The 52694-nt window shown below is 64.5% G+C and carries 64 protein-coding genes and 1 riboswitch (2 of these 65 cut by a window edge); of the genes, 39 read left to right on the forward strand and 25 right to left on the reverse strand.

What is annotated here, in order from left to right; translation table 11 throughout:
- The 4 genes from pspC to HJO_RS18830 all read right to left on the reverse strand — a co-directional run.
- Nucleotides 1-370 carry the 5' portion of an envelope stress response membrane protein PspC gene (pspC, locus tag HJO_RS10085; RefSeq protein ID WP_035616598.1) on the reverse strand. It extends 62 nt beyond the left edge of the window, so the window shows 370 of its 432 coding nt (coding positions 1-370); its start codon is at nt 368-370; its stop codon lies beyond the left edge, outside the window.
- A gap of 13 nt (nt 371-383) precedes the next feature.
- Nucleotides 384-650, reverse strand: coding sequence for an envelope stress response membrane protein PspB (gene pspB, locus HJO_RS10090; RefSeq protein ID WP_035616599.1), 267 nt, complete (start codon nt 648-650; stop codon nt 384-386).
- A gap of 102 nt (nt 651-752) precedes the next feature.
- The gene (gene pspA, locus HJO_RS10095; RefSeq protein WP_035616600.1) at nt 753-1439 is read right to left on the reverse strand and encodes a phage shock protein PspA; all 687 of its coding nucleotides are present in this window, start codon (nt 1437-1439) and stop codon (nt 753-755) included.
- A gap of 34 nt (nt 1440-1473) precedes the next feature.
- Nucleotides 1474-1605, reverse strand: a complete 132-nt coding sequence (locus HJO_RS18830; RefSeq protein WP_277813164.1) for a hypothetical protein — start codon at nt 1603-1605, stop codon at nt 1474-1476.
- 208 nt (nt 1606-1813) lie between these two features.
- Here HJO_RS18830 and pspF point away from each other — a divergent pair, with 208 nt between their 5' ends.
- From pspF to HJO_RS10110, 3 genes are all read left to right on the forward strand, one after another.
- On the forward strand, nt 1814-2857 hold the full coding sequence (gene pspF / locus HJO_RS10100; RefSeq protein WP_035616601.1) for a phage shock protein operon transcriptional activator: 1044 nt from the start codon (nt 1814-1816) through the stop codon (nt 2855-2857).
- A 120-nt stretch (nt 2858-2977) separates the two neighbouring features.
- A complete protein-coding gene (hpf, locus tag HJO_RS10105) occupies nt 2978-3580 on the forward strand; it encodes a ribosome hibernation-promoting factor, HPF/YfiA family (RefSeq protein WP_035616602.1) in 603 nt (200 codons plus the stop codon).
- A gap of 25 nt (nt 3581-3605) precedes the next feature.
- Nucleotides 3606-4076 (forward strand): PTS sugar transporter subunit IIA, encoded by a 471-nt coding sequence (locus tag HJO_RS10110; protein ID WP_035616604.1) that lies wholly within the window; start codon nt 3606-3608, stop codon nt 4074-4076.
- 71 nt (nt 4077-4147) lie between these two features.
- On the opposite strand, the gene HJO_RS10115 is transcribed toward HJO_RS10110, so the two are convergent.
- Both HJO_RS10115 and HJO_RS10120 read right to left on the reverse strand, forming a co-directional pair.
- Complete coding sequence (locus HJO_RS10115; RefSeq protein ID WP_035616605.1) at nt 4148-6340, reverse strand: M3 family metallopeptidase; 2193 nt, start codon at nt 6338-6340, stop codon at nt 4148-4150.
- A gap of 71 nt (nt 6341-6411) precedes the next feature.
- A complete protein-coding gene (locus HJO_RS10120) occupies nt 6412-7350 on the reverse strand; it encodes an NAD(P)H-dependent flavin oxidoreductase (protein WP_035616607.1) in 939 nt (312 codons plus the stop codon).
- Nucleotides 7351-7482: 132 nt separating this feature from the next.
- Between HJO_RS10120 and HJO_RS10125 the strand changes: the two genes are divergently transcribed.
- From HJO_RS10125 to HJO_RS10135, 3 genes are read left to right on the forward strand one after another with little or no spacing between them, the layout of a single operon-like run.
- Nucleotides 7483-8505 (forward strand): NADP-dependent oxidoreductase, encoded by a 1023-nt coding sequence (locus tag HJO_RS10125; RefSeq protein WP_206741840.1) that lies wholly within the window; start codon nt 7483-7485, stop codon nt 8503-8505.
- Complete coding sequence (locus HJO_RS10130) at nt 8502-9314, forward strand: enoyl-CoA hydratase/isomerase family protein (RefSeq protein WP_035616609.1); 813 nt, start codon at nt 8502-8504, stop codon at nt 9312-9314. The genes HJO_RS10125 and HJO_RS10130 overlap by 4 nt, the downstream gene beginning before the upstream one ends.
- A 1-nt stretch (nt 9315) precedes the next feature.
- Nucleotides 9316-9768, forward strand: a complete 453-nt coding sequence (locus tag HJO_RS10135) for a GNAT family N-acetyltransferase (protein WP_035616611.1) — start codon at nt 9316-9318, stop codon at nt 9766-9768.
- A gap of 21 nt (nt 9769-9789) precedes the next feature.
- Here HJO_RS10135 and HJO_RS18410 read toward each other — a convergent pair whose 3' ends face one another.
- Nucleotides 9790-9936: a hypothetical protein gene (locus tag HJO_RS18410; RefSeq protein WP_156945559.1), complete on the reverse strand. Its 147-nt coding sequence runs from the start codon at nt 9934-9936 to the stop codon at nt 9790-9792.
- 244 nt (nt 9937-10180) lie between these two features.
- Nucleotides 10181-10258: riboswitch (SAM riboswitch) on the forward strand.
- A gap of 58 nt (nt 10259-10316) precedes the next feature.
- Here HJO_RS18410 and HJO_RS10140 point away from each other — a divergent pair.
- From HJO_RS10140 to HJO_RS10175, 9 genes are all read left to right on the forward strand, one after another.
- Entirely contained in the window at nt 10317-11237 is a 921-nt protein-coding gene (locus HJO_RS10140) for a homoserine O-succinyltransferase (RefSeq protein WP_035616612.1), read from the forward strand.
- Nucleotides 11238-11289: 52 nt separating this feature from the next.
- Nucleotides 11290-12450 (forward strand): acyl-CoA dehydrogenase family protein, encoded by a 1161-nt coding sequence (locus HJO_RS10145; protein WP_035616613.1) that lies wholly within the window; start codon nt 11290-11292, stop codon nt 12448-12450.
- Between the two features lie 9 nt (nt 12451-12459).
- Nucleotides 12460-12624 carry a hypothetical protein gene (locus HJO_RS18415; protein WP_156945561.1) on the forward strand — a complete coding sequence of 55 codons (165 nt, stop codon included), beginning with the start codon at nt 12460-12462 and terminating at the stop codon, nt 12622-12624.
- Nucleotides 12621-13517, forward strand: coding sequence for a lysophospholipid acyltransferase family protein (locus tag HJO_RS10150; protein WP_051618491.1), 897 nt, complete (start codon nt 12621-12623; stop codon nt 13515-13517). Before HJO_RS18415 ends, HJO_RS10150 begins: the two co-directional genes overlap by 4 nt.
- A 15-nt stretch (nt 13518-13532) precedes the next feature.
- On the forward strand, nt 13533-14636 hold the full coding sequence (locus HJO_RS10155) for a DUF3667 domain-containing protein (protein ID WP_035616614.1): 1104 nt from the start codon (nt 13533-13535) through the stop codon (nt 14634-14636).
- A 10-nt stretch (nt 14637-14646) separates the two neighbouring features.
- On the forward strand, nt 14647-14994 hold the full coding sequence (locus HJO_RS10160) for an MmcQ/YjbR family DNA-binding protein (RefSeq protein ID WP_051618492.1): 348 nt from the start codon (nt 14647-14649) through the stop codon (nt 14992-14994).
- 30 nt (nt 14995-15024) lie between these two features.
- Complete coding sequence (locus HJO_RS10165) at nt 15025-16194, forward strand: acyl-CoA dehydrogenase family protein (protein WP_035616615.1); 1170 nt, start codon at nt 15025-15027, stop codon at nt 16192-16194.
- Between the two features lie 122 nt (nt 16195-16316).
- Nucleotides 16317-18125, forward strand: a complete 1809-nt coding sequence (locus tag HJO_RS10170) for a DUF885 domain-containing protein (protein WP_084141899.1) — start codon at nt 16317-16319, stop codon at nt 18123-18125.
- Nucleotides 18126-18134: 9 nt separating this feature from the next.
- Entirely contained in the window at nt 18135-19334 is a 1200-nt protein-coding gene (locus HJO_RS10175) for an FAD-dependent oxidoreductase (RefSeq protein ID WP_035616616.1), read from the forward strand.
- Here the strand turns inward: HJO_RS10175 and mutM are convergent.
- Nucleotides 19331-20176 carry a bifunctional DNA-formamidopyrimidine glycosylase/DNA-(apurinic or apyrimidinic site) lyase gene (gene mutM / locus HJO_RS10180; protein ID WP_035616617.1) on the reverse strand — a complete coding sequence of 282 codons (846 nt, stop codon included), beginning with the start codon at nt 20174-20176 and terminating at the stop codon, nt 19331-19333. The genes HJO_RS10175 and mutM overlap by 4 nt on opposite strands.
- 48 nt (nt 20177-20224) lie before the next feature.
- On the opposite strand from mutM, the gene ubiE reads away from it, so the two are divergent.
- Complete coding sequence (ubiE, locus tag HJO_RS10185) at nt 20225-21010, forward strand: bifunctional demethylmenaquinone methyltransferase/2-methoxy-6-polyprenyl-1,4-benzoquinol methylase UbiE (protein WP_035616803.1); 786 nt, start codon at nt 20225-20227, stop codon at nt 21008-21010.
- 11 nt (nt 21011-21021) lie between these two features.
- Here the strand turns inward: ubiE and HJO_RS18420 are convergent, their stop codons facing one another.
- Nucleotides 21022-21189, reverse strand: coding sequence for a hypothetical protein (locus HJO_RS18420; protein ID WP_156945564.1), 168 nt, complete (start codon nt 21187-21189; stop codon nt 21022-21024).
- 80 nt (nt 21190-21269) lie between these two features.
- On the opposite strand from HJO_RS18420, the gene HJO_RS10190 reads away from it, so the two are divergent.
- The 7 genes from HJO_RS10190 (at nt 21270) to HJO_RS10220 (ending at nt 26803) form a co-directional block, all read left to right on the forward strand.
- On the forward strand, nt 21270-22796 hold the full coding sequence (locus HJO_RS10190; RefSeq protein ID WP_035616618.1) for an AarF/UbiB family protein: 1527 nt from the start codon (nt 21270-21272) through the stop codon (nt 22794-22796).
- A 115-nt stretch (nt 22797-22911) separates the two neighbouring features.
- A complete protein-coding gene (locus tag HJO_RS10195; RefSeq protein ID WP_035616619.1) occupies nt 22912-23322 on the forward strand; it encodes a hypothetical protein in 411 nt (136 codons plus the stop codon).
- Between the two features lie 103 nt (nt 23323-23425).
- Nucleotides 23426-24655: a bifunctional phosphopantothenoylcysteine decarboxylase/phosphopantothenate--cysteine ligase CoaBC gene (gene coaBC, locus HJO_RS10200; RefSeq protein WP_035616620.1), complete on the forward strand. Its 1230-nt coding sequence runs from the start codon at nt 23426-23428 to the stop codon at nt 24653-24655.
- A 45-nt stretch (nt 24656-24700) separates the two neighbouring features.
- Entirely contained in the window at nt 24701-25189 is a 489-nt protein-coding gene (locus HJO_RS10205; protein WP_035616622.1) for a GNAT family N-acetyltransferase, read from the forward strand.
- A 32-nt stretch (nt 25190-25221) separates the two neighbouring features.
- Nucleotides 25222-25677 (forward strand): dUTP diphosphatase, encoded by a 456-nt coding sequence (gene dut / locus HJO_RS10210; RefSeq protein WP_035616624.1) that lies wholly within the window; start codon nt 25222-25224, stop codon nt 25675-25677.
- A 66-nt stretch (nt 25678-25743) separates the two neighbouring features.
- Nucleotides 25744-25974 (forward strand): hypothetical protein, encoded by a 231-nt coding sequence (locus tag HJO_RS10215; protein ID WP_035616625.1) that lies wholly within the window; start codon nt 25744-25746, stop codon nt 25972-25974.
- Between the two features lie 97 nt (nt 25975-26071).
- Nucleotides 26072-26803 (forward strand): RDD family protein, encoded by a 732-nt coding sequence (locus tag HJO_RS10220; protein WP_035616627.1) that lies wholly within the window; start codon nt 26072-26074, stop codon nt 26801-26803.
- Here the strand turns inward: HJO_RS10220 and HJO_RS10225 are convergent.
- Together HJO_RS10225 and HJO_RS10230 are read right to left on the reverse strand one after the other, a co-directional pair.
- Nucleotides 26800-27681, reverse strand: a complete 882-nt coding sequence (locus HJO_RS10225; protein WP_035616629.1) for an alpha/beta fold hydrolase — start codon at nt 27679-27681, stop codon at nt 26800-26802. The genes HJO_RS10220 and HJO_RS10225 overlap by 4 nt on opposite strands.
- Before the next feature lie 16 nt (nt 27682-27697).
- On the reverse strand, nt 27698-29041 hold the full coding sequence (locus HJO_RS10230; protein WP_035616631.1) for an ATP-dependent DNA helicase: 1344 nt from the start codon (nt 29039-29041) through the stop codon (nt 27698-27700).
- Between the two features lie 125 nt (nt 29042-29166).
- Between HJO_RS10230 and HJO_RS10235 the strand changes: the two genes are divergently transcribed.
- Both HJO_RS10235 and HJO_RS10240 read left to right on the forward strand, forming a co-directional pair.
- The gene (locus HJO_RS10235) at nt 29167-29790 is read left to right on the forward strand and encodes a hypothetical protein (protein WP_035616632.1); all 624 of its coding nucleotides are present in this window, start codon (nt 29167-29169) and stop codon (nt 29788-29790) included.
- Nucleotides 29791-29797: 7 nt separating this feature from the next.
- Nucleotides 29798-30109, forward strand: a complete 312-nt coding sequence (locus tag HJO_RS10240; RefSeq protein ID WP_035616633.1) for a winged helix-turn-helix domain-containing protein — start codon at nt 29798-29800, stop codon at nt 30107-30109.
- A 21-nt stretch (nt 30110-30130) separates the two neighbouring features.
- Here HJO_RS10240 and HJO_RS10245 read toward each other — a convergent pair whose 3' ends face one another.
- The 7 genes from HJO_RS10245 to HJO_RS10275 form a co-directional block, all read right to left on the reverse strand.
- Complete coding sequence (locus HJO_RS10245) at nt 30131-30532, reverse strand: GNAT family N-acetyltransferase (RefSeq protein ID WP_035616634.1); 402 nt, start codon at nt 30530-30532, stop codon at nt 30131-30133.
- 101 nt (nt 30533-30633) lie between these two features.
- Nucleotides 30634-31851 carry a hypothetical protein gene (locus HJO_RS10250; protein ID WP_156945566.1) on the reverse strand — a complete coding sequence of 406 codons (1218 nt, stop codon included), beginning with the start codon at nt 31849-31851 and terminating at the stop codon, nt 30634-30636.
- An 82-nt stretch (nt 31852-31933) separates the two neighbouring features.
- On the reverse strand, nt 31934-33340 hold the full coding sequence (gene lpdA, locus HJO_RS10255) for a dihydrolipoyl dehydrogenase (protein ID WP_035616636.1): 1407 nt from the start codon (nt 33338-33340) through the stop codon (nt 31934-31936).
- A gap of 91 nt (nt 33341-33431) precedes the next feature.
- Nucleotides 33432-33803: a hypothetical protein gene (locus HJO_RS17765; RefSeq protein WP_051618494.1), complete on the reverse strand. Its 372-nt coding sequence runs from the start codon at nt 33801-33803 to the stop codon at nt 33432-33434.
- A gap of 82 nt (nt 33804-33885) precedes the next feature.
- Nucleotides 33886-34539 carry a hypothetical protein gene (locus HJO_RS10265; protein ID WP_035616641.1) on the reverse strand — a complete coding sequence of 218 codons (654 nt, stop codon included), beginning with the start codon at nt 34537-34539 and terminating at the stop codon, nt 33886-33888.
- Nucleotides 34540-34618: 79 nt separating this feature from the next.
- Nucleotides 34619-35092, reverse strand: a complete 474-nt coding sequence (locus HJO_RS10270) for a hypothetical protein (RefSeq protein WP_035616643.1) — start codon at nt 35090-35092, stop codon at nt 34619-34621.
- A 116-nt stretch (nt 35093-35208) separates the two neighbouring features.
- Nucleotides 35209-35934, reverse strand: coding sequence for a glutathione S-transferase family protein (locus HJO_RS10275; RefSeq protein WP_035616644.1), 726 nt, complete (start codon nt 35932-35934; stop codon nt 35209-35211).
- 93 nt (nt 35935-36027) lie between these two features.
- Between HJO_RS10275 and HJO_RS10280 the strand changes: the two genes are divergently transcribed.
- Entirely contained in the window at nt 36028-36720 is a 693-nt protein-coding gene (locus HJO_RS10280; RefSeq protein ID WP_035616645.1) for a helix-turn-helix transcriptional regulator, read from the forward strand.
- A gap of 1 nt (nt 36721) precedes the next feature.
- Here HJO_RS10280 and HJO_RS10285 read toward each other — a convergent pair whose 3' ends face one another.
- Complete coding sequence (locus HJO_RS10285) at nt 36722-37300, reverse strand: methylated-DNA--[protein]-cysteine S-methyltransferase (RefSeq protein WP_035616804.1); 579 nt, start codon at nt 37298-37300, stop codon at nt 36722-36724.
- 120 nt (nt 37301-37420) lie between these two features.
- Between HJO_RS10285 and HJO_RS10290 the strand changes: the two genes are divergently transcribed.
- Genes HJO_RS10290 through HJO_RS10300 form a run of 3 tightly spaced genes read left to right on the forward strand, consistent with a single transcriptional unit; the run spans nt 37421 to nt 39454 of the window.
- The gene (locus tag HJO_RS10290) at nt 37421-38191 is read left to right on the forward strand and encodes an SDR family oxidoreductase (protein WP_035616646.1); all 771 of its coding nucleotides are present in this window, start codon (nt 37421-37423) and stop codon (nt 38189-38191) included.
- Nucleotides 38192-38221: 30 nt separating this feature from the next.
- Nucleotides 38222-39025: a Cif family virulence factor gene (locus tag HJO_RS10295; protein ID WP_035616647.1), complete on the forward strand. Its 804-nt coding sequence runs from the start codon at nt 38222-38224 to the stop codon at nt 39023-39025.
- 57 nt (nt 39026-39082) lie between these two features.
- Nucleotides 39083-39454: a VOC family protein gene (locus tag HJO_RS10300; RefSeq protein WP_035616649.1), complete on the forward strand. Its 372-nt coding sequence runs from the start codon at nt 39083-39085 to the stop codon at nt 39452-39454.
- Here the strand turns inward: HJO_RS10300 and HJO_RS10305 are convergent.
- Nucleotides 39444-40685, reverse strand: coding sequence for an MFS transporter (locus HJO_RS10305; RefSeq protein WP_241764722.1), 1242 nt, complete (start codon nt 40683-40685; stop codon nt 39444-39446). The genes HJO_RS10300 and HJO_RS10305 overlap by 11 nt on opposite strands.
- Before the next feature lie 158 nt (nt 40686-40843).
- On the opposite strand from HJO_RS10305, the gene HJO_RS10310 reads away from it, so the two are divergent.
- The 4 genes from HJO_RS10310 to HJO_RS10325 are packed head-to-tail and all read left to right on the forward strand — an operon-like array spanning nt 40844 to nt 42551.
- Nucleotides 40844-41137 carry a YggT family protein gene (locus HJO_RS10310; protein WP_035616651.1) on the forward strand — a complete coding sequence of 98 codons (294 nt, stop codon included), beginning with the start codon at nt 40844-40846 and terminating at the stop codon, nt 41135-41137.
- A gap of 3 nt (nt 41138-41140) precedes the next feature.
- Nucleotides 41141-41422 carry a DUF167 family protein gene (locus tag HJO_RS10315; RefSeq protein WP_035616652.1) on the forward strand — a complete coding sequence of 94 codons (282 nt, stop codon included), beginning with the start codon at nt 41141-41143 and terminating at the stop codon, nt 41420-41422.
- The gene (folD, locus tag HJO_RS10320; RefSeq protein WP_035616653.1) at nt 41419-42306 is read left to right on the forward strand and encodes a bifunctional methylenetetrahydrofolate dehydrogenase/methenyltetrahydrofolate cyclohydrolase FolD; all 888 of its coding nucleotides are present in this window, start codon (nt 41419-41421) and stop codon (nt 42304-42306) included. Before HJO_RS10315 ends, folD begins: the two co-directional genes overlap by 4 nt.
- Nucleotides 42303-42551, forward strand: a complete 249-nt coding sequence (locus HJO_RS10325) for an HNH endonuclease (RefSeq protein WP_035616654.1) — start codon at nt 42303-42305, stop codon at nt 42549-42551. The genes folD and HJO_RS10325 overlap by 4 nt, the downstream gene beginning before the upstream one ends.
- Before the next feature lie 86 nt (nt 42552-42637).
- Here HJO_RS10325 and soxR read toward each other — a convergent pair whose 3' ends face one another.
- Nucleotides 42638-43111 (reverse strand): redox-sensitive transcriptional activator SoxR, encoded by a 474-nt coding sequence (gene soxR, locus HJO_RS10330; protein ID WP_035616656.1) that lies wholly within the window; start codon nt 43109-43111, stop codon nt 42638-42640.
- A gap of 113 nt (nt 43112-43224) precedes the next feature.
- Between soxR and HJO_RS10335 the strand changes: the two genes are divergently transcribed.
- Entirely contained in the window at nt 43225-43608 is a 384-nt protein-coding gene (locus HJO_RS10335) for a VOC family protein (RefSeq protein WP_035616657.1), read from the forward strand.
- A 65-nt stretch (nt 43609-43673) separates the two neighbouring features.
- Here the strand turns inward: HJO_RS10335 and HJO_RS10340 are convergent, their stop codons facing one another.
- Together HJO_RS10340 and HJO_RS10345 are read right to left on the reverse strand one after the other, a co-directional pair.
- Nucleotides 43674-43904 (reverse strand): hypothetical protein, encoded by a 231-nt coding sequence (locus tag HJO_RS10340; protein ID WP_035616658.1) that lies wholly within the window; start codon nt 43902-43904, stop codon nt 43674-43676.
- Nucleotides 43905-43975: 71 nt separating this feature from the next.
- Nucleotides 43976-45124, reverse strand: coding sequence for a citrate synthase family protein (locus HJO_RS10345; protein ID WP_035616659.1), 1149 nt, complete (start codon nt 45122-45124; stop codon nt 43976-43978).
- An 88-nt stretch (nt 45125-45212) separates the two neighbouring features.
- Between HJO_RS10345 and HJO_RS10350 the strand changes: the two genes are divergently transcribed.
- Nucleotides 45213-46304 carry a citrate synthase/methylcitrate synthase gene (locus HJO_RS10350; RefSeq protein ID WP_035616660.1) on the forward strand — a complete coding sequence of 364 codons (1092 nt, stop codon included), beginning with the start codon at nt 45213-45215 and terminating at the stop codon, nt 46302-46304.
- Between the two features lie 4 nt (nt 46305-46308).
- On the opposite strand, the gene secA is transcribed toward HJO_RS10350, so the two are convergent.
- Entirely contained in the window at nt 46309-49041 is a 2733-nt protein-coding gene (secA, locus tag HJO_RS10355) for a preprotein translocase subunit SecA (RefSeq protein ID WP_035616661.1), read from the reverse strand.
- A gap of 238 nt (nt 49042-49279) precedes the next feature.
- Between secA and HJO_RS10360 the strand changes: the two genes are divergently transcribed.
- Genes HJO_RS10360 through HJO_RS10375 form a run of 4 tightly spaced genes read left to right on the forward strand, consistent with a single transcriptional unit; the run spans nt 49280 to nt 52012 of the window.
- Nucleotides 49280-50179 (forward strand): peptidylprolyl isomerase, encoded by a 900-nt coding sequence (locus HJO_RS10360; protein WP_051618496.1) that lies wholly within the window; start codon nt 49280-49282, stop codon nt 50177-50179.
- Nucleotides 50176-51426, forward strand: coding sequence for a bifunctional glutamate N-acetyltransferase/amino-acid acetyltransferase ArgJ (gene argJ / locus HJO_RS10365; protein WP_035616662.1), 1251 nt, complete (start codon nt 50176-50178; stop codon nt 51424-51426). Before HJO_RS10360 ends, argJ begins: the two co-directional genes overlap by 4 nt.
- Nucleotides 51423-51824 (forward strand): 8-oxo-dGTP diphosphatase MutT, encoded by a 402-nt coding sequence (mutT, locus tag HJO_RS10370; RefSeq protein WP_035616663.1) that lies wholly within the window; start codon nt 51423-51425, stop codon nt 51822-51824. Before argJ ends, mutT begins: the two co-directional genes overlap by 4 nt.
- A complete protein-coding gene (locus tag HJO_RS10375; RefSeq protein WP_035616664.1) occupies nt 51824-52012 on the forward strand; it encodes a Flp family type IVb pilin in 189 nt (62 codons plus the stop codon). Before mutT ends, HJO_RS10375 begins: the two co-directional genes overlap by 1 nt.
- Before the next feature lie 3 nt (nt 52013-52015).
- Here HJO_RS10375 and HJO_RS10380 read toward each other — a convergent pair whose 3' ends face one another.
- A protein-coding gene (locus HJO_RS10380) for a methyltransferase domain-containing protein (RefSeq protein ID WP_035616665.1) crosses the window boundary here: on the reverse strand, nt 52016-52694 show its 3' portion. 248 nt of this gene lie beyond the right edge of the window; only the last 679 of its 927 coding nucleotides appear in the window; its start codon lies beyond the right edge, outside the window — the gene reads right to left on this strand; the stop codon is at nt 52016-52018.

Raw genomic sequence — 52694 nt, forward strand, 5'->3', positions numbered from 1 at the left:
TCCGCTCGATCGATTGCAGGCGGTCATCGAGGTCCATGAAGGTGTACTTCAGGTGTCCGAACGTGGCCCGGGGGCGGTCTGATACGCCGCGCCAGAAGGCATCTTCTTCCGGCGTAATCGAGCGGCGCCCGAGCGGTGTGCGTGGCGTGATGATCCAGATGGTCATGTAGATGATGATCGCGACCGGGCCGAACATGAAGAGCGTTGCCAGGACGAACAGGATGCGAACCAGGATCGGTTCCCAGCCGAAGCGCTCGGCAAGGCCGCCACAGACGCCGGCGATGACCTTGTCATTGCGCGAACGGTAGAAGCGTTTCGGGTTGGGCGACCGGTATTCCGCGTTGTCAGGGTCGTAGGAAGGGCGGGTCATGGGCGTTGTGTCCTTAATCGTCGAGGGTTGAACGGGGGCGGCGCGATGGGCTTGCGCGCCCCCGTGTTGGGTCGTCGCTCTGGTCGAGAAGGGCCTCCAGGGTTTCAAGCCGGCGTTCCATCGCCTTGGCCGATCGCCAGAGGTCTTCCATCATCCGTTCATCGTCGGGCTGCAGGGTTTTCTGCCGGCGCCACTGGGATATGTAGTGGAGTACCATGCCGGGGAAGATGACGAAGAGGCTGACGATTGCGATAATCGCGATGATGAATTCATCGGCCATGGTCTATCCCTCCCTGCGTTCGGCGCGCGCCTGGGCGATCAATCCGGGTGTGCAGATCACCGTCAGGAAGCCGAACAGGCAGATCAGTGAGAATACCATTGATCAGGCCTCCGACTTCGCGGATTTCGAAGACGACTTCGACCGGCGGGCCTTCAGCGCTTCGAGTTCCTTCTCAACGCTTTCGTTGCGTTCCAGCGCAGCGAATTCGGCTTCGAGGGTTGGTTCACGGCCCTTGATCGTATCGGCATAGGCCTCCATCTCGTCGACCTTGCGTTCGATCGTGTTGTAGCGGGCCAGCGCATCATCGACCCGGCCGTCATAGACCTGGCTGCGGACGCGGATCCGCTGTTCGGCGGCTTCACGGCGCATCATCAGCGAGCGATGCTTGGCCTTTGCTTCGTCGAGCTTGGCCTGCAGCTTGGACAGGTCGTCCTGGCGCTTTTCGAAGGCTTCCTCCGCAGCGGCCATGGCGGCCTTGCGGTGGGTGATTTCGCCTTCAGCCTTTTGCTTGGCAATCAGGGCACCGCGGGCGAGGTCTTCGCGGCCCTTGTCGATGGCGAGTTCGGCCTTGGCGGCCCATTCGTCGCGGGTCTGGGTAAAGTGAACGATCTCGCGTTCCATTTCCTTCTTGTCAGCCATGGCACGGGCAGCTGCCGTGCGGACTTCAACAAGCGTGTCTTCCATTTCCTGGATGATCAGGCGGGCGATTTTTTCCGGGTTTTCAGCACCGTCCAGCATCGCATTGATGTTGGAGTTGATGATGTCACCGAGGCGGGAGAAGAGACCCATGGGGTATCCTTTCGTGTTTGACTGGGAGGAGGGGCTAGAAGAAGAAGCCGCCGAGGAAGACACCGATGCCAAAGAACATCCATGTCTCGGCAGGGCGCGATGACAGCCAGCGGCCAAAACGGCCGGCGTCTGAACGAGCTTCGGTTCGGTAATTGCGGTCTTCCATCTTGCGTACTGTCCTTCTGGTTAAAGCGACGCCCCGTCGCGCTGAGTGCCTTACTCTTTTCAAGGACCGTGCCAAGTGAGAATTAATTTTACAGAGCGTTGAAATAATAGAAAAAAATATCTTTTCGGTCAAATCTATTAATCTCGGTTTAGTGTATTTAACGAAAAAATTAGTCGAATAATAAAAACAAAATGGCTAAATAGACCTCATGTTACGTGAAACCACCCAATTGGTCGGCGAGGCCCCGGCCTGGCTCTCGGCGCAGGAGCATGTCTCGCGTGTTGCCCCGCTCGAGCGGCCCATCCTTGTGATCGGCGAGCGCGGGACCGGCAAGGAACTGATCGGCGAGCGTCTTCACTTCCTGTCGAAGCGCTGGGAAGGCCCGTTCGTGAAGGTCAATTGCGCGGCCCTGTCCGACCAGTTGCTGGATTCCGAACTGTTCGGCCACGACCGCGGGGCCTTCACCGGGGCGACCGAACAGCGCAAGGGTCGGTTCGAGCTGGCTGACGGCGGCACGATCTTCCTCGACGAAATTGCGACGGCGAGCCGGGCAGTCCAGGAGAAACTCCTGCGGATCGTCGAGTATGGCGAGTTCCAGCGCCTCGGCGGCTCGCGCGTGCTGACAACGAATGTCCGCATCGTGGCGGCCACCAATGCCGACCTGCCGGCAATGGTTGCCCGCAACACATTCCGCGCCGACCTGCTCGACCGGCTGGCGTTCGACGTGATCACCCTGCCACCCCTGCGGGCCCGCCCCGGCGATGCCAGCCTGCTCGCCGATTTCTTCGCGCGCCGCCTCGCCGTCGAGATGGCGCAGGATTTCCCCGGCTTTGCGCCGTCGGCGATTGCCGCGATCGAGGCGCATGACTGGCCGGGCAATGTGCGCGAATTGCGCAACTTTGCGCAGCGGCTTGCCCACCGCTCCATGCTGGCGGCGCCGGACGAGCCGGTGCGGTTCGATCCGGCGGCCCTCGACCCGTTCGACTCGCCGTGGCGGCCCGGCGCGCCGCCTGAATCCGCGCCGGCCAGCGCGCCCGCAACCCAGCCGGACGCCGCGTCTGCCCGGCATGGGCCGATCGACTTCAATGCCGAGGTCAACCAGCTGGAACTGCGCCTCATCGATGAAGCGCTGTCGGCTGCGCAGGGGCACCAGGGACGGGCCGCCGAGGCACTTGGCCTCACCTATCACCAGTTCCGCGGCCTCCTGAAGAAGCATGGCTATGGCCGCAAACCCGGCAAGGCTGCCGACTGACAAGGAGGGCAGCACACCCGTGACGGGCGTCAACATTGACGGTCCGTAAGGGAATTCGATTCGCGTCCCGTCCAAATCTGGGCCATACTCTGGGACCTCGAAACGCAAAGGAGACCGCCCGTGCAGATACAGATTACTGGCAAGCAAATGGATCTCGGCGAGGCCTTGAGAAATCGCATCGAAGAAGGACTAGAGGCAGCGGTCAGTAAATACTTCAATCGAACCGGGGAGGCGAACGTCTACGTCTCGCAGCAAGGCCACCTCGTCGAGGTGGATTGCAATGTCCACCTGCCGTCGGGCATCATGCTGCAATCGACCGGCAAGGGCAGCGACCCCTACGCGGCCCTCGAAGACAGCCTCGTGAAGATGGAAAAGCGCGTGCGCCGCTACAAGCGCCGCCTGAAGGACCACCACGCAAACCCGGCCGCACCGCTGCCGTCGGAAATCGCCGCGGGAGCCGTCCTGAAACTCAACGGGTACGCGAATGAAGTTGAAGAAGAAGATGATGAAGTGTTTGATGTCTCGGATGTGCCGCTGACTGTCGCGGAAACGTCGATCAACATCCGGAAAATGACGGTTTCCGAGGCTGTCATGCAACTGGAACTGCAGGAAGTGCCTGCGCTGATGTTCAGGAATGCTGGCCATGACGGCCTGAACATGGTCTACCGCCGCCCGGACGGCCATATCGGCTGGGTCGATCCGGACACGAGTCCCAGGAACTGAAGCTTGCACAACGGAAACAGCGTTTATGGCAACCGATCTGAGTTCTCTGCTTGAGGGCGGAGTAATCCTTCCTTGCTTTGAAGCGACCAGTCGCAAACAGGCCCTTCACGCCATGTCGGAGGAACTCGCACGGGTCACGGGCCTTCCGCCGCGCGAGATCGAGGATTCCGTGATGGAGCGCGAACGCCTCGGCTCGACCGGCGTCGGCGAAGGCGTTGCGATTCCGCATGCTCGCGTTGACGGCATCGACGCCCCGATCGGCGGCTTCATGCGGCTGACATCGGGCGTCGACTTCGAAGCCATCGACGACCGGCCGTGCGACCTGATCTTCATGCTTCTGGCGCCTCTGTCGGCCGGCGCAGACCATTTGCGGGCCCTTGCCCAGGTCAGCCGCGTGTTCCGCCAGAGCGCCGTGCGCGACGCCCTGCGCGAGGCGACGACAGTGGACGAGGTAAAAGCCGTCATTTGCCGCGAGCATGTCGACACCTCGATCTAGGTACCGCTTCCGGACACAAAAAAAGCCCGCCAGTCTGACTGGCGGGCTTTTGTTTTGGTCGACAGGCCGGATCAGCCCTCGATCGGCTTCTCTTCGGCAAATCCCCGGATTTCCAGCAGCGGCTCGATCGTCGGGTCGGACCCGCGGAAATTGCGGTAGAGTTCATCAGCCTCGCGCAGGCCGCCCGATTCATACACCCATTTCTTGAGTTTGCCCGCGAGTTCCGGATCGTAGATGTCGCCGGCCTGCTTGAATGCGGCGAATCCGTCTGAATCCAGGATGGCGGACCAGAGATAGGCATAATATCCGGCCGAATACCCGCCGGCGAAGATGTGGCTGAAATATTGCGACCGGTAGCGCGGCTCGATTTCCGGCAGGATGCCGTAATCATCCAGGACCTGCTTTTCGAAGGCGCGTGCATCGGTGATCGCTGCTGCCTCTTCGGGTGACAGCATGTGCCAGCGCAGGTCCAGCAGGGACGCGGCGATGAATTCCGTCGTCTCGAAACCCTGGTTGAAGGTCGAGGCAGCCTTCATCTTGTCGACGAGCGCCTGCGGGATGATTTCGCCGGTCTCGTAGTGGCGGGCATACTGGGCCAGAACTTCGGGCTCGCCGGCCCAGTGTTCCAGCAACTGCGCCGGGAATTCGGTATAGTCGCGCGGACCGTCCAGGCCGGAGAAGGTCGAATACTTGATCTTTGTCAGCAGGCCGTGCAGGCCGTGGCCAAACTCGTGGAACAGCGTTTCGACCTCATCATACGCCATCAGCGTGGGCTCGCCCTTTGCCGGCGTGATCAGGTTCAGGTTGTTTGACACGATCGGCCGGATGTTCTCCCCGACATTCGATGCTTCGCGGAACGTGCTCATCCACGCGCCGCCTCGCTTGGAATCGCGCGCATACATGTCCGCCATGAACACGCCGAGATGTTCGCCTGTGGCGAGGTCTTCCACGTCCCAGGACTGCACGACCGGGTTCCAGGTCTCGACCTCGATCGGCGTGAAGCTGACATTGAACAGTTTCGTGGCAACGTCGAACGCGCCCTGGCGCACGGCACCGAGTTCGAAATAGGGCTTCAGCACATTGCCGTCGAAAGCGTATTTTTCGGCGCGAACCTTTTCGGCATAGTGCCACCAGTCCTGGCCTTCGAGCTGGAATTCATCACCGATCATGGCCTGCATGTCGGCGCGTTCTTCCTTGGCGCGCTCCAGCGCCGGCGTCAGTACACTGACAAGGAAGGCTTCGGCCTGTTCCGGTGTTTTCGCCATCCGAGTCGCCAGCTGGTAAGCGGCGTGCGACTTGTATCCCATCAGTTCCGCGCGCTTGGCGCGCAATTGCGCGATGCGGATCAGGATCGGGCCATTGTCGAATTCGCCGGACGAAGCGCGCAGGCGGTAGCCATCGAACATTTTCTGGCGCAGCTCACGGTTCTCGCCCTGCGTCATGAACGTTTCGTAGACTGACCGGTCGACAGTCAGGACCCACTTGTCTTCGCCGTCAACCTTGATCGCATTCCTGAAATCATCGGACAGGCCGGCCAGCTGGGCCGGGTCCGCCACTTCAAGCTTGAACGCCTTGGTGGACAGCAACAGGTTGCGCCCGAAATCCGTGGTCAGGCCGGACAGTTCGGCATTGATCTCGGCGACCTGCGCCTTCACGTCCGGTGCCAGCGCGGCGCCATTGCGCACGAATTCGCGATAGGTGAGTTCCAGCAGCCGTGCGTCCTGTTCGTCGAGGCCGAGCCGGTCGCGCTGGGCATAAACAGCCTGCACCCGCTTGAAGAGGTCCGGGTTGAAGCTGATTGCGTCGGTTTCGCGCGTCAGCAGCGGATAGATTTCCGATTCAAGGGCGCTCAGCGTGTCATTCGTGTCGGTATTGGTGATATTGCCGAACGTCAGCATCACCTTGGTCAACGCGCCACCGGCCTGGTCGAGCGCAACGATCGTATTGTCGAATGTCGGTGCGTCAGGGTTCGATTCGATGGCACTGATTTCGGTGCGCAGTTCGAGCAGGCCCTTCTTGACGGCCGGCAGGTAGTGTTCGTCCTTGATCTGGCTGAAGGGTGGCACACCGTAGGAGTCGGTCCAGGCAGCGCGGAACGGATTTCCGGCAAGTTCGGCGTCGGTGACGGTAATGTCAGGCAGCGCGGTGCTGGCCGGTTCGGTCACAGCCGCGGCCTCTGGAGCCGGGTCTGCCTTCTTGCTGCATGCGGAGAGCGACAGGGCGAGCGCAGCGGCGCTGCCGAGCAGGAAATGTTTGGTCGTCATGGCGTTCCCTCAAGGTTTAATCGCCCCGTCTATCTTGGATTCGGGGCAAAAACCAGCTTTCAGGGCATGGCTCACCGGCAGAGGCGCGCGAGTGTCTCGTGATATTCCGCGATTGTTTCTTCGAAGATCTGCGCCACCGGCTTTACGTCATGGATGCGTCCGGCGACCTGGCCGGTGAGTGCGATGCCGGCCTCCAGGTTGCCGCCGAAATAGACATCCTGGGTCCCGGCAAACTCCCCGAAAATGTTCGGGCTGCCTTCGGTTTCCAGACGCGTCGTGCGCTCGGTGCGCAGCGCCCTCAGCGCGGGGCCGGGGCCTGACCGGTTCAGGAAGACCGTGTCGGTTGCCTCGGCATCGACGATGGCGTCCTTCCAGTTCTGGTGCACAGGGCTCTCGGCGGACGAGAGAATGCGGGTTCCCATCAGCACGCCTTCCGCGCCGAGCGCAAAGGCCGCCGCCATCGTGCGGCCGTCTGTGATGCCGCCCGCCGCGACGACCGGCACGTTGACCTGCTCGCACACGAGCGGGATCAGCACCATCGAGGCGACATCCTTCGGGTTCTTGAATCCGCCGCCTTCACCGCCCTCGACGATGAGACCGTCGACCCCCGCCTCGATGGCGCGCAAGGCACCCTGCAGGCTGGGCACGACGTGGAAGACCGTGAGTCCCGCCCCCTTCAGCGTGGCTGTATATTTCATCGGGTCGCCGGCCGAAGTGGTCACGAACTTGACGCCCTGGTCGATGATGAAGTCGATGATGTTTGGGTCGCGCACGAAGGCCTGCGCGACATTGACGCCAAAGGGCTTGTCGGTCAGGTCGCGCATCTTGAGGATTTCCTCGCGGACCGCGTCCAGCTCTCCCGACGACGTTTCGATGATCCCCATGCCGCCGGCATTGGAGACGGCCGAGGAGAGATGCGACCGGGCGATCCAGCCCATTGCGGCCTGGATGATCGGCTTCTCGATCCCCAGCATGTCGGTGATGCGGGTTTTGACGGGTTTGGCGGCCATGTGATTTCCTCCCGGGGTTTCCCCTTAAAGAAGGCCGAATGCGGGGGAGGGCAAGGCCTCGCGTTGCGTCAGCGCGTGACTTGCGCGCAGCGCGCCCTAGAGTGCCGGAAAATTCCGGAGGATCCGACCGCCATGACCCAGATGCAGCAGATCGTGCTCTCGCGCTATTGCGACGGCCCGCCGGTGCCGGAAGATTTCGCATTGGAGACCGCGCCCCTGCCAGAGCCGAAAGACGGCCAGTTCCGCGTGGCGCACGTCTGGTGTTCGGTCGATCCGGGTACACGGTCGCGCCTGTCGGGCGGCGATTCCTACGCCATGGCCCTGCCGCTCGGCAAACCGATTGACGGTTTCAGCGTGGGCGTCGTCGATGCCAGCCGGAACGAGATGTTCCCAGTGGGAACAAAGGTCTTCTGCGCCGGTGGCTGGAAAACCCATTCGATCCAGTCGGGCAGGGGCTTTATCGGTCAGGTGCCGGACGCGCCGGTGCCGCTCAGCGCCTGGATCGGCGTCCTTGGCGTGCCCGGCCTGACGGCCTGGTTCGGCTTGAAGACCGTCGCGACGTTCAAGGAAGGTGACGCCGTTCTGGTCACATCCGCTGCGGGCCCGGTCGGCGCGACAGCCGGACAGCTCGCCAGGTCGTGGGGTGCGTCGAAAGTCGTCGGTATCGCTGGCTCAGATGCGAAATGTGATTTCCTGACACGCGAAGCCGGGTTCGATGCCGCGCTCAACTACAAGACCACGCCTGACCTGACTGCGGCGATTGCCGAACAGTTCCCGAAAGGCGTCGACGTCCTGTTCGACAATGTCGGCAACGAAATGGTCAACCGTGTCCTGCCGCTGATGGCCATGAATGGCCGCATCTGCATTTCCGGCCAGGTCGCCGACTATAACCTGACACCGGAAGAAACGCCGGGCATCGTCAACACCAAGCCCTTCATCACCCACCGTGTGAACATGCGGGGGCTTGTCGTGTTTGATTTCGCCCGCGAATTTCCCGAAGCGCTGCAGACAATGGCGGGCCTGCTGGCCAGCGGGAAACTGAAAAGCAACGAGGAACGCTTCGACGGCATCGCCGCCATGCCGGAGGCCTTTTGTGGCCTCTTCCGCGGCGAGAATTTCGGTCGGCGCGTTGTCAAAGTGGGAGCAGAATCATGAGTACGCCGTACGACATCACATCTGACAAATGGGAGCGCTTCACCTTCTCGCGCGACGGCCGCGTCCTGACCGCCGCGATCACGTCAGACCATCCGGTCAATGGCGTCGACGAGCAGATGCACACTGAACTCGCGCTCGTGTTCAACTGCCTGCAGCGCGACACTGACAGCGACATCATCATCCTGACAGCCAGGGGCCGTGCCTTCTGCGCCGGCGGCGATTTCGACTGGTTCGAGGAACAGATCAATCATCCCGGACGCTTTCGTGCCATCGCCTGGGACGGCAAGCAGATCGTCACGACCCTGCTCAACATGGAAAAGCCGATCCTCTGCCGCATGAATGGCGCGGCCGCCGGACTCGGCGCCACGATCGCGCTGCTCTGCGACATCATCATCGCCGACGAAACCGCCAAGATCGGTGACCCGCATGTGAAGGTCGGCCTTGTGGCCGGCGATGGCGGCGCGCTGATCTGGCCGCAGCTGATCGGTTTCGCCAAGGCCAAGGAATTGCTGATGACCGGCGACCTGCTCACCGCGAAGGAGGCCGAGCGGCTCGGCCTCATCAACTACGCGGTCCCCGCTGCAGAACTCGACAGCAAGGTTGCCGAACTCGTCGCCAAGCTTCAGGGCAATCCGAAATGGGCCGTGCGCTGGACCAAGACCACGGCCAACATCCCGTTGCGGGCGCTCGCTGCGCAGCTCATGGATGCCAGTATCGGCTGGGAAAGCGCGTCGAACTATACCGCTGACCGGCGCGAAGCCGTGGCCGCATTCAAGGAAAAACGCGCGCCCAAGCTGACGGGCGACTGACATGCGTCTACGCCCGCCACGCCAGGATGAACTCGCAACCCTGTCAGACCTCTGCCTGAGGTCAAAGGCTGTCTGGGACTACCCGCCGGACATGCTGGAATCCTTCCGGACAGAACTGACACTTACGGAAGCCGACACAGCGGCGGACATGATCGTCGTCGCGGATGACAGGCGCGGCATTGCTGGTGTCGTCCAGGTGTCGGTCGAGGGCGACACCGCCACACTCGAAAAGCTCTTTGTCGAGCCGACGCGCTTCGGTGAGGGCACCGGCCGCATGATGTATGTCTGGGCCTGCCGCATCGCGCAGGGAGCTGGTGCAAGGCAAATGGCCATTGATGCCGATCCGGGCGCAGTGGCCTTCTACAGGCACATGGGCGCAGAACCGGCCGGCGAAGCTGAATCCGGTTCCATACCGGGCCGCATGCTGCCCCGCCTCGTGCACCGGGTGGGATAAGCGGCTGACCCGGGCGACCCGTCAGGTCTCTGTGCTGGCGGGCGGGCTGGCAGGCCCAGCCGCGCGGACATCATGCAGGCGATCGCCGTCTTCGAGCTGGTCGAGCCCGCCATTGCCCTTCAGCAGGATGTCCGCCAGTCCCGGCGCCTCGTAGATGGTTCGGGTCATGGCCTGCAAACCTTCGCTCTGCCTGGCTCGCTTGCCGGCTCTGCTGGTTGGCCTGCCGCATCTGGAGGATGAGTGCGATCAGCGACCCGAGAATCGCCACCACCGCAACGGTCTGCCCGATGTAGTAGATATCTTCCAGTGACATCGCGATCCCCTTGCGAAACAGGACGTTGGCAGGCTTTCGAGCTGTCAGGAAAGCCTGGCAGGCTGCCGCCTACCTTGCGCCCGACAGCTTGCGGCGCTATCTCCCTTTCGTGGTGATTTGGCCGGTCGGCTTGCAGCCACGTTAAACAAGTCGCTAAAAGGCCGCGCGGACCCGCCAGCAGATTCCTGCACGCCGCCTCCCTTTCCTGCGACGATGAAAGACTGGAGTAATCGCCATGCCGATCAGGATTCCGGATACATTGCCCGCCCGCGACGTGCTGGTGCGCGAAGGCGTCTCCGTGATGAGCGAGACAGATGCCATCCGCCAGGACATTCGCCCGCTGCAGATCGGCCTGTTGAACCTGATGCCGAACAAGATCCGCACCGAGGCCCAGATCGCGCGTCTGATCGGTGCCTCGCCGCTGCAGGTGGAGCTGACGCTCGTCATGGTCGGCGGCCATACGCCCAAGAACACGCCGGAAGAGCACCTGATCAGCTTCTACCAGAATTGGGAGGAGGTTCGCGACCGCAAGTTCGACGGTTTCATCATCACCGGTGCGCCGATCGAGACGCTGGACTTCGAGGAGGTCGGCTACTGGTCGGAACTCGTGCAGATTCTCGACTGGACGCGCACCAACGTCCATTCCAGCTTCTTCATTTGCTGGGGCGCGATGGCGGCCGCCTGGCACCTGCACGGCGTGCCCAAGCATACCCTGCCGGAAAAAGCGTTCGGCGTGTATCGCCACCACAATCTTGATCCCACGTCGCCTTTCCTGTCGGGTTTCTCGGACGATTTCCAGATTCCGGTCAGCCGCTGGACGGAAGTGCGCAGCGAAGACATTGCCAAGGCACCGGCGCTGAGACTGCTGATGGAATCAGACGTCACTGGTCCGTGCCTCCTGTCGGAACCCGCCCAGCGCAACCTCTATTGCTTCAATCATATCGAATATGATTCGACGTCGCTGAAGGAAGAATACGAGCGTGATGTCGCGGCCGGCAAGGCGCCCGCGCCGCCGCACGGCTACTTCCCGAACAATGACACCAGCGCCCAGCCGCTCAACCGCTGGCGCAGCCATGCCCATCTCCTGTTCGGCAACTGGATCAACCAGGTCTACCAGACGACACCGTTCGACGCTGCGCGTATCGGGGAAGGCTGACGCCGCAACGGCATGGCTTTCTCCCGGCCCACAATCGCCCTAGAGTTCGCCAATGACCAGCTTCACCGCCGAACCGCCCCACGTCACCGAACTTCGCCGCCAGCTGTCACGCTGGGTGAGCGAAAAGATGCCGCGCGAGAAACGCCGGGAATGGGACAAGGCCCATACCTGGGACCGGGACCTGTTCCGGGAACTCGCCGCAATGGGCCTGATCGGCCTGACCATACCGGAAGAATATGGCGGGCAGGGCGAAGACATTTATGCCGCCGCCGCCGTGATCGAGGAACTCTGCCAGGGCGGCCCCACCATGGCGGGGCCCTTCATCCATGCCGCCTTCTATGGCGGCCTCAACATTTCCGAAAACGGCTCGAAGGAACAGAAGGAAGCGCTGCTGCCGAAACTGGCGCGCGGCGAGATGTTCCTCTGCTATGGCCTGTCCGAACCGAATGTCGGTGGTGACCTGCCGAGCGTCGAGACGCGGGTCGAGCGCGACGGCGACGAGATTGTCATCAATGGCGCCAAGCGCTGGTGCACCGGCGCCGACTGGTCGGACTACATTTATTGTCTGTGCCGCTCCGGCGGGCCGGAAGACCGTCACGGCAATCTCACCTTCGTCCTTGTGCCCACAAATGCGCCCGGCGTGTCGATGCAGCCCATCGAGCATGTGAACCTGCGCTACACCGCGTCGATGGATGTCTTCCTCGATGATGTTCGCCTGCCGGCCAGTGCCATCGTCGGTGGCCCGGACAAATGGAACAAGGGCTGGGACGCTCTCGCGGGCCGCGCCCTCGACGTCGAGAAGATCGAGATCACGGCTGTTGCCTATGGCATCGCCCGGGCGGCGCTGGAGGAAGCCTGGACCTATGCGCAGGAGCGCACCCAGTTCGGCAAGCCGATCTCCAAACACCAGGCCATCGCCCACAAGCTCGTCACCGCGCGTACGAAACTCGCCGCTTGCCGCCACATGCTCTATCACGCCGCCTGGCTCGCGAGCGAGCACCAGCCGTGCAGTGTCGAGACCGCCATGGCCAAGCTCTATGTCGCTGACACCGGCGTCGAGATCGGCCTCGCCTGCCAGCAGGTCATCGGCGCCTATGGGCTGTCGGATGCCTACGATATCGAGCGCAATGTCCGCGACCTGCTAGGCATGCCCATCGTCGGCGGCTCAAGTGATATCCAGAAGAACAATCTGGCGCGGATGTTGAGGCTGTAGGGGACAAGTATGATTGGCATCGTTTTATTCGTCTTCGTTGTTGCACTCGTGCTGACGGGCGGGGTGTTTATCGTGCGCGCCGCATGGGAGGTTCACGTCGTCAGGCGCCGCCGCTGGGAGGAAAAGGAAAGGTGGGAGCTTGAGCAGCTCAGCAGGCGAAAGAATACAGAATGACACAGGCGCCGACCCAGACGTCGCCCGAACTCTCCTACGCGTCCTATTTCGACGATCCGCTGAAGCGGCGCCTCATCGGCGCGGTTGAGCGCCTGTCGGGCCAGCCGAAAATAAAACAGCTCTACGAGCATTACCGCGATCATCTTGCCCATGACGTGCCCTTCTTCGAGGCCGCCATGCGGCTGCTCGATCTTGACGTGCAATTCTCGGCCTCCCGCCTTGCCGAGATCCCGCACAGCGGCCCGCTGGTCATCGTGGCGAACCATCCGTTCGGCGTGCTCGACGGTCTCGTCATCTGCTGGCTGGTCGGCCTCCGCCGCATGGATTTCAAGGTCCTGACCAATTCCGCCCTTGATGGCGTGCCCGAGGCGCGGCCCTATATCCTGCCCGTCGATTTCTCCGGCACGAAGGACGCGCTTGCCGCCAATGTTGCCATGCGCAAGGCCGCGCTGGAGCATGTGAAAGCCGGCGGCTGTGTCATCGTATTTCCCGGCGGCGGCGTTGCCACCACGCCGCGCCCGTTCGACCGCACGGCGGTGGATGATGAATGGAAGCCCTTCACCGCCAAGCTGATCACCCATTCCGGCGCCCATGTGACACCGGTCTATTTCGAAGGCCAGAATTCCCGCCTGTTCCAGCTTGCCAGCCACCTTTCGCTCGAATTGCGCCTCGCGCTCGTCTTCCGTGAAGTGCGCCGCCGCATGGGAACGGCCTTGCCGGTCGTCATTGGCGAGACGCTGACGCCGGACGCCCTGAAGGATGCCGGCAAGCGCAGGGGCCTGATGGAATTCCTCCGCGCGCAGACCTATGGGCTTGCCCCGATGGGCCAGACACTGCGATATGATGCAGCAACCCGCCGTTTCATGGCGAGAAAGCCGTTGGTATTCCGCTAGCGCTGGAGCAACCACATGAGTGAATCCTTCGGAGATGCGGTCGATTCGGCCATCGAACATGCCGCGGCAGATGCGGCTTCCGGCCTTGCTGGCGGGGCGCATGCGGCCGACGGCACGCACTGCCTGAATTGTGGCAAGCCGCTGGAAGGCACTTATTGCTACGATTGCGGACAAAGTGCCCAGAGCCTGCGGCGGCCTTTCTGGGCCCTGCTCGGGGAAAGCATGGAGACGCTCTTCTCGCTCGACGGACGCATTGCCCGTACCCTGCCGGACTTGCTGATCCATCCCGGCCGGATGACCCGCGCCTATCTTGACGGCAAGCGTGCCCGCTTCATCCCGCCGTTCAGGCTCTACGTCCTTGCCTCGCTGGTCTTCTTCATCATCCTGCCGCTGATGATGGGGCAGAGGATATCCCTGGTCCCGAACGGGGAGCAGAATTTCGAGGACGCCCGCGCCGGAATCGAGCAGTCCTTCCAGGACGGCGACATGACCGACGCGGAATACGAGTCCGCGATACAGGCGGTCGACCGTGCCGAGGAATTGTGGCGCGGCGGAATTCCCGGTCTGGTCACGCCGACACCTCCCGCCCCGGAGGGCGCGGACCCCGCCCCGCTGGCACCGCAAGATGAATGGGCCGGCTTCATGCCGAAGCAGACACTCGAAACGCTACGCGCAGCCGGCGAGCAGGGTGACGAGGACGCCGCCCGCCTTGTCGAGATAATGGACGAGCCCGGCCAGCTTGCCGAACAGACCCAGCGCTGGATTCCGCGCATGATGTTCGTGCTGCTGCCGGTCTATGCCTGCCTGCTGGCCCTGGTTTACATCTGGCGACGGCAGTTCCTGTTCTTCGACCACCTGATCGTCTCGCTGCACTTCCATTCGGCCATGTTCTTTGCCATGGCGCTCGGCGCGCTTCTCGCGCCGGTTATCGGTGTCGGCTGGGTGGTGCTTGCCCTTCTGGTCTATTCGAACGCCTACCTCTATCGCCTCAACCGTGTCGTCTACGGGCGCGGCAAGTTCAGCTCGCTCGTGCGGACGCTGACGCTGGACGGTATCTATTTCATCATCCTGATGACGGCGCTCCTCACCGCGGTCATCCTCGGGGCATTGTCACTCTGATGTGCGCGGCATGATCACCGCAGACCGGTTCCGCGCGATTGCGCTCGCAATGCCCCACACGCTGGAGAAGGCGCATTTTGACCGGGCCGGGTTCCGTGTCGATGTGCCGAAAGGCAAGATGTTCGTTACGCTCGGGCCGGACGGGGCAAGTTGCAACGTCTTCCTGACGCCAGACGAACAGGCCATGCTCACCGCCGCCGAGCCGGGCGTGTTTGCCAAACTCCCCAACAAGTGGGGCGACAAGGGCGCAACCTCCGTCACCCTTGCGGCCTGCGACGAAGCCACACTCCGCTCGGCTCTCACCATGTCGTGGCGTCATGCTGCCCCGGCAAAATTCCATGACGAACTGACGCTTTGACCCCGTCACTTTCCGGTCTAGTCTCCGCGCATGGCTGACACATTCCAATCGACTGACACGCTCGCAAATGCCCGCGCATTGGCGCCTGACCTTGCCGCCCGCGCTGCGGAAATGGACGAGGTGCGCCGCCTGCCGGCAGACCTTGCCGCGAAACTGGCGAAGGCCGGCATGTTCCGCATGGTCACGCCGAAATCGCTTGGCGGGCTCGAACTGGCCCCCCGCGAGATTGTCGAAACCATCGAAGCCCTCGCCGTCGGCAATGCCAGCGCCGCCTGGTGCGCCATGATCGGCGCAACCACGGCGCTGAACGCCGCCTACATGGACCCTGCCGCCGCCAGCGAAATCTATTCCGATCCTGACACGATCACCGGAGGCGTCTTTGCGCCGATGGGCAAGGCAGTCGTCGAGGGCGACAATTACCGCGTCACCGGGCGCTGGCAGTGGGGTTCCGGCTCGGCCAATTGTTCCTGGCTCTGCGGCGGCTGCACGATCTGGGAAGACGGCGAGATGAAACGTCTGGCCAGCGGTGCGCCGGACGCCCGGATGATGGTCTTCCCGGCCTCGGACGCGACCCTGATCGACACCTGGCATGTCATGGGCCTCAAGGGCACCGGATCCGGCGATATCGCGGTCAATGACATCATCGTGCCGAAGGCGCGGTCGGTCTCGCTCGTGGCCGACGTGCCACATGAAAAGGGCCCGCTCTTCACCTTCCCGGTCTTCGGCCTGCTCGCCCTCGGCATATCCTCGGTCGCGCTTGGCAATGCGCGCGGCGCGCTGGACTCGTTCGCCGCGCTGGCCACGGCCAAGAAATCGCAGGGCTCCGCCAAGACGCTGGCCGAGCGCCAGACCATCCAGACGGATTTTGCCCGCTGCGAAGCGGCCTGGCGCGCCGCGCGCGCCTACCTGTTCGACGAAGTCGACCAGGCCTGGGCCGTGGCAACCCGCGATGGTGCCATCCCGGTGGAGCGTCGCGCCGCCCTGCGCCTAGCCTGCTCGCACATGACCCGCACGGGCGCCGACATCTGTCGCACGGTCTATGAACTCGGTGGCGGTGCAGCCCTGTTTGAATCCTCGGATCTCCAGCGCCGCTTCCGCGATGCGCACGGCATCACCCAGCACATCATGACGGCCCCTGCCACGTGGGAACTTGGCGGCCGCATCCTGTTCGGCCTGCCGACAGACGCCAGCATGGTCTAGCGCGCGGGCAGGGCGCAGGGCCGACGAAATCGGCAAAAATTTGACTGGCAGGGCCCTGTTGGAATGTGTCAGTGTAACAAAATACCTGACGCGCCCCGCGCGAGAGACGAGAGGACTGTTTCATGAAAATCCAGGGATTGATGGCCGCTGTTTCGCTGGCCGCACTGGCCGCCACGGGCTGCACCACAGAGCAGGCTTACCAGGACCCCGGCCTGCTGGTCGAACTGCCGCCAGCGCCTGCCGAGACGCCCGCCCCGTCGCCAGAGGTGGCCGCCGATCCAATGGCCATCGATACCAGCACCGAATGGGGCGCTTTCCTGTCGGACTTCCTCGACTCCTATTTTCCCATCAATCCGAACTTTGCCATCTACCAGGGCCGCCACGAATTCGATGGCCGGCTGCCCGACTGGTCGCCGTCAGGCCTGAAGCTTGCGGCCGACCAGCGCAAGCAGGCAATCGAGGCGGCCGAAGCGCTCGATGACGCGGCCCTGTCAGACACCGACACGTATGAGCGCAGCTATCTGATCCATGTCCTTCAGGGCGAGCTGTTCTGGCTGGAAGAAGCAGACTTCCCCCACAGGAATCCGGATTTCTATGTCGGCGCGCTCGACCCGAACGTCTATATCGCACGGCCCTATGCCGACGCCGAAACACGGATGAAGGCGTTCATCACATACGCGAAGAACGTGCCCGCCGCCGCCGCGCAGATCGAGGCGAACCTCAAGCTGCCGCTGCCGGAAACCTACCTGAAATACGGGCAGGCCGCCTTTGGCGGCTTTGCCGACTATTATTCCGGTGATGCAAAGGCCGCCTTTGCCGAGGTGACCGACGAAGCCTTGCAGGCCGAATTCGACGCTGCCGCTGCTGCTGCAACCACCGCCATGCAGCACCTCTCCGACCATATCGGGTCTGTTCCCGCCACACAGGACGGCTTCGCGCTGGGCGCGGAGAAATTCTCCGACATGGTGCGCCTCACCGAAGCGGTTGACGTGCCGCTGGCGGAACTGAAAGCAATCGGCCAGGCAGACCTGAAGCGCAACCAGGATGCCCTGACATCCGCCTGCACCGTGTATGCGCCGGGCCTGTCGCTGGGCGACTGCATGAAAAAGATGGGGGCCAACAAGCCCGCGGTCGGCCCGGTCGAGGAAGCGCGCGAACAGCTGCCCGAACTGCGCGCCTTCATCGTTGAAAACGACATCGTGACGATTCCCGGCACCGAGCAGGCGCTGGTCGAAGAGTCGCCGCCCTATAACCGGCAGAACTCGGCCTATATCGACATTCCGGGGCCCTACGAGACCGGCCTGCCATCGGTCTATTACATCTCGCCGCCAGACCCGTCCTGGGACGAGGCAACACGTGCCGCCTACATTCCCGGCAAGATGGACCTGCTCGGCACCAGCGTGCACGAGGTCTGGCCCGGCCACTTCCTGAATTTCCTGCATTCCAACCGGTCTGAATCCGTGCTCGGCAAGCTTTTCGTCGGCTATGCCTTCGCCGAAGGCTGGGCCCATTATACTGAAGAGATGATGTATGATGCGGGCCTGCATGACGGCGACCCGGAAACCCATGTCGGCCAGCTGTCCAACGCCCTCCTGCGCGATTGCCGCTACCTGTCGGCCATCGGCCTGCATGCCGAGGGCATGACGGTCGAGGAGAGCTACGACCTCTTCCGCAATGAATGCTACCAGGATGCCGGCAATGCCCTGCAGCAGGCCGCCCGCGGCACCTATGATCCCGCCTATCTCAACTACACGATGGGCAAGCTGATGATCCGCAAGCTGCGCGACGACTGGACGGCGAAACACTTCCCGGACGATCCGCGCGCGGGCTGGAAAGCCTTCCACGATGAATTCCTGTCCTATGGCGGCCCGCCCATTCCGCTGGTGCGCCAGCAGATGATGGAAGAGGCTGAAGCGAAAGCGGTCTTCTAGGCGCACCGCATGGCGCCGCTGAATATCGGCATTGCCGGCGCAGGCATTGGCGGCCTCGCTGCCGCAGCCTTCCTGGCGCGCGAGGGGCACCGCGTCACGGTGTTCGACCAGTTCGAGACGGCCGGGCCCATCGGGTCCGGCCTGATCCTGCAGGAGACAGGCCTCACCATTCTCGGTGAACTTGGCCTGCGCACGAAAGCTGAAACCCTCGGCGCGCCGATCCGGCGCCTCTACGGTCGCTCCCGGCCATCAGGGCGCACCGTGCTCGACGTGCGCTATGGCGCGCTCAGGCCGGGCCTGTTGGGTGTGGCAATCCAGCGGCCCGCCCTGTTCACCATTGTCCATGACGCGGCGCTCGGTGCCGGTGCCCGCCTGGTGCCGTCCACGCGAATCACGGCGGCCAATCCGAAGGATGCCACCCTTGTCGATGCCGCCGGCGCGCTGCACGGACCATTCGACTTCATCGTCGACGCGCTCGGCGTGAAGTCCGTCCTGTCATCGGCGCCGATGAAGGAACTGCCCTATGGCGCGCTCTGGGCAACTCTGCCCTGGCCTGCTCACAGCGGGTTCCACGCCGACGCCCTCGAACAGCGCTACGAAGCGGCCAGCCGCATGGCCGGCGTCATGCCGTCAGGCCGCGCCGCCGGGGATGCGCCGCAAACCCTCACCTATTTCTGGTCGATCCGCGCCGACCGGCATGACGCTTGGCGCGCCGCCCCGCTCACCCATTGGCGTGATGCTGCCCTCTCGCTCTGGCCGGAAACCGAACCGCTCCTCACCCCCCTCAAGACCCACGCCGCGCTTACCTTCGCCCGCTACCGCCACCGCACCCACTGGCCTGCTGTCTCCGGTCGCATGGTACATCTCGGCGACAGTTGGCATGCCGCCAGCCCCCAGCTGGGGCAGGGGGCCAACATGGCGCTGCTTGATGCTTTCGCGCTGGCCCGCGCCGTCGGGCGCAAGCCGAATGTCGGCTATGCGCTTGAAGACTATGCCCGCATGCGTGCCGGCCATGTCCGCCTGTTCCAGCTGATGAGTTACCTCTTCACCCCGGTCTACCAGTCGGACTCGGCTGTCCTGCCTTGGTTGCGCGACTGGCTTGCCGCACCCGTCAGCCGGATCTGGCCGGGGCCCCAGGTGCTGGCAGCGATGGTTTCCGGCGGCCTCGGCGCGCCATTGTGGAAGCTGGGCCTGAAGGCCGCCCGCTAACGCTGGCACGTCCCGCAATAGAAGCTCGACCGTCCCGCCTGCACGATCCGCTTCACGGCCGCCCCGCACGCCTTGCACGGCTTGTATTCCCGGTCATAGACATCGAACCGGTGCTGGAAATAGCCAAGCTCGCCGCTGGCATTGGCAAAGTCCGAAATCGACGAGCCGCCCGCATCAATCGCTTCGGCAATCACCTGGTTGATCGCGGGCGCCAGCCGCGCTGCGCGCTGGCCGGGAATGCTGGACGCCTTGCGTTTGGGCGAGATGCCGGCGCGGTAGAGCGCTTCGCAGACATAGATATTGCCAAGGCCCGCAATGATCGACTGGTCCAGCAGGGCCGCCTTGATCGGCGTCGCCTTGCCCTTCAGCGCCGTGTCCAGGTAGGCCGCTGAAAACCCGTTCGACAGCGGCTCCGGCCCCATCGCCATCAGGCGCGGATAGGTGTCGAATGTCGCTGCGGGCCACAGTTCCATGAAGCCGAACCGGCGCGGATCGTTATAGGTCACCGTGTGGCCATCCTCCATGTGGAAGACGACATGGTCGTGGCGCGCATCATTTCCCGTCTCGTGGTGGAAATCCGCCAGCCCGCCGCCGCCCACGGTGAATCGCCCTGTCATGCCAAGATGCATGACCAGCACTTCGCCGGTCGACAGGTCTGCCGTCAGGAATTTTGCCCGCCGCCCCAGCCGCTCGATCCGGGCGCCGCTGACACGTTCGGCAAAGCGTTCGGGGAAGGGGAATCGCAGGTTTGGCCGGTTCTGCAGCAATGACTGGATCACTGCCCCTTCCATGACAGGGGCAAGTCCGCGGCGAACTGTCTCGACTTCAGGTAATTCAGGCATTCTTATCGCATATAGCCTATGGCGTTCAGGGCAACTATGGTGGCGCGCATGTCAGACGCAGAAACAGAGCGCAAGGTCTCCTTCGGGTTCGAGGAGGTGACGGAGGCCGAAAAGGTCGCCCGGGTGAAGGGCGTGTTCCGGTCGGTCGCGTCGCGCTACGACCTGATGAACGATCTCATGTCCGCCGGCGTCCACCGCCTGTGGAAGCATGACGCCATGAACAAGCTGAACCCGCAACCGGGCGAGCGCCACCTTGATGTCGCAGGCGGCACGGGCGAACTCGCACGCGCCTTCCTTGAACTCGCCGACAAGGCTGGCAAGCGGCGCGGCGTAGCGGCGAAGGCCACCGCCATTGTCTGCGATATCAATGACGCCATGCTGGAGGCCGGCAAGGCGCGAGCCGACAATGCCAAGTGGGACGGGCGGCTCGACTGGGTCTGCGCCGACGGCCAGCAACTGCCGTATCCGGATCGCACATTCGATGCGGTCACGGTGTCGTTCGGCATCCGGAATTTCGCCGACCGTGTCGCAGGCCTGAAGGAATTCCGCCGCGTATTGAAGCCGGGCGGGCGGCTCGCCGTACTGGAATTCAGCCACATGACCGCGCCGGCCCTGCAGGCGGCCTATGACACCTACAGCTACAATGTCATCCCGCGCCTCGGCAGCCTCGTGGCCGGCGACCGGGAAAGCTATCAGTATCTCGTGGAATCAATCCGTCAGTTCCCTGACCAGGAAACATTCCGGGCAGAAATGGAAGACGCAGGATTCTCCCGCGTCTCCGTCACGAATTTTTCAGGTGGCATCGCCGCCCTGCACTTTGGCTGGGCGGTCTGATGCGGAAGCGATCAGTTGCCGTCAACCTTGATGCCGTCGTCACCGACCGAGATTTCGAGGTCGGCCTTGGCGCTATGGTCCTGCGTGAAATAATAGATACCGAATCCCACGACGCCGACAAAGAGAGCGCCAACCAGGAAGTATAGAAAACCATTGCCGTTTGTATTCAAGCTAGCCATGACAGGCCCCTTCTTTTGTTAGTATCGCCTTCACAACGCCCCGGTTTGCAGGATGGTTCCCGCTCGGACGGAACTGTCTGATGGGGGCTGTCTCGGACTATCTGCGCCTGATGCGCGCGGGCACATCGCTGGCGCGTCACGACGTCATCCTGCCGGCCGAATACAAGGCGCGCCTGCCGCTGCCCGCCCGGGTCGCCGGCGGCGTGCTGCGCCTCTTCAGCGGCGGCGCTCGTGGCCGGCCCGGAGAGCGCCTCGCCCGCGCGCTCGAAAAACTCGGCCCCGCCTATATCAAGCTCGGCCAGTTCCTGGCGACGCGGCCGGACGTCTTCGGCTCGGAAGTGACCTCCGATCTCAGCCGCCTGAAGGACAAGCTGCCGCCATTCTCCGAAAAGGCCGCCCGCGCTGCCCTTACTGAGGAATTCGGCGCCGAGGAGGCAGCGCGCCTGTTCCCGGTGCTCGGCCCGCCTGTCGCCGCGGCCTCCCTCGCACAGGTGCACCGGATGGACATGCCTGACGCCAGCCAGCGCGCCGTCAAGATTCTCCGCCCCGGCATCGAAGGCCAGCTGATGCGTGAGCTTTCCGCCATGAAGCGCGCCGCCCGCACCATCGAGGGCGTCTCCGTTGAAAGCCGCCGGCTGAAACCCATTGCCTTCACCGAAACCATCGCCGCCGCCATGATGCGCGAGACCGACCTGCGGCTTGAAGCCGGCGGCGCCGACGAGATGCGCGTGCTCAGCGAGACCAGCGGCTATTTCCAGATCCCGAAGGTCGACTGGGACCGCACCGGTCGCCGCGTGCTCACCACCGACTGGGTCGACGGCATCCCGCTCACCCATCCGGACGCGCTGGCAAACCCCGCCATCGACCGGGTCGCCCTCGCCAATGACATCACGCGCGGCTTCCTCACCCATGCCATCGAGCACGGCGTCTTCCATGCCGACATGCACGAAGGCAACATCATCGTCACGCCGGAGGGCAAGATCGCGCTGGTCGACTTCGGCATCATTGGCCGCATCAGCCTGATGGAGCGCCGCTTCCTTGCCGAAATCCTCTGGGGCTTCCTGAGGCGTGACTACATGCGCATCGCCGAGGTGCATTTCGAAGCGGGCTATGTGCCGGCCAGCCAGTCGGTCGGCGATTTCGCGCAGGCCCTGCGGTCGATCGGCGAACCGGTCCACGGCAAGCCGGCCGAAGACGTGTCCATGGGCCGGGTCATCCTGCAGCTGTTCGACTATACGCAGACATTCGGCATGGCGATGCGGCCGGAACTCGTCCTCCTCCAGAAGACCATGGTCCAGGTCGAGGGCGTCGCCCGCGCCATCGACCCCGGCCACAATATCTGGAATGCATCCGAGCCGGTGGTCGGCGCCTGGGTCCGCCGCAGTTTCGGGCCGGAGGGCGCCGCGCGCCTGATCAGCACCAGCTTGCGTGACGTGACCAACCGCCTGAAACGCCTGCCCGAGGTGATGGACCGGTTCGAAGCCTCGCTTGATGCCCCGCCTCCAGCGCCGCCGCCGCGTGAGCGGTTTGCGCCCTGGTGGGGCTGGTTCGGCCTCGTCACCATCCTGGCGCTCGTCGCCTACGCCGCCGTCCTCAGCCTTGCCTGACAGGCCCCGGATGGGGTCTTGCCGCCGGCAGACTCCCTTGCTGGGTGTAAACCCTTAATGCGCGTTAACTTCTGGACTAGGCTCTCTTCCGAACTGCGGGAAAGGGCGCCGGAAGATGAAGACCTACCTCACACTTGCCGCAGGCGCGGCGCTCCTCTGCCTCACCCCCGCCACCGCCTCGGCGCAACTCATACGCCATGTCGGCGAGCCGGCTCCCACCCGCGAATACTTCCCGCAATCGGCTGTCTGGCCTGCGCCTGACCTGAAGGGCGGCCCTGACCGGGCAGCGCCGAACGTCTCCAGCCAGGCCCGCTTCCTGCGGATTTCGCCGCGCAGCACGGCCGGCACCTCCGGTGTCCGCATTTTCCGCGGCTCGCCCGAACCTGTCGCGCCAGCGCCGCTTTCGGCGACCTCTGGCGTGACCGTGATCAGGTTGAAGAAGCCGCCGCGCAATCCCTACAAGACGGTGATCGTCTATGCGCCGGGCTCGGTGCGCACCATTTCCCCCCGCCGGATTCCTGACTGAGACCGGCCGGAATCTTTACCTTGTGCGTCGGTTTCACAGGGTTTTGTTGGGTTTGTGCAATGTTTTTGGGTTAAGAAGGCTCCGGCAACCCATTTAAAGGCCCATGGAACAAAAGCGCATCCTCCTGATCATCGGTGGCGGCATTGCCGCCTACAAAAGCCTCGAACTGATCCGTGAACTCGGACGGCGCGGCATTGCCAGCCGCTGCATCGTCACGCGCGGAGGCCAGGAATTCGTCACCCCGCTGTCGGTTGCCGCCCTCTCCGGCGACAAGGCCTATACCGAACTGTTCGACCTGGATGAAGAAGCCGAGATGGGCCATATCCAGCTCTCGCGCTCGGCCGACCTCGTCGTCGTCTGTCCCGCAACGGCCGACCTGATGGCCAAGGCCAATGCGGGCCTCGCCAACGATCTTGCCTCCACAACGCTGCTCGCCACCGACAAGCCGGTCCTTATGGTGCCTGCGATGAATGTGCGCATGTGGCAGCACGCCGCCACGATCCGCAACGTCGCGCAGCTGCGCGCTGACGGCGTCACCGTCATGGAGCCGGACGAGGGTGCCATGGCCTGCGGCGAGTTCGGCCCCGGCCGCCTGCCGGACGTGCCGGTCATCGTTGCCGAGATCGAAGCTGCGCTATCCGGCCAGGCAAGTGGGCCGCTGGCAGGCGTCCACGCCCTGATCACCGCCGGACCGACGCGCGAACCGCTGGATCCCGTGCGCTACCTGTCCAATCATTCCTCCGGCCGGCAGGGCTATGCCATCGCCTCGGCGCTCGCTGCCGCGGGCGCAAGCGTCACGCTCGTCTCCGGCCCGGTGGCCCTGGCCCCGCCGCGCAACGTGAACCTGGTGCAGGTCGAAACGGCCCGGCAGATGCTGAAGGCCTGTGAAGACGCGCTGCCGGCGGATGTGTTCGTGTCCGTCGCCGCTGTGGCCGACTGGCGCCCGGCCCGGGCCGCCACCAAGAAGCTGAAGATCAAGGCCGTCGATACCGAGGCGCCCGCGATGGAACTCGCAGAGAATCCGGACATTCTCCGCACACTCTCCAACAAGCGCAAGCACAGGCCGCGCCTTGTCGTCGGCTTTGCCGCCGAGACACATGATGTCGAAGCCTATGCCCGCGCCAAGCTGGAGCGGAAGGGCTGCGACTGGATCATCGCCAATGACGTTTCCGGCGATGTCATGGGCGGCGCGGATAACGAAGTCGTGCTGATCACGCGCGAGACATCCGAACGCTGGCCGCGCATGGGCAAGGACGAGGTCGCCCGCCGCCTCGCCGGCAAGATTGCCGCCGAGCTGGGCCATGATGGCGGCCTGAAACTGGCAGCGGAATAGGCGATCCGCCTTGACAGCCGCGCGCCGCTCGCGCACCCGCCCGGCATGATTATTCGCCCCTACCAGCTGTCCGACCTGCCCGCGCTCCATGTCATCAACCAGGCTGGCGTGCCCGGCGTTGGCGACGAAACCGTGGAGGGGCTCGGCAAGTGGCTCGGGCTGAGCCATGCCCTCGTGGCCACGGACGACGCCGACCAGCCGCTTGGCTTCATCACGCTCCTGCCGCCCGGCACGCTGGACTACACGAGCGCGAACCTCCGCTGGCTCGAGGCATGGGGCGACGATTTCATCTATGTCGACCGGATCGCGATCGCCGAGACAGCCCGCGGGCAGGGGATCGGCGACGCGCTCTATCGCGCCGCCTTTGACGCCTATGCCGGCAAGACGCCCTTCATCACCTGCGAGGTCAACCTGCGCCCGCCCAACCCGGGATCGCTTCGCTTCCACGCGCGACTGGGATTCACCGAGATCGGCCGGCGCAGTTATGCCGACGACACGAAGGAAGTTGTGTACCTGGCGCGTCCGCTTGCTTGACTCGCCACGCCGACTCAAACACGCCTGAACCGATGACAGACGTGAACGTGAAAATCCTCCCGCTGCCGCATTTCGACGGGCTCGACCTGCCGGCCTATGAAACCAGCGGCTCGGCCGGCATGGACGTGCGCGCCGCTGTCGGCGCCGACGACGCAGTGGTCCTGATGCCGGGGCACCGCGCCATGGTGCCGACCGGCCTCAGCGTCGCCATCCCCGAAGGCTATGAGATCCAGGTCCGCCCGCGCTCGGGGCTGGCCGCCAAGCATGGCCTGACCTGCCTCAATACGCCGGGCACGATCGACAGCGATTATCGCGGTGAAATCAAGGTCATCCTGATCAACCTGGGCGATGCGCCGTTTACCATCGCGCGGGGCGAAAGGATTGCCCAACTGGTGCTCGCCCCGGTTACCCGGCTGGCCTGGAAAAAGGTCGGCGCGCTTGACGAAACCGCGCGGGGGGCTGGTGGTTTCGGTTCAACTGGGCGATAATAATCCTTGCAATGAGAACCGTCCTGCCCATATATCGAATAACGATATAACTTGGAGGTACTTTGAATGGATCCTTTTCAGATGGTCGTGATCATCGTGGTGATTTCCGTCGCCGCGAGCACGTTCAAGAACTACCTCCAGATGAAGGAAAACCGAAAGGCAGATGCGGCCTCGGAGGTCGATGTCGCCAACCTGCGGACCGACGTGGCGCGGCTCAAGGAACGGGTTCGCGTTCTCGAGAAGATCGTGACCGATGGTGACCGCCACCTTGCCGACGAAATCCGCAAGCTGGCCTAACGCATTGTGTTAACGCGGGTCCGAAAATTGCCGGACCCGAAGGCACCCTAATCTAAACCCTTGCGTGTAAGACGGGCTCCAAACGAGGGGGCCCGGCATGGCAACTTTTGGAAAAAAGACGACGGGCGGTGCCCAGTCAGCGGCGTTTGGCAGGCGGGCCTCCGCTGCGCCAGCCCCGGTCTCGGATGAACTGTCGCCGAAGGCGCGCGCCTTTCTCGAGGCCGAGCGCGCCCGGAACGGCGCACCGGGAAATGCTGCCTTTCCGACTCCGCCCGGCGCTGCGACACCCTCAGCCTTCCCGACCTCGCCGTCCGCCAGCTACACCCCGCCCGGCAAGCCGGCGGGCAAGCCCGTCTTCGGGCGTCGCATCATCGCGCGCATCGTCGACGAACTGATCATCCTCATTCCCATGCTGGTCATCCTGTCACCGATGGTGATGGGCGCGCTCGGCAACATGACGACGGCGCTGCCGGGGTCGCCGGAAGAGGCGCGCGCCAATATCGAACTCGTAAAGGTCGGCGCAATCCTGTTCCTGGCCCAGGCAGCCTATGGCATCGCGATGGAATCGTCCGGTTTCCAGGCAACGCTGGGCAAGCTCATGGTCGGCGCGCTGGTGACCGGCAGTGACGGCAACAAGCCAAGTCTCGGGGCGGTGATCATGCGCAACACGCTCGCCCGTCTGATCGTCAACGTCATCCCCCTCTATGTCGGCTACCTGATCGGCCTCGGCCGGGCCGACCGCAGGGGCGTGCACGACCTGATCGCCGGCACGATGGTCCGTGCCCGGGCAGGCGAGGGGCAGGCAGCCATGTCGGACGTCTTCGCCTAGAGCCCGGCAAGCCACGCAATGACTGTACCGGAAACCCGTTCCGGCAGTTCCGGCAGCAGGGCATGGCCAGCGCCGTCAATGCGCACGGCTGTCACCTGGTCCGGATAGGCCGCTTCCAGCAGGTCGATCGTATCGGCCGGCGGCGCGATCGTATCCTGCAGGCCCGCGATCACCAGCATCGGCTTGCCGCCACCGTCCCACCAGGTTGCGGAATCGGTGGCGCGCGTGGCGGCGCCCTGCATCTGGCCCGTGGCGGCATGCCAGCCGCGCATCCAGTGGTCAGGTACCGGATTGCCCTCGGCAAAGAAGCCATACCGCACGGCGGCCTCGCGTTCCGCGCGTGTCAGCTTCGGATCGAAACTGTTTCGCAGCGCCAGGGCCGCTTCCGGCTCGATCGGTATCAGGCCGCCCGCTGCAAGCAGGATCACGCCGCGCACCCGCTCGGGATGGCGCGCTGCCACGGCCCGGGCAAGGCGGTTGCCGAACGCATGCCCCAGCACCACGACGGGTGCCTCCCGTGTTGCCAGATAGCGCCCGGCATCGTCGGCCAGGTCGTCAAGGCTCGGCTCGGCTGCCGAGGCTGTCGCGCCATTGATGCCCGGAGCCTCGAACAGGGTGACCGAATAGCCAACCGCTGCCAGCGTGCCTGCCAGTTCGTTGAAATCGCTCGCCTCGCGCCCGGCGCTGGCGAACATCACGATTTCGGGCCCGTCGCCCAGGTGGAAGGTCACGATATGCGCGCCGCCGGCGTCCAGGTCCTGGCGTTCGCCCACAGGCTCGCGTGCCGTCGCCCCAGGCAGGTCGTGATATGTCATCAGGACAAATCCCGTGACGAGGAAAACGAGCGCCAGGACGCCCAGGATACTCCATCTAAGCACGGTTCTTTCCTTCCCGTCAGATCAGGGCGCCTTCCTCCCGGGCGAAACGCGCCAGCAGGTAGGCGTCAGTGTCTTCGATCGTTTCCAGTTTGCCAAATGCAAAGGCCTCCCGGTCAAGCACAAGGTCGCGCGGTCGCAGTTCGCGGCTGATCTCCAGGCCTTCCAGCGTGCGGGCGCGGGAGAACGCGACATAGGCCTGCCCGTGGGCAAACATGCCGCTGTCGAAATCGATGAACACCTTGTCCAGCGTCAGGCCCTGCGCCTTGTGGATCGTCACGGCATAGGCGAGACGCAGCGGCACCTGCTTGAACGTGCCGACGACTTCGCGCTTCACCTTCTTGGTCTCCGGGTCGAGCTCGTAGCGGTATTTTTCCCAGGCCGAAGGTTCGATCTCGTAGACCCGTCCCTCGATCGCGACGATCACCGTCCGCCCGGAAAAGCCCTCGACTGTTGCCAGGGATCCGTTGACCCAGCGCCCCTCGGGGTCGTTGCGGATCAGCATGACCCGTGCGCCTTCCTTCAGTTCAAGGTCGGCTTCGGTCGGAAACGACTTCTCGTCGAACTGGCCCTGCACTTCGGCATTGAACACCTTGGGCGTGGAGGTCAGCCCGGCAAGACGCGCGGCATTGATGCGGTTCGCATTGGCATTGTTCGGTGTCAGCACGACATGGGTCTCGGACGCATCCACGGCACTGCGACCGGACACGAGCCCGCGCAACACAGCCTCGTCCATCGGTGTCACCCGGCCAGTGCGCAGCGCGCCGAGCACGGCCAGGAAACGCGGGTCTTCCTGCCGGAACACGTGTTTCAGGGCGAGCAGGGCGAACTCCGCATCGCGGAAAGCCGGGGCGTTGAAGAAATAGCTGCCGCCATAGCGCTGTTCCAGGATCGGCGCCTCGCTGTTGGACACCACAGGGGGCAGCTGGTGCAGGTCGCCCGACAGGATCATCCGCACACCGCCGAACGGGCGTTTCGACATCCGGTTCAGTTTCAGGCTGCGGTCGATCGCATCCAGCATGTCGGAGCGGACCATGGAAATCTCGTCGATGATCACCGTCTCGACTGCCTTGATCAGGCGCGTCGAGCGCAGCCGCTTGATATCGGTCGGTTCGATCAGGCGCGGCGGCAGCTTGAAAAAGGAATGGATCGTCTGGCCGCCGGCATTCATCGCGGCAACGCCGGTCGGCGCCAGCACAACCGCCTTGTCGCCGGCCCCGGCCAGGAACTTGCGCAACATGGTCGTCTTGCCGGTGCCGGCCCGGCCGGTCAGGAACAGGTTGCCCTGCGCACCGGCGCCGGTGGCGACCCAGTTCGCGGGCGCGGCATAGATGGTTTCCGGGTCGGTCGGCGTCTGCGGCATGCCTTCGCTTAACGGGCTTTTCCCGGCATGGCGAGAGCCGGGCGTGTGGCCGGCAGAAGCGGTTCTTGACACCACAGCGGAGTCAAACTACTTTGCATTTCAAAGTGAATGCTGGAGCCAGTGTTATGAGCGAACAAAATTTGACCGACGATCTCGCCTATTTGCGGGACATGGCCGAAGCCGGCCAGAACGCACCGCTGCTTGGTGGGCGCTTTCTCAGCTGGTGGGGCGGGCTCGGAGCGCTCGCCTATCTCGGCCATTATGCGATTGCCGAAGGCTTCATGGGCCTGCAGCCGGTCGCCTTTGCCTGGCTGTGGGGCGGCTATGCGATTCTCGGCTTTGGCGGCTTCAGGCTGTTGCAGATGACGTTTCCGGCCGGAAAGCCCGGCGCGGCTTCGATGGGGAACAAGGTGTCCCGCCTCGTCTGGATGGGCGCCGGCATGACGCTGTTCGCCTATTTCGCTGGGGCCCTCGCCCGGTCTTTTGCGGACGGGCACGCCAGCGCGGCGTTCGTCTGGTCGCTGCCTGTCGTCTTCAGCGTCTACGGCCTGTCCCAGCTGACGACCGGACTGATTGCCGGAAACCGTTTCCTGACACTGGCCGGCTGGGGCGCGATCGCCAGCGTCGCCGCAGCCGTCTTCCTGCTCGGCTCGAACCTGGTCTGGGTGTTTGGCGCTGTTGTGGCCGGCCTCACAGTGTTCCTGCCCGGCGTGCTGATGATGCGGAGCGAACCGTCAGACACGGTTTGATCCGGCCATGAGCAGCGACAACCCCTACAATCACAATGACATCGACGATGTCATCCATGGTCGCCTGCGGCTCGGCATCATGGCCTATCTCTCATCGGTCAACCCGGCCGTCTTCGGTGAACTGAAGGAGAAGGTCGGCGCGACCGACGGCAACCTTTCCACCCACCTGCGCAAGCTGGAAGAGGCAGGCTATGTCCGGATCGAGAAGCGCTTCGTCGGTAAGCGGCCCCAGACACGTGTGTTCCTGACCGATGCCGGCCGGTCGGCCTGGCTGGCCTGGCTCGACCGGATGCAGGCATTGATACGCGCTTCGGAATAGGGCGCTCGGCCGATATTCCGATCAGGGGCTGATCAGCCGGATCTGCTTGCCGGGCTGCGCGGGCTTCGCCTCCACCATCACGCGCCAGCCCATCGCCTCATAGGCGTCGCGGGCCGCCACGTTCTGGGCATCCACATCCAGGATCAGCGGGCGTCCCGCTTCCGTCCGCGCAACTTCGAGCAGGCCGCGACCGACACCGCAAAGCCGCCAGTCGGCGTGCACGAACAAATGGTCGACATAGCCTGATGCGGGATTGAGGGTCAGGAAGGCGATGGTTCCGGCCTGCGGTTCTTCTGCGACAAGCACCTGCGCATTGGCCAGTGCCGCCTGCAGGGCAGGCAGGTAGTTCTGCCAGTCGCCCCGCCACGGGAACGCCCTGAGCGCATCCCGGAAAATGCGCAGGCACGTAACCCGGTCGTCCATCCTGAACGGCCTGATGCTCCATCCGGCTCCGGCATGCCTGTACATGCCGGGCAGACTAAGGAAAGGCGGCGCCCACGTCCAGCCGGAAGGCGACGCAAAAATCAGTCGGCAGAGCAGGGGGTCAGCTGGATGCGGCCATTGCCACTGATGGATTGCATCAGGCCCATCGAAAGGAAGTTCCTGAAATAGGTTTCAGAGATCGAATCCTTGGCATCCTGTGTCGCCCTGGCCCGTTCGGCGGGCGGGAGGGTTTCAATCAGGGCAACCTGTTCAGCATACAGGTCCGTGACGTCGCCGACGCCGATACGCGCCGACTCTTCGTCCCACTCGCCGCCATCTTCGGCGATGATGACGTGGGGGGCGTCACTGTCGCCCGCCATCATGCTGCGGAACATCAATACCCAGCCCACGCTCTCAGGATTTCCCAGGCGAAACTTTTCAACGAAGGTCAATTCGTGCGTCATCGCTCCGAACGAATCCTCGGTCTCTTCGGACTTTGAGTGCGCGTCGGCGGTCTTGAGGACCAGTGTGTCGCGGGTGCACGAATCATCGCCAATGGCGCTGTAGGCCCGGATATCACCCACGGTTGCTTCAAATGCGTTCTTTTCCGCGATGAGCCCCGCGGCGACGGCCTTGCCGAACGCTTCGGTCAGCTCGATCATCACCTTCACGGTCGGGGCATTTCCCTCCAGTTCAGGCGGCACAGGACGGCAGGGTTTGCCATTCGAGGGGCGCTCGCGGCAGGCCAGTGTGACCGTCTTGTCCGCCAGTGTTTCCAGCGGGTTGCCGACTTCCCAATAGCCGTAGCCCTTGGACTCCTGAATACGCGCGATCTCCTTGTCCAGCACCGTGCGTTCCTCCGGCGTGTAGTGGAACACCTCGCCCCACCGCAGGCTTCCCAGGACATCGACATGCGCAATCATGCGCCAGTACTGGTCCATCACGAACATGGTGACCTTGTGTTCCTGGGGCGGGGCGGTGCCGTCCGGCTGCTTGCAGGCAAAGCCGCTGGCGCTGGCTGTGGCTTGCGCCAGCGCGGCGTCCACCTGGCCGCGGACGTCTGGCGCAACCATGGCTTTCAGGTCGGCTGCCTTCATGCCCAGCATCGATTCCGCTGCCAGCACATACATCGGATCGGTCCAGTCGCACTTCTTGGCCACCGCCGTGGCCTGCGCCATGGTCGACAGGTCTGCGAGGATGGCATTCGGATTCGGCGCCGCGGCCGGCGCGTTGCCCGGGGCTGGCGCCTGGGCAAATACCGGCGTGGCCATCAAGGCCAGCCACACAGCTGCGATCGAAAATCGTGCACGTCGAATCATTGAAACACCCCCACAACATGTTCCGCGCGATTCTATTCGCATTTCGCGGCCGAACACCAGCCCTGTTTGGGCAGGCGCCAGCCTACATCTGCATCGTCCAGCCCTCGACGCCCATTGCCGCCTGACGGACAGCTTCCGACAGGGTCGGGTGGGCGTGGCTGGTGCGCGCGACATCTTCCGACGCGGCGCCGAATTCCATCGCGACGCAAATCTCGGCGATCATCTCGCCGACGCCAACGCCGATCATGTGCGCGCCGAGAATCCGGTCCGTACCTTTTTCCGCGAGGATTTTCACGAAGCCGACCGTTTCATGATTGGTCCGGGCACGGGAGTTGGCCATGAACGGAAACTTGCCTTTCACATAGTCGACACCGGCGGCTTTCAGTTCTTCCTCGTTCTGGCCGACCCAGGCGATTTCCGGGTTGGTGTAAACAACGCTCGGCACGAGGTTGTAGTCGACATGGCCCGCCTTGCCGGCGATCAGTTCGGCGACGGCCGTGCCGTCATCCTCGGCCTTGTGCGCCAGCATCGGGCCGGGGATACAGTCCCCGACGGCCCAGACGCCGTCTGCTACCTTGAACTGGCCTTCCACGGGCTGGATCACACCGCGCTTGTCAGGGCTGACGCCAATGCTTTCGAGGCCAAGGCCCTCCGTGTACGGGCGGCGCCCGACGGCAACGATCACGACATCGGCATCGATCGTCTCGCTGTCACCACCCTTGGCGGGCTCCATGCTCAGCTTCAGCTTGCTCTTGAGTTTCTCGACGCCGGTGACCTTCATGCCCAGGCGAAATTCGAGGCCCTGCTTCTTGAAGGTCTTCTGGGCTTCCTTGGCCACTTCCGCATCGGCGGGCGGCAGGATGCGGTCGAGATATTCGACAACCGTGACTTCCGAACCCAGCCGCGCCCAGACCGAGCCCATCTCAAGCCCGATCACGCCCGCGCCGATCAGCACGAGCCGCTTCGGCACGGCGGTCAGCGACAATGCGCCTGTATTCGTGACAACACGCTCTTCGTCGATCTCGATGCCGGGCAGGCTGGTCGGCTCGGACCCTGTGGCGATGACGATATTCTTCGTTTCGAGGACTGTCGTCTTGCCGTCAGCGGCGGTGACTTCCACCTTGCCCTTGCCGACAATCTTGCCCTTGCCGTGAATGCGATCGACCTTGTTCTTCTTGAGCAGGAATTCGACGCCCTTGGTGAGGCCTTCGACGGCTTCTTCCTTCTGGGCCATCATCGTGGGCAGGTCGAGTTCCAGCTTGCCGACCTTGATGCCCATGCCGGCAAAATCGTTCTGCGCCGACGCATACATCTGCGACGCGTGCAGCAGGGCCTTTGACGGGATGCAACCCACGTTCAGGCAGGTGCCGCCCAATTTGCTGTGCATCTCGATACAAGCGGTCTTCAGGCCAAGCTGGCCGGCGCGGATCGCGCAATTGTAGCCGCCGGGGCCGCCACCGATAATGACGACATCATAGGTCTCTGACATGGGAAATTCTGCCTTGCTGAAGGGGCCCTAGGGCGAGAGCCTGCAACCTAGGCATTTTGAATGCGAAATCAATGCGGCGGCTGACGCGCGCTCAGGCTTTTCCGCGTTTGAACACAAACAGGGCAATCACGAGTGCCGCCATCACACCGGCGAACGCGGCTTCGTCGATCCACAACTTGCTGGCCGCGCCGGACGCCGCCATCAGGACCGGCAGGAGGAGGAAAAGGAAAGTGCCCGTTCCGGCAACCAGGGCCCCGCCTTTGCGGCTGGTTGCTGCCAGCAGCCCGCCAATCACGACAAGGGCTGTCGAGAGCAGGCGGATCAGGCTGGTCGGCGGTTCGAACAGGGCGTCGGCAAGGCCGCTGCCCCGGCTTGTGATCATGATGACCGCCGACAGGCCGCCCCAGAACAACCATCCGCCGATCAGGACCAGCGCGAGGCCGGCATATGTCCGGATCGTCATTGCAGCTCGCCTCCCTTGAACCCTGTCACAAACCTATTCCGAAGCGCGCGAGTGGGCAATCACAAAACGCCCCGCCGCGCCGCTAGACCAGGCGGATCGTGCGCGGCTGGGCGCGCTTCGCCTGCATGCGCTTGCCATGGGCGGCAAAACTGGCGCGCTGGCGGGCAATCGCTGCCGGAACGAATACCGGTTTCGGACGGGTCGCATGGCCACGCACGATTGCCACTTGCGGTACAGCGTCGGGTTCCGGCGCAGGGGCCGGTTCGGCTGCCACGGCCGGCTCGGCGGCCATGTCGGCCCCCACCGGCACGACGACCGGCTTGCGCTTGCGCAATTCATAAACGGCGCTGAGCAGCAACAGCGCGGCAACACCGGCGCCGGCGACGGTGCCTTCGGCCGCGCTCGGGTCGCGCCACCAGCCATCCTCGAAGCTGACAAGGAAAATCGTCGGGAATCCGGCAGCCAGGCCCATGATGTACCACAGCACACCGCCGGGGCGGCGCCCGGAAATCATTGCGGCCGCTGCATAGAAACACAGCGCCGCCAGCAGGTAGGGCGCGCCATAGGCAATGCCCAGGGCGCGCCAGTCGACCCGGTCGAGGCCGCCGGCAATGTCGCCGTCCACCATCCAGCTGACCGCCATCATGATCGATGGCCAGCGCACGGCTGTCAGCGCGCCAAAGGCAAAGGCGATGGCATACAGCGTGATCAGGGCGGCGATGAGCTTTCGGAGCATGCCCACCGTTAACACGGCGTCGGTTTATGCTGGCTGAATGGCATGTTGGAAATTTGATGGATCGGGCGGTTTTCGCGGCCTAATCTGCCTGTGACATCATCAGCACGGCCGGCAGGAAATTGACGGCGGCCTGCAACAGGAAGGTCATCACAAACCCGTCGAGATTGGATTTCAGCTGCCAGGCCAGGAATGTCAGGCAGAACATGAAATAGGGCCAGGCGAAGATCATCCCGCCCTGTATCCCGGCGATCAGGCTGAAAAACACGATGAACGCGGCCGTGGCGAGGCCCGCCGCGTGCCAATAGGTCGGCGTGATCCGCCGGGTGCCTGCCACCACGCCCCACACCATCAGGGTCGAAATCAGCGGCCAGACGATGACCAGCCCGAAAAAGGGCGGCGGCGCAGCGGCCTCACCGGCGGTCTGCGGCGTCGGGAAGAGCAGCACGGCGAGCGTGGCGAACACGATCGTTCCGGCCACCGTCGCGAGATAGGCCCACAGCAGGTAAAGCGGCCGTGGCCCGTCGGTCCGCGTCATGAATGCCAGATACTTCATCGCCCCGCCTGGTCCCCCACCTTGGCAAATGCCCGCATGCGCGCCAGCGCACACGGGCTATAAGGGTATAGGCGTGACGCAAACGCAATCCGGGTCAGATGGCGCCTGCCTCGGGGTCAGGCCATTTCGGGTACGGGCCAACGGTTCTTCGTGAAATATTTCGCCTTCATCCTGTCCATGTAGCCGACAAGGTTCGTGTGGTCGCGCACGAGGCCTGTCAGCGGCGTGTCGAAGAATTCCGTGGCGCATGAGATCAGCACCGCTGACACGCTCGCATCGGCCACCGTGGGTTCGTCGCCGAACAGGTATCGCTGGCCCGCCAGCTGGATTGCGATGGCCTGCAGGTCCCAGGCCGCCAGCTGCATGCGCTCTGCCTCGGTATGCCGGCCCATGCCGCGGGCATATTGCCCCGCCGCGATGCCCTCGCGCACCTCCTTCATCACGCCGGCGCGGGCAGGCTCGGGCACGTCACTGAAAAAGGCCGCCGGGCCCTTGAAGAAATTGTCGTCCTTCAGCCAGCGTTCCATCGCCATGACCGTGGCAAGGTGGTCCTCGGCCATGCGCTCCAGCGCCCAGCTGGTCACGCTGTCCTCGTCGCTGAGCCCGGCAGCGAGCGAGCGGCCAAGCTTCTTCTCGAAATGCGCGCGGATGAAATTGCTGTCCTGGACCAGCAGGTCGCCGTCCATGACATAAGGCGCCTTGTGCTTGGGCACGGCGTCGAGGTCGGCCACGGCACGATCAAAGGCGACGCCCAGCATCTGCAGCTGGATCTCGGTCTTCATCACATAGGGGCTGGGCGAGGGGCAATCGAACTGCGGGCCCCATCCGTAAAGCGTGATCATTGTCAGTCTCCGTATCACTGGTTGCGATAGGGGCTTGATACACGGCGCCTGCTGACAGCATGGTGTCAGCAGTGTGGCAGTAGGGTCGAAAACATGAGACGCACCGAACGCCTGTTCCAGATCATCCAGGTCCTGCGCCGCCACCGAGCGCCGGTCACCGGCCAGGCGCTCGCCGAGGAACTCGAAGTGTCGCTGCGCACGCTCTACCGCGACATGGCCGAACTGATCGCCCAGCGCGTGCCGATCCGCGGTGAGGCCGGCACCGGCTATGTTCTGGAAGACGGCTACGACATGCCGCCGCTGATGCTGACGGCGGACGAACTGGAGGCCGCCGTCCTCGGTGCGCAATGGGTCGCGGCGCGTGGCGATGCCGCGCTGTCACGAGGTGCCCGCGACCTGATCGCCAAGCTCACCGTTGCCGTTCCGCGTGAACTGCAGCCCGTCATTGTCGATTCCGGTCTCGCGCCGGTCAGCTATCGCCACCGCCCGAAGGACAGCTTCGACGTTGCGCTGGTGCGCCAGTCGATTCGTGGACAGACAAAGCTCGCGCTCGACTATGCTGACGAGTCCGGCAATGTCACACGCCGCATCGTCTGGCCTTTCCTGCTGGCCTATTGGGATGAAGTCCGCCTGATCTGCGCCTGGTGCGAGCTGCGCCAGGACTTCCGTCATTTCCGCACTGACCGGGTTCGCCGGGCCGAAACGCTTGGCCGGTTTCCGGAACGCATCACGACGCTCCGCCGCAAATGGGAAACCCAGCGCCTGCAGGAACGCGACAAGGCCTGACTCAGTCAAACAACCCCGGCAGCATCGGCGCCGCGCCGTCTGCGTCACACTTTTCCAGCTGCAGCATCAGTCGCTTTGTTGCCCGCCCGCCAAAGGCCGAGAAGCCGCCGATCTTGCCGGAGGCGGCCAGCACGCGGTGGCAGGGCACGACAAGGGGCCAGGGGTTCTTCCCCATCACCGCACCAATTGCCCGCGCCGCGCCCGGGTCGCCGATGTCGCGCGCCAGGGCGCCATAACTCGTCGTCTCGCCCCACATGACCTTGCGCAGGGCATCATAGACGCTCGCCCGGAACGCATTGATCCGGCGCGTGTCGAGCGTGACGTCGGAAAAGTCGACGGCTTCACCACTGAAATAACGCTGCATGCCCTCGCCGCAGGCCGCGATGTCGCGTGGCAGCGCGTCGGTCCAGGCGGCTGCGCAGGTGCGCCCCAGCCGTGCCTCGGTCGCGGCCTCGGACGCTTCAGGCAATTGCACGCTGATGATGCCCGCATCTGTCCAGGCCAGTCCGCACGCGCCGATGGCCGTGTCGAACAGGTGGAAATGGGCTTCTGCCCGGTCCGGCCCCGCATCCCGTGTCATGCCTGCGAGGATCGCGCCGAAAGACACATCGGATCAAGTCACGTTCCTTGAAATATTGCCATTGGCTGCCCCGGAGGCACCCTGCTAGGGATGAGACAAGAAAAGCGAGAGGAAAGAATTATGGGAAGAGTTGACGGCAAGATGGCGCTGGTCACCGGCGGTGCGCAGGGGCTTGGCGAAGCAATTGGCAAGATGCTCGCGAAAGAGGGCGCCAAGGTCACGCTGACCGATGTGAACGGCGCGGGCGCCGACAAGGTCGCGGCCGAGATCAATGCTCTCCACGGCGCCGGCACGGCCTTCGCCTTCCAGCATGACGTCACCGACGAGGCGCGCTGGCAGGAGGTGCTGAATGCCGCGCACGACGCGATGGGCGGTCTCAACATTCTCGTCAACAATGCCGGCATCGGTTCGCTCGGCAGTGTCGAGGACGAGAACTACGAGATGTTCAAGACGGTCCAGACGGTGGATGTCGATTCCATCTTCCTCGGCTGCAAGTACGCGATTCCCCTGATGCGCGCTCACGGCCTCGGCTCGATCATCAACATCTCGTCCATTGCCGGCATCATCGCCAGTGCGAACTACGTCTCGTACAACACGGCCAAGGCCGCCGTGCGGCACATTTCGAAATCCATCGCCCTGCATTGCGCGAAAGGCGGCCAGATCCGCTGCAACTCGGTGCACCCGGTCTTCATCAACACCCCGATCCTCGACCGCACCAAGGAAATGTTCGGCGAGGAAGAAGCCCTCGCCAAGCTTGGCCGCCAGATTCCCCTCGGCAAGGTCGGTGAGCCCGACGACATCGCCTATGCGGTGCTCTATCTCGCCAGCGACGAGAGCAAGCTGGTGACCGGGATCGAACTCAAGGTGGATGGCGGCATCAGCGCGATGTAAGGTCGCGTCTCCATCCAGGAGGAGACGCGAATGGTCCGGACGATATTCGCCGCTGCGGCGGCCTGCTTCATCACCGGCTGCGTGACTGCGCCGGACCCGGCAGCCATCGTTGCCGCCGAGCGCGCCTTCGCGGCGGATGGATACGCGACAGGCATCAAGGCCTCCTTCATGGCCCATGCCGCGCCGGATGCGGTGATCTTCGCGCCGGGGCCGGTCAACGTGCATGCTCATTTCGGCGCCCAGCCGGATGCAGCACCAGACCCGTCGCGCCCGCATCTCGTCTGGTGGCCGCTCTGGGCCGGCATCTCGGCTTCGGACGACGTGGGTTTCACCAGCGGGCCCTACGCCTATGATGACGATCGGCGCGGGTATTATTTCACCATCTGGCAGAAGCAGGCAGGCGGCGACTGGAAATGGGTGCTGGATGCCGGCGTGGAGGCTGATGCGTCTGCCGCGCCGGGCCCGGGCAGCATGGTTCAGGCCCTGCCGGTTGCCACTTCCGGGTCGGTGTCGGCCGATACGGCCTTTTCGGACGTCATGAAGCTGGAAGCGGCCGGGACGGGTGAATATGCGCCGACGGCACGCCTGCATGCGCCAGGACTCGCCCCTGCCACTGACGCGGCGTCGCGCCAGGCCGCGCGCGCGGCGCGCCCGGCAGGCATCGCTCTCACGCCCCTCGGCGGCGGCGCCTCGGGGGCGGGTGATCTGGTCTGGACCTATGCCGAGGCGACATGGGGCGATGCGGCCGCGCCAGGCGGCTATCTCGTGCATGTCTGGCAGAAGCACCAAACCGGCTGGAAAATCGTGTTCGACGAGCTCGTTCCGGCGCAATAGCCGCTTGAACGGATAGAATGTTCATGGTATGTTCTTTTCCTCATTGGGGAGACGAACATGATCGGATATGTGACTTTCGGCACGGCGGATCTCGCCCGCGCCGCGACATTCTATGACGCCATTGCTGCTGAAATGGGCACCAGCCGGATGATGGATTTTGACACGTTCATCGCCTGGGGCACGCCGGGCGGCGCGGCCGGCATCGCTGCAACGCTGCCCTTCGACGGCAAGCCGGCAAGTGTCGGCAATGGCACGATGGTCGCGCTGCAGGCGAAGGACAAGGAACAGGTCCACCGCCTGTACAAGATCGCGCTGACGCATGGCGGCACCGACGAGGGCCCGCCCGGGCCGCGCGGCGACAGCGGCTTCTATGCAGCCTATTTCCGCGATCCGGACGGCAACAAGCTGAACGCCTTCATCATGGGCTGAGCGGGCGGCGGGACGTCACCAGGAACGCATAGACGGCCAGCACGCCAACCACGCTGGCCGATGCAATCAACGGCAGGCTCGGGGTGAACGAATACAGGGTCGCGCCCATCAGCGGCCCGAAAATGAACCCTGCCGGAGGGGCCGCCGCCAGCAAGGCTGCGGCCGATCCCTGCTCCGTGCGGGAGACCGACAGGCTGCCCAACGCGTTGGCTGACGGCACTGCCAGGGCCGCGCCTGTGCCGACGACAAGGAAGCTCAGGCACAGCGCCCAGAACGGGTGGAACAGGTCTGCGCAGACATAGCCGATTGCCACGAGCGCGAGCCCGATCGGCAGGATCCGCCGCGGATCCGGCTTGCGCGGGGCAATATAGCCGAACTGGATGATGATCATCGAGAAGGCGAGGCAGGAAAAGATGATGCCGGTGAACAGGACCGCCGTTTCGCCGGCGGAATTGGCCGGCGTGTCAACGAACTGGTAGCGGTCCTCGATGAACCAGCCGACGGTTTGCTGGATCATGCCGACCGCCATGAAATACACGAACAGGAACACCAGGTGCGGCAGCACGCGGGCATCCATGAGCGCCAGCGGCTTGGGCCTGTGGCTCTCGCGCACCCGGTCCCGGCTGCGGGGCAAGACGAGGGCCAGGATGCAGCCGACACCGATATTCAGGACAATCGTGCCCCACAGCGGCACCAGCGCGCCAAACGGCGCCAGCACGGCCGCCCCGGCCGGTCCCAGGATCGACCCGACACTCATCGCGGCGCCCAGCATGCCCAGCCCGCCGGCCCGGGTCAGCGTGGTCGTCGCGTCCGTCATCGCTGCCATCGACGCCGGTTGCAGGCCGGGCGACAGCAGGCCGAACCAGACCCGCACGAAGGCAAGCAGGAAAAATGTCATCATCCCGGTCATCAGGCCGGACAGCGCCGCATCCAGCGCGAACAGGAAGGCCATGTTGGTCAGGCCCATGGCGAACAATGAGAACACCATGACCCGCTTGCGCCCGACCCGGTCGGCAATGCGGCCCCAGACCGGGATCATCACCGTGTAGATGACGGCGGAGAATGTCAGGATGCCGGCCACTTCGATCTCGGACAGGCCGGCCTGGCGGGCCAGCGGCGCAACGACGACAAAATTGATCGTGAAGCCAGCGCCCATCGCCACCATTGCCAGTGCGATCATGCCCTGCTGCAGGCGCGTCAGCGGTCGCAGGGGCCGTTCCGTGTCTGTCATCGCCGCACACTCCCACCCGGCACGCCTCCAGAGCTAATCTGGCAACCGGCCCTTGCAAACCATGTCGCAGGGTAAAGCGACAGCCACGGCCTTGCGCAGGCCGGTCAATACACCCTATGTGACGTTTCCTGTTCCACGTCGTTCCCGGAGCCTTTTCTATGGCCGCCATCCTTGATGTGATTCTCTTCCTCCTGCGGATCGCCACCTACATAATCATCGTCCAGGCCATCATGTCCTGGCTGGTCGCGTTCAAGGTCCTGTCGATCAGCAACCCGACCGTGCGCAACATCTGGGGTGGCCTCGAACGCATCACCGAGCCGGTCTACGCACCGATCCGGCGGATCCTGCCGCCAATGGGCGGCCTCGACCTGACGCCGATGGCCGTGCTGCTGCTGATCTTCTTCCTTGAGCGGCTGATCGTGCGTTACGCCTACAGCATCGCGCCCTTCTAGGCGATGCACCGCCTGACGGTCCGCGTGCAGCCGAATGCATCGGCCGATCGGATAGAAGGCCCCGAGACAGATGCCGCCGGGCGGCGCTACCTCAAGGTCCGCGTGCGCGCCGTTCCCGAAGACGGCAAGGCCAATGCCGCTGTCGAAAAACTGATCGCCAAGCATCTCGGCCTGCCAAAGTCCGCCGTCAGGGTGGTGACGGGTGGCAAGAACCGGTTAAAAGGCCTCGACATAGACGGGCCGCCGGACATCGCCGGCACATTGACGAGGTTGATGCAGGAATGAGCGCAGGCAGGATTGACGGAACCAGCGTGGCCAAGGGCGTACGGGCGAATGTCGCCGAAGCGGTCGGCGCGCTGCCGGGCCAGCCCGGCCTCGCGGTTGTCCTTGTCGGTGAAGACCCTGCCAGCCAGGTCTATGTCCGGTCCAAGGTCCGCCTCACCGAAGAGGCCGGCATGGTCTCTGTCCACCACCAGCTGCCCGCCACCGCCACACAGGCCGAGGTCGAAGACCTCATCGCCCGGCTCAACGCCGATCCTGCGATTGACGGCATCCTGCTCCAGCTGCCGCTGCCCAAGGGCCTCGACGAGCACAGCGCCATCGAGTGCATCGCCCCGGACAAGGATGTCGATGGCCTCACCGAAACCTCCGCCGGGCGTCTCGTGCTCGGCAAGCCGGGCCTGCGCCCCTGCACGCCGACCGGCTGCGTCATCCTCGCGAAAAGCGCCCTCGGCGACGATCTCTCCGGCAAGCATGTCGTCGTCATCGGGCGCTCGATCCTGGTCGGCAAGCCGGCCGCGCTGCTCTTCCTCGCCGAGAATTGCACCGTGACCATCGCGCACAGCCGCACGGCAGACCTGCCGGCCGTCTGCCGCACGGCCGACATTCTCGTGCCGGCTGTCGGGCGCCCCAACATGGTCAAGGGCGACTGGCTGAAGCCCGGCGCCACGCTCGTCGATGTCGGCATCAACCGCATCCCGGCGCCCGAGAAGGGTGAAGGCAAGACGCGCCTCGTCGGCGATGCCGATTTTGCCAGCTGTGAACCGGTGGCCGCCCATATCACGCCCGTGCCCGGCGGTGTCGGCCCGATGACCATTGCCTGCCTGTTGCGCAACACGGTCCTTGCCGCCTGCGCCCGGCGCGGATGGGATGTGCCGGAGGGCCTGTGAGCCAGGAGTTCGCGCCTCCCGCTACCAAGCTGTTCCAGCGCCTCTGGCAGGCGCAGGGCGGCACGTGCGCCCTCTGCGGCAAGCCGATGCCGTCGACGCGATTCGAAGTCGGCCATGCCACGGTCTGGAAGAAACAGCGCCCGACCTTCGACCATATCCACGCCCTGGCGCGGGGCGGGCCGGATACCGAGGCCAATCTCCAGCTCGCCCATGCCGTCTGCAACCGGCGCAAGGGCAGGGGCTAAAGCGGCGGGCCGGAACCGGGAGGGCCGGTTTTCGGGTACCTGCCGCGACACTCCAGAAATCTGCAGCGCCCGGCTTGCAGGGGGCTCTAGGCCTTCTCTGCCGCCTTCGCTGCGGCGCCCCGCTCCATCACGTAGCGCGGGCCGGGGCCGAGGCGTGCCGCCCGGTCCTCCGGATTGTACAGCGCGCAATTTGACAGTGACAGGCAACCGCACCCGATGCACCCGTCCAGCCGGTCGCGGGTCAGCTGCAGCCGTTCGATCTGCGCGTCCAGCCGTTCGCGGAACCGGGCACTGATCTTCGTCCAGTCGGCCTTGGTCGGCGTGCGCTCCTGCGGCAGGTCCGCCAGCAGGTCGGCAATCTCTGCCACGCTGAACCCGATCTGCTGGGCAATCATCACGAATGACAGGCGCCGCACGTCCGAGCGCAGGAAGCGGCGTTGCCCGCCGGCATTGCGCATCGCCCGGATCAGCCCCTTGTCTTCGTAGAAACGGATGGCGGACACTGACACGCCGGTGCGCGCAGCCAGCTGGCCGATGGGGATCAGGTCAGTCGTTTTCATGCCGGATGAATTAGCAAAGAAATAGCTTGACCTCAAGTAAGGTTTAGGAATTATCAGGGAGGTCCACCAACTGGATGCGGGCGCCTGCCCGCTCAAAGAGAAGGACCAAACCCATGGCCACAGGCACACTCGAACACGTCAACATCACCGTCAGCGACATCGACCGCACCGCGCGCATGCTGGAGCGTATCTTCGGCTGGCATGTCCGCTGGAAGGGCCCGTCCAAGGACAATGGCATCACGGCCCATGTCGGCACCGACAGCGCCTATATCGCGCTCTATTCGACCGGCAAGACCGACGCGCGGGACCAGGCCACCTACCATACGCAAGGCGGCCTCAACCATGTCGGCGTCCTCGTTGACGACCTTGCCGCCGCTGAACGCCGCGTCCTGGACGCCGGGCTCGTCACGCATTCCCACCAGACCTACGATCCCGGCAGCCGCTTCTATTTCCACGACTATGACGATGTCGAATATGAAGTGGTGTCCTATGCCTGAACGCGTCAGGCCCGGCCTCCCAAGGGACGCCGGGCCTGCAATCAGGTTATCGATATCCGGGGCAGTCAGCCGGGTGAGTCATCCGGCCCATCGGCAATGTCCTGGATGACGTCGCCAGTGGTTTCAGCCGTCTCGTTGGCGGCCCTGGCCGCGTTTTCCGGCAGGTTGCCCAGCGCCACGTCCATGCGCGCGCCAGCGCGCTCGAACGAGCCTTCCTGGATGTAGAACACGCCCAGTGTCGCGAGAAAGGCGACGCAGATGACCGCCACGATGGTGGTGAATATGTTCAGGCGCATGGCCGGTTCCTTTCGCGTGTCTGGAATGAACCCTACGCCCTGGCCGGCCGGACGTTCCGCCTGCGTCGCGATCAGGGCGCGCCTGCAGCGGATGGCAGCGGGCCGACATAGCGCGCCCGCGGCCGGATCAGCGATCCGGTCTCGATCTGCTCCATCGCGTGGCCCAGCCAGCCGATCGACCGCCCGATGGCGAAGACGGCGAATGCGGCATCGTCCGGCAGGGAAAAGCGCTGCGCCATCGCGCCGATGGCCAGGTCGACATTCGGTTGTTCGCCGGTCTCTGCCGCGACCGCCGCCTGCAGGGCCGTGGCCGGGCCGGACGGCGTGAACCGCGCCAGCAGTTCGGCGGCGCGCGGGTCGCCGTCCGGGTAGAGCGGGTGGCCGAAACCGGGCAGGGCGCGTCCCTCATCCAGCCGGGCCCGCACGGCCCCCGCCGCACCCAGCGCCGCTGCCTCGAGGAGGAATGTTCCCACTCCCGTCACTGCCCCGCCATGCAGCGGCCCTGACAGGGTCGACAGGCCCGCCAGCGCGCAGGCCGGCAGTGACGCACCGGTCGAGGCGGCCACCCGCGCCGAAAAGGTCGAGGCGTTGAGTTCATGGTCCAGCAGCAGCACAAGTGCGCGGCGCACCATGTCCGCGCCGTCCGCATCCAGGCCCCAGGCCTCGCCCAGCCGCACATGCGCCGGCCCCTCGCCCCGCCCATCGCAGGCGGCATCCACCAGCGTTTCCACCACCGTGGCGGCATCCACCGCCAGCATCGCCCGCGCCCGGCCGCGCGCATGCGGGGCCGCGCCGGCGCGCCGGGCCAGCGCCATGAACAGGCGCGCCTTCAACGGGCCGTGTTCAGCTGGTTGCGGGTCGGATCGCGGGGCATAGTCCGCCGCCCAGAAATGCGCCGCCGCCGATTCCAGCGTGGCCGCCTGCGACAGCGCGATGGCGTCGACGCCCCGGTAGCAGGGCCGGCCATTGGCAATCACGGTCAGCTTCGAGGTCAGCACCGGTTCGCCCCAGGCAATCGTGGCCCGGGCAATTTCGGCCGTCCGCTTCGGTCCGGACCGGCTTGCCGCCAGCCGCTCGACATCCTCGGCGCTGTACAGCGAGCGGCGCGGGTCGTCCGGGTCAGGCCGGGCCTCCAGCCGCCCCCGGCTGACATAGGCATACAGGGTCTGCGGCCTCACGCCGAGCAGGCGGATGGCCTCCGCCGAGTGGATCCACGCCATGAAATGCCTCACATTGATTATATTGATCAAGATTGACGATACACGATCCCGCAGCGATCTCCAGACCTGAAATCAAAGGAGAATACAGATGAGCCAGGGTCTTGATGACGTGATTGCCGCTGAAACCCGCCTGTCATCGGTTGACGGCGCGCGAGGTGTTCTGGTGGTCAAGGGCTTCTCGCTCGACCAGATCGCAGGCCACAAACGGTTCGAGGACGTGGCCTGGCTGCTGCTGGGCGGCCTGATCGACGCCCTGCCGGATGCGGCCACCTTTGCGGCCCGCCTCGGCGCCGCGCGGCGCGAGATCTTCACCCTCGTGCCCTATATTGATGACGCACTGCTCGCCCTGCCACCGATGGACGGCGTGCGCGCGATCATCGCCCGGATCGCGGATGGTGAGGACCTCGTCACGGTGACCCGCCTGCTCGCGGCGCCCGCTGTGCTGCTGCCGGCCTTCCTGCGCCGCCGGCAGGGCCTTGCCCCCATCGCGCCCGACCCGTCCGCCTCCCACGCCGCCGACATGCTCCACATGCTGACAGGCGAGACCCCGCCTGCAGATGTCGCCGGCGCCCTCGACACCTATCTCGTCACGGTTGCCGACCACGGCCTCAATGCCTCGACCTTCGCCGCCCGCGTTGTCGCCTCCACCTGGTCGGGGCTTACGTCATCGGTCCTGGCCGGCCTTGCCGCGCTCAAGGGGCCGCTGCACGGCGGTGCACCCGGGCCGATCATTGCCATGCTGGACGGTATCGCCACGCCGGAGAATGCCGAACCCTGGATCGAGGCGGCGCTGGCGCGCGGCGACCGGCTGATGGGCTTCGGCCACCGCATCTACAAGGTGCGCGACCCGCGCGCGGATGCCCTGAAGGCGGCCGTAAGGCGCATGGCCGCCGGCTCCAGCGTCCTGCCGGGCCGCCTCAAGCTGGCCGAAGCCGTCGAACGGGCCGCCCTCAGGATCCTGCATGATCACAAGCCTGACAGGCCGCTTGATGTGAATGTGGAATTCTACACCGCGCTCCTGCTCGAAGCGCTCGGTTTCCCGGCTGATGCCTTCACGGCGGTGTTTGCCACGGGCCGCACGGCCGGCTGGCTGGCGCATGCCCGCGAGCAGCGCCTCACCGGGCGCTTGATCCGCCCGCAATCAGCCTATGTCGGACCCGCGCCCGCCGAAGCGGCCTGACGGATCAGGCCCGCTGCGGCGCCAGGGCACCATGGCAATGCTTGTACTTCTTGCCGGACCCGCACGGGCAGGGCGAATTGCGCGGCGTGTTCGACCAGTCATCCTCGGCCTGGTGCAGTGCCGGGCCGGGGCTGCCATCACTGACCGGATCGCCGGGTGACATCTCGTTCGTACCGGTATCCGGATCGAGGTGCATTTCGCGCAGCGGCGGCAGGGGCGGTGGCGGGGCAGGGCGTTGCTGTTCGGGCGCCTGCACACGGATATGCATCAGCGAGCGCGTCACGGTGGCGCGCAGCTCGTTCAGCAGGTTGTAGAACAGGTTGAACGCCTCTTCCTTGAACTCGCTCAGCGGATCACGCTGGCCGTAGGACCGCAGGTGGATCACCGAACGCAGCTGGTCGATCTGCTGCAGGTGTTCGCGCCAGCGCAGGTCCAGGACCTGCAGCAGGACCTGTTTCTCGATGCGGCGCATCTGCGCGTCGCCGACCTGTGCGCCAATCGCTTCATAGGCTTTCGTGACATTGTCGCGGATCCGCTCGGCCACTTCCTGGTTGGCGACGCCTTCTTCGGCGGCCCAGTCTGCGACCGGCAGGTCGACGGCCAGGTCGTTGCGCAGGGCCTCCGACAGTCCGGCGAGGTCCCACTGCTCGGCATAAGCCTTTTCGGGCATCGTGCGGGCAACCAGCGCGTCGATGACGTGGTCGCGCATTTCCGTGATTGTTTCGGAGACGTCGTCAGCGCGCATGAATTCCATGCGCTGCTCGAAGATCGCCTTGCGCTGGTCATTGATCACGTCGTCATATTTCAGGACGTTCTTGCGGATCTCGAAATTGCGTTCCTCGATCTTGCGCTGCGAGGTTTCCATCGCCTTGTTCATCCAGGGATGGGTAATGCCCTCGTCTTCCTTGATGCCCAGGCGGCGCATCACGGAATCCATGCGCTCGGCGGCAAAGATCCGCATCAGGTCGTCTTCGATCGAGATGTAGAATTTCGACCGGCCCGGGTCGCCCTGGCGGCCGGTCCGACCGCGCAGCTGGTTGTCGATGCGGCGGCTTTCGTGGCGCTCGGTGCCGAGCACGTACAGGCCGCCCGCGTCGAGTGCGCGCTTCTTCTTGACCTCGATATCGGCCTTGATCTGCGACGTCAGCAGCATCAGCTCGCTCTCGGTCAGTTCGCGGCCGAGCTCTTTTTCTTTCGCGGCCTTTTCCTGCTCGACGCGCATTTCGAAATTGCCGCCCAGCTGGATGTCCGTCCCGCGGCCGGCCATGTTGGTGGCCACGGTGATCGCCCCCGGCACGCCGGCATTGGCGACGATCTGGGCTTCCTGCTCGTGATGGCGCGCATTCAGCACCTTGTGCGGAATCTTGGCGGCCGTCAGCAGGTTGGACAGGATCTCGGATTTCTCGATCGAGGCGGTCCCCAGGAGGATCGGCTGGCCCTTGGCCTGGCACTCCTTCACCTCCTTGACGATCTCGGCATATTTCGCCTTGGCGGTACGGTAGACGACATCATCCTCGTCGATCCGCTTGATCGGCTTGTTGGTCGGCAGGTCGGTGACTTCCAGCTTGTAGATGTCGGCAAATTCGGCCGCTTCGGTCAGCGCCGTACCGGTCATGCCGCCAAGTTTCTTGTACAGGCGGAAATAGTTCTGGAACGTGATCGAGGCCAGTGTCTGGTTCTCGGGCTTGATGTCGACGCGTTCCTTGGCCTCGATGGCCTGGTGCAGGCCTTCCGACAGGCGGCGCCCTTCCATCATCCGGCCGGTGAACTCGTCGATCAGCATCACCTGATCGTCCTTGACGATGTAATCCTTGTCCTTGTTGTACAGCTTGTGCGCGCGCAGCGCCTGGTTGGCATGGTGCACGAACGAGATGTTCGCCGGCTCCCACATCGAACCTTCGAGCAGGCCAAGCTCGGTCAGCCAGGCTTCGATCTTCTCGCTGCCGCTTTCGGAATAGGTTACCGAACGCTGCTTCTCGTCGAGTTCGTAATCCTCGGGCTCGAGGCGTGGCATCAGGTTGTCGAGTGCGATATAGAGTTCAGACCGGTCGTCGGTCGGGCCGGAAATGATCAGCGGCGTGCGCGCCTCATCGATCAGGATCGAGTCGACTTCATCGACGATGGCATAGTGGTGCCCGCGCTGGGCCATCTGCTCCAGCGAGTATTTCATGTTGTCGCGCAGGTAGTCGAAGCCGAACTCGTTGTTCGTGCCATAGGTGATGTCTGCCGCGTAGGCGGCCTTGCGTTCCTCGTCGGAAACACCGTGCACGATGATGCCGGTGGTCATGCCCAGGAAGCCGTAAATGCCGCTCATCCATTCGGCGTCGCGCTTGGCGAGATAGTCGTTGACCGTGACCACGTGCACGCCCTTGCCCTCGAGTGCGTTGAGGTAGACGGCCAGCGTTGCCACGAGGGTCTTGCCCTCACCGGTGCGCATTTCGGCGATCTCGCCATCATGCAGCACCATGCCGCCCATCAACTGGACGTCGAAATGGCGCATGCCGAGGGCCCGGCGCGAGGCTTCGCGGACGACCGCGAAGGCTTCTTCGAGCAGGCTGTCCAGGGTCGCGCCATCGGCGAGGCGCTTGCGGAATTCGACGGTCTTGGCCTTCAGCGCCTGGTCTGACAGGGCCTCCATCATCGGTTCCAGCGCGTTGATCCGGTTGACGCGGGCTCTGAGGGGCTTCAGCTTGCGGTCATTGGCCGAACCAAAAATCTTGCGGGCTACAGAAAGCATGTCAGGCGGCACCAATCGATCTGGGCAGGTAAAAGTGTCATCCCGCCAATTGCCTATGACAGGACATTCGCAGCATCACCCGCAGCGGTTACACTGGCCGAACCCTCTCGACCAGCGTGCGGGTCAGACTTAAGAACGCTGTTATAGTGTGTCAATGCGATGCCATCAGCGATCACGGGAGTATATCGTGCAGTTTTTTAACACGCATAGGGCTGGTTGGGCATGGCTGGCAGCCGCTATGGCCCTGCTTCTGCTGGCTGCCTGCGCCAAGGGCGGGGAAGAGGAAGTGCCGGTCGTGGTCGACGGCGCGGCCGCCGCCACGGTCAACGGCCAGAAAATCTATGTCAGTGATGTCGAATTGGAGGCCGTCGCGCGTGGCCTCATCTCCGCCGGCGAGACGTTCGGCCCGAAGGATGCCAGCTACAAGCTCATCCTCAACCAGCTGATCGACCAGAAGCTGATGGCACAGGAAGCCGTCCGCCGCGGCCTTGACCAGGATCCGGCCTCCCTGCGGCGCCTCGAAATGGCCCGCGAGCGGATTCTCGGCAACCTTCTGGTGGAAGACATGGTCGCCCGCGAAGTGACCGACGAGACCATCGACAGGATGTATGCCGAACAGGCCAGCCTCCAGCAGGCCAATGACGAAGTCTCGATCGCCCACATCCTGGTGGCGACCGAGGCAGAGGCGCAGGACATCTACGACCGGATCCAGGCCGGTGAGAGTTTCGAGAACATGGTGCGCAGCCATTCCACCGACAGCGCAACGCGCATGGAGAATGGCGACCTTGGCTATGTCTCGCCCAATGACCAGCCTGACCCCTTTCCGGTCATGATTGCCGACACGCCGGTCGGCCAGGTGTCGAAGCCGTTCAAGGGCGCCGACGGCTGGCACATCCTGAAGGTCAAGGACCGGCGCACCCGTGCGCCCAAGACACGCGACGAAATGCGGCCTGAAATCGTCACCTTCCTCACGCTCAACCGGATCAGCCAGATCCTGCGCGAACTGCGCACCGAGGCGGTGATCCAGGAAGGCTCGACCGCGTCGGTCACCATTCCGGCCCGCCAGCTCGACATCAGGGAAGACTCCCTGCCACCCGAGCCTGCTCCTGCCGATGCTCCTGAAGGAAACGAATTGTGAAATTGATCCCATCGCCGTTTGCGCCGCCAGCCTTTCCCAGCCTGCCGGCCGTCCGGGGCGTGCGCGCCGCCACCGCCTCACGCGGCTTCTATGCCCGTCGCGGCATCGAACGCGACGACGTGTTCTTGTTTGCCTTCGACGCGGGCACGGCCTGCGCCGGCGTGTTCACCCGGTCGCACACGGCGTCTGCCGATGTCCTCTGGTGCCGTGAGGCGCTGAAACAGGGCGGCGGCACGGCCCGGGCCCTGATCGCCAATTCCGGCAATTCGAACGCCTTTACCGGCCCGAAGGGCGTCGAGAAGAATGACGCCACCCTGAAGGCCCTCGCGGCCAGCCTCAACGTGCCGCGCGAGTCCTGTTTCCTGGCCGCCACAGGCGTGATCGGCGAACCGCTGGCAGACCCGAACTATGTCGGCGCCATCGTGCCGGACCTGGAACAGCGCCTCGGCGCGCCGGACTGGGAGGCCTGCGCGCGGGCCTTCATGACCACCGACACCTATCCCAAGGCGTCCGGCCGCACCGTGGACCTGGCCGGCGCGCCGACCCGGTTTGCCGGCATTGCCAAGGGCTCCGGCATGATCGCGCCCAACATGGCGACCATGCTGGCCTATGTCTTCACCGACGCGGCGGTCGCCCCGGACGTGCTGCAGGCCCTGCTGGAAGAGATTGCCGACGAGACGTTCAATGCGATCACGGTCGACGGCGATACCTCGACATCCGACACGCTGATGGTGTTCGCCACCGGCGCCAATCGCGAGCCGGTCATCGCCAGCCGCGACGACGCGCGGTTTGCCGCCTTCGCGGCGGCCCTGCATGCCACCTGCCTCGACCTCGCCCTGCAGGTCGTCAAGGACGGGGAAGGGGCCAGCAAGTTCGTCACCGTCCGCGTCGAAGGGGCCGTATCGCGCCTCTCGGCCAAGACCATCGCCTGCCACATCGCCAATTCACCGCTGATCAAGACCGCCATGGCGGCTGGCGACGCCAATTGGGGCCGCGTGGTCATGGCGGTTGGCAAGTCGCTGGAACCGATCAGCCAGGAGCGCCTGTCGATCTGGTTCGATGGTGTCCTCGTTGCCGAGAATGGCGCGCGCGCACCCGGTTATGACGAGGCGGCGGCCAGCGCCGTGTTCGCGCAGCCGGAATTCACCATCCGGGTCGACGTCGGGGTCGGCGAGTGCGCCACCCAGGTCTGGACCTGCGATCTCACCCACGGCTATGTCGACATCAACGGTGCCTACCGGACATGACACGCCCGCTGGTGCTGGTCGTCGCGGCGGCGCTTTACGATTCGGAAGGCCGGATACTTCTCGCCCAGCGCCCGGCCGGCAAGGCAATGGCCGGTCTCTGGGAATTCCCGGGCGGCAAGGTCGAGGCCGGCGAGACGCCCGAGCATGCCCTGGTGCGCGAACTGCGCGAGGAATTGGCGATCATGGTTGACGAATCCTTGCTCGAACCCCTCACTTTCACGAGTTTTGCCTATCCTGACTTTCACCTTTTGATGCCACTCTACAGGTGTTGTGCCTGGTCCGGCGAACCGCAACCTGCTGAAGGGCAATCGCTTGCCTGGGTCGCGCCAAGGGATTTGCATGACTATCCGGCGCCTGCGGCAGACATTCCGCTGTTCGATGTGCTCTCGGATAACTGATGGGAGACAGAGCGGTGCTGGGAACACTTTTTTCGCGATACGCCTCCGACGAAGGGGGCGCAACGGCCATCGAATACGGGCTTCTGCTGGCCCTGATGGCGCTCGCGCTGATCAGCGGTATCGGCTCGCTCGGCGAAGCGACCGGCGATTCCTTCCAGAACACCAACGATTCCATCGAATCCGCCTAGGCGTCACGGCTTGTCCTTGTCCGCTTTGGCATGCTGGCGCACTGCGTCGGCAAGGCTGACTCTTGCGCTGCCGGGCTTCAGCGGTTTCGGCTGGTGCGGTGCCGGCGCCCAGCCCGACAGGTAGACCACTTCGAAACTCGCCCGCACGCGCCCGTCCGGGTCGCGGAACTGCTTGTCATAGATTTCCACCATGCGTGCCAGCACGCGCCGCGGCAGGGGCTGGCCCCGCCCGTCGGCAAAGGCCGCGCGCTCGCCCATCCCCTTCAGGTCTGCCAGCAGGCCCAGCACGTGGCCGTAGCGCACGGTCACTGTCTCGCGATCGACCACCGGCAAGGCAAATCCTGCCCGCTGCATCAGCGCCGCCGTGTCGGCCAGCGCCGGCAGCGGCGACAGGCGCGGCGCGATCCCCCCCATGATCTCGGCTTCCGCCTCGACCAGGCTGGTGCGCAGTTCGTGCAGCGTCCCGGCACCCAGCAGCGCGCCCAGGAACAGGCCGTCAGGCTTCAACACCTTGCGCACCTGCACCAGCGCGCCGGGCAGGTCGTTCACCCAATGCAGCGACAGGGCGGACAGGACCAGGTCGAAACTCTCCGGCGGATAGGGCAGGTTTTCCTCGTCGGCGACTTCGGCGCTCAGGCCCCGCGCCCGGGCCGCCGCCACCATGCCCTCTGACGGGTCCGTC

The organism is Hyphomonas johnsonii MHS-2 (genome assembly GCF_000685275.1).
In the GTDB taxonomy this organism is placed as follows: domain Bacteria; phylum Pseudomonadota; class Alphaproteobacteria; order Caulobacterales; family Hyphomonadaceae; genus Hyphomonas; species Hyphomonas johnsonii.

Bases quoted from the DNA above. Each gene is read 5' to 3' on its own strand.
- HJO_RS10300 (WP_035616649.1), top strand. From the start codon at position 39,083: ATGATCGGATATGTGACTTTCGGCACGGCGGATCTCGCCCGCGCCGCG.
- HJO_RS10360 (WP_051618496.1), top strand. From the start codon at position 49,280: ATGGCCCTGCTTCTGCTGGCTGCCTGCGCCAAGGGCGGGGAAGAGGAA.
- pspA (WP_035616600.1), bottom strand. From the start codon at position 1,439: ATGGGTCTCTTCTCCCGCCTCGGTGACATCATCAACTCCAACATCAAT.
- HJO_RS10175 (WP_035616616.1), top strand. From the start codon at position 18,135: ATGGCGCCGCTGAATATCGGCATTGCCGGCGCAGGCATTGGCGGCCTC.
- HJO_RS10205 (WP_035616622.1), top strand. From the start codon at position 24,701: ATGATTATTCGCCCCTACCAGCTGTCCGACCTGCCCGCGCTCCATGTC.
- soxR (WP_035616656.1), bottom strand. From the start codon at position 43,111: ATGAAAACGACTGACCTGATCCCCATCGGCCAGCTGGCTGCGCGCACC.
- HJO_RS10310 (WP_035616651.1), top strand. From the start codon at position 40,844: ATGGCCGCCATCCTTGATGTGATTCTCTTCCTCCTGCGGATCGCCACC.
- HJO_RS18410 (WP_156945559.1), bottom strand. From the start codon at position 9,936: ATGACCCGAACCATCTACGAGGCGCCGGGACTGGCGGACATCCTGCTG.
- mutM (WP_035616617.1), bottom strand. From the start codon at position 20,176: ATGCCTGAATTACCTGAAGTCGAGACAGTTCGCCGCGGACTTGCCCCT.
- pspF (WP_035616601.1), top strand. From the start codon at position 1,814: ATGTTACGTGAAACCACCCAATTGGTCGGCGAGGCCCCGGCCTGGCTC.
- HJO_RS10375 (WP_035616664.1), top strand. From the start codon at position 51,824: ATGGGAGACAGAGCGGTGCTGGGAACACTTTTTTCGCGATACGCCTCC.
- HJO_RS18420 (WP_156945564.1), bottom strand. From the start codon at position 21,189: ATGGCTAGCTTGAATACAAACGGCAATGGTTTTCTATACTTCCTGGTT.
- HJO_RS10315 (WP_035616652.1), top strand. From the start codon at position 41,141: ATGCACCGCCTGACGGTCCGCGTGCAGCCGAATGCATCGGCCGATCGG.
- HJO_RS10135 (WP_035616611.1), top strand. From the start codon at position 9,316: ATGCGTCTACGCCCGCCACGCCAGGATGAACTCGCAACCCTGTCAGAC.
- HJO_RS10165 (WP_035616615.1), top strand. From the start codon at position 15,025: ATGGCTGACACATTCCAATCGACTGACACGCTCGCAAATGCCCGCGCA.
- HJO_RS10230 (WP_035616631.1), bottom strand. From the start codon at position 29,041: ATGCCGCAGACGCCGACCGACCCGGAAACCATCTATGCCGCGCCCGCG.
- HJO_RS10275 (WP_035616644.1), bottom strand. From the start codon at position 35,934: ATGATCACGCTTTACGGATGGGGCCCGCAGTTCGATTGCCCCTCGCCC.
- HJO_RS10350 (WP_035616660.1), top strand. From the start codon at position 45,213: ATGAGCCAGGGTCTTGATGACGTGATTGCCGCTGAAACCCGCCTGTCA.
- HJO_RS10245 (WP_035616634.1), bottom strand. From the start codon at position 30,532: ATGGACGACCGGGTTACGTGCCTGCGCATTTTCCGGGATGCGCTCAGG.
- HJO_RS10190 (WP_035616618.1), top strand. From the start codon at position 21,270: ATGGGGGCTGTCTCGGACTATCTGCGCCTGATGCGCGCGGGCACATCG.
- HJO_RS10345 (WP_035616659.1), bottom strand. From the start codon at position 45,124: ATGGCGTGGATCCACTCGGCGGAGGCCATCCGCCTGCTCGGCGTGAGG.
- HJO_RS10265 (WP_035616641.1), bottom strand. From the start codon at position 34,539: ATGCTCCGAAAGCTCATCGCCGCCCTGATCACGCTGTATGCCATCGCC.
- HJO_RS10155 (WP_035616614.1), top strand. From the start codon at position 13,533: ATGAGTGAATCCTTCGGAGATGCGGTCGATTCGGCCATCGAACATGCC.
- HJO_RS10110 (WP_035616604.1), top strand. From the start codon at position 3,606: ATGGCAACCGATCTGAGTTCTCTGCTTGAGGGCGGAGTAATCCTTCCT.
- HJO_RS10305 (WP_241764722.1), bottom strand. From the start codon at position 40,685: ATGACAGACACGGAACGGCCCCTGCGACCGCTGACGCGCCTGCAGCAG.
- HJO_RS10130 (WP_035616609.1), top strand. From the start codon at position 8,502: ATGAGTACGCCGTACGACATCACATCTGACAAATGGGAGCGCTTCACC.
- HJO_RS10140 (WP_035616612.1), top strand. From the start codon at position 10,317: ATGCCGATCAGGATTCCGGATACATTGCCCGCCCGCGACGTGCTGGTG.
- HJO_RS10115 (WP_035616605.1), bottom strand. From the start codon at position 6,340: ATGACGACCAAACATTTCCTGCTCGGCAGCGCCGCTGCGCTCGCCCTG.
- HJO_RS10280 (WP_035616645.1), top strand. From the start codon at position 36,028: ATGAGACGCACCGAACGCCTGTTCCAGATCATCCAGGTCCTGCGCCGC.
- HJO_RS10240 (WP_035616633.1), top strand. From the start codon at position 29,798: ATGAGCAGCGACAACCCCTACAATCACAATGACATCGACGATGTCATC.
- HJO_RS10250 (WP_156945566.1), bottom strand. From the start codon at position 31,851: ATGATTCGACGTGCACGATTTTCGATCGCAGCTGTGTGGCTGGCCTTG.
- HJO_RS10145 (WP_035616613.1), top strand. From the start codon at position 11,290: ATGACCAGCTTCACCGCCGAACCGCCCCACGTCACCGAACTTCGCCGC.
- HJO_RS10340 (WP_035616658.1), bottom strand. From the start codon at position 43,904: ATGCGCCTGAACATATTCACCACCATCGTGGCGGTCATCTGCGTCGCC.
- HJO_RS10125 (WP_206741840.1), top strand. From the start codon at position 7,483: ATGACCCAGATGCAGCAGATCGTGCTCTCGCGCTATTGCGACGGCCCG.
- HJO_RS10270 (WP_035616643.1), bottom strand. From the start codon at position 35,092: ATGAAGTATCTGGCATTCATGACGCGGACCGACGGGCCACGGCCGCTT.
- HJO_RS18415 (WP_156945561.1), top strand. From the start codon at position 12,460: ATGATTGGCATCGTTTTATTCGTCTTCGTTGTTGCACTCGTGCTGACG.
- HJO_RS10150 (WP_051618491.1), top strand. From the start codon at position 12,621: ATGACACAGGCGCCGACCCAGACGTCGCCCGAACTCTCCTACGCGTCC.
- HJO_RS10235 (WP_035616632.1), top strand. From the start codon at position 29,167: ATGAGCGAACAAAATTTGACCGACGATCTCGCCTATTTGCGGGACATG.
- lpdA (WP_035616636.1), bottom strand. From the start codon at position 33,340: ATGTCAGAGACCTATGATGTCGTCATTATCGGTGGCGGCCCCGGCGGC.
- HJO_RS10290 (WP_035616646.1), top strand. From the start codon at position 37,421: ATGGGAAGAGTTGACGGCAAGATGGCGCTGGTCACCGGCGGTGCGCAG.
- mutT (WP_035616663.1), top strand. From the start codon at position 51,423: ATGACACGCCCGCTGGTGCTGGTCGTCGCGGCGGCGCTTTACGATTCG.
- coaBC (WP_035616620.1), top strand. From the start codon at position 23,426: ATGGAACAAAAGCGCATCCTCCTGATCATCGGTGGCGGCATTGCCGCC.
- HJO_RS10160 (WP_051618492.1), top strand. From the start codon at position 14,647: ATGATCACCGCAGACCGGTTCCGCGCGATTGCGCTCGCAATGCCCCAC.
- dut (WP_035616624.1), top strand. From the start codon at position 25,222: ATGACAGACGTGAACGTGAAAATCCTCCCGCTGCCGCATTTCGACGGG.
- HJO_RS10215 (WP_035616625.1), top strand. From the start codon at position 25,744: ATGGATCCTTTTCAGATGGTCGTGATCATCGTGGTGATTTCCGTCGCC.
- secA (WP_035616661.1), bottom strand. From the start codon at position 49,041: ATGCTTTCTGTAGCCCGCAAGATTTTTGGTTCGGCCAATGACCGCAAG.
- HJO_RS17765 (WP_051618494.1), bottom strand. From the start codon at position 33,803: ATGACGATCCGGACATATGCCGGCCTCGCGCTGGTCCTGATCGGCGGA.
- HJO_RS10220 (WP_035616627.1), top strand. From the start codon at position 26,072: ATGGCAACTTTTGGAAAAAAGACGACGGGCGGTGCCCAGTCAGCGGCG.
- folD (WP_035616653.1), top strand. From the start codon at position 41,419: ATGAGCGCAGGCAGGATTGACGGAACCAGCGTGGCCAAGGGCGTACGG.
- HJO_RS10285 (WP_035616804.1), bottom strand. From the start codon at position 37,300: ATGACACGGGATGCGGGGCCGGACCGGGCAGAAGCCCATTTCCACCTG.
- HJO_RS10295 (WP_035616647.1), top strand. From the start codon at position 38,222: ATGGTCCGGACGATATTCGCCGCTGCGGCGGCCTGCTTCATCACCGGC.
- HJO_RS10335 (WP_035616657.1), top strand. From the start codon at position 43,225: ATGGCCACAGGCACACTCGAACACGTCAACATCACCGTCAGCGACATC.
- HJO_RS10195 (WP_035616619.1), top strand. From the start codon at position 22,912: ATGAAGACCTACCTCACACTTGCCGCAGGCGCGGCGCTCCTCTGCCTC.
- ubiE (WP_035616803.1), top strand. From the start codon at position 20,225: ATGTCAGACGCAGAAACAGAGCGCAAGGTCTCCTTCGGGTTCGAGGAG.
- HJO_RS18830 (WP_277813164.1), bottom strand. From the start codon at position 1,605: ATGGAAGACCGCAATTACCGAACCGAAGCTCGTTCAGACGCCGGCCGT.
- HJO_RS10170 (WP_084141899.1), top strand. From the start codon at position 16,317: ATGAAAATCCAGGGATTGATGGCCGCTGTTTCGCTGGCCGCACTGGCC.
- pspB (WP_035616599.1), bottom strand. From the start codon at position 650: ATGGCCGATGAATTCATCATCGCGATTATCGCAATCGTCAGCCTCTTC.
- HJO_RS10120 (WP_035616607.1), bottom strand. From the start codon at position 7,350: ATGGCCGCCAAACCCGTCAAAACCCGCATCACCGACATGCTGGGGATC.